The sequence below is a fragment of the Blattabacterium sp. (Cryptocercus punctulatus) str. Cpu genome, from assembly GCF_000236405.1.
In the GTDB taxonomy this organism is placed as follows: Bacteria; Bacteroidota; Bacteroidia; order Flavobacteriales; family Blattabacteriaceae; genus Blattabacterium; species Blattabacterium punctulatus.
The window spans coordinates 230,686-282,500 of the sequence record NC_016621.1 but is presented as its reverse complement, the minus strand read 5'-3'; the positions used below and the strand labels follow the sequence as shown (position 1 = coordinate 282,500).

At 24.5% G+C, this 51,815-nt stretch carries 59 protein-coding genes, 4 tRNA genes and 2 rRNA genes (2 of these 65 only partly in view); 16 read left to right on the top strand and 49 right to left on the bottom strand.

Going from position 1 to position 51,815, the window contains the following annotated elements; genetic code table 11:
• From BLBCPU_RS01425 to BLBCPU_RS01410, 4 genes are all read right to left on the bottom strand, one after another.
• Positions 1–1,178: ribosomal RNA gene (locus BLBCPU_RS01425) — 23S ribosomal RNA — on the bottom strand; it reaches 1,719 nt to the left of the window's first position.
• 55 nt (positions 1,179–1,233) lie between these two features.
• A tRNA-Ala gene (locus tag BLBCPU_RS01420) sits at positions 1,234–1,307 on the bottom strand.
• Between the two features lie 19 nt (positions 1,308–1,326).
• Positions 1,327–1,400 (bottom strand) — tRNA-Ile (locus BLBCPU_RS01415).
• A 132-nt stretch (positions 1,401–1,532) separates the two neighbouring features.
• Positions 1,533–3,071: ribosomal RNA gene (locus tag BLBCPU_RS01410) — 16S ribosomal RNA — on the bottom strand.
• The 16S and 23S rRNA genes sit together here with 2 tRNA genes alongside, the layout of an rRNA operon.
• A 235-nt stretch (positions 3,072–3,306) precedes the next feature.
• Between BLBCPU_RS01410 and queA the strand changes: the two genes are divergently transcribed.
• From queA to topA, 3 genes are read left to right on the top strand one after another with little or no spacing between them, the layout of a single operon-like run.
• Positions 3,307–4,350, top strand: a complete 1,044-nt coding sequence (queA, locus tag BLBCPU_RS01405; protein ID WP_014246225.1) for a tRNA preQ1(34) S-adenosylmethionine ribosyltransferase-isomerase QueA — start codon at positions 3,307–3,309, stop codon at positions 4,348–4,350.
• Between the two features lie 57 nt (positions 4,351–4,407).
• Entirely contained in the window at positions 4,408–5,385 is a 978-nt protein-coding gene (locus BLBCPU_RS01400) for a polyprenyl synthetase family protein (RefSeq protein ID WP_014246224.1), read from the top strand.
• A 23-nt stretch (positions 5,386–5,408) separates the two neighbouring features.
• Positions 5,409–7,514 (top strand): type I DNA topoisomerase, encoded by a 2,106-nt coding sequence (gene topA, locus BLBCPU_RS01395; RefSeq protein WP_014246223.1) that lies wholly within the window; start codon positions 5,409–5,411, stop codon positions 7,512–7,514.
• Here topA and BLBCPU_RS01390 read toward each other — a convergent pair.
• The gene (locus tag BLBCPU_RS01390) at positions 7,511–7,933 is read right to left on the bottom strand and encodes a hypothetical protein (RefSeq protein ID WP_014246222.1); all 423 of its coding nucleotides are present in this window, start codon (positions 7,931–7,933) and stop codon (positions 7,511–7,513) included. The genes topA and BLBCPU_RS01390 overlap by 4 nt on opposite strands.
• A gap of 259 nt (positions 7,934–8,192) precedes the next feature.
• Here BLBCPU_RS01390 and rsmI point away from each other — a divergent pair, with 259 nt between their 5' ends.
• Positions 8,193–8,858 carry a 16S rRNA (cytidine(1402)-2'-O)-methyltransferase gene (gene rsmI / locus BLBCPU_RS01385; protein ID WP_014246221.1) on the top strand — a complete coding sequence of 222 codons (666 nt, stop codon included), beginning with the start codon at positions 8,193–8,195 and terminating at the stop codon, positions 8,856–8,858.
• Between the two features lie 4 nt (positions 8,859–8,862).
• Here rsmI and BLBCPU_RS01380 read toward each other — a convergent pair whose 3' ends face one another.
• On the bottom strand, positions 8,863–9,855 hold the full coding sequence (locus tag BLBCPU_RS01380; protein ID WP_014246220.1) for an aspartate-semialdehyde dehydrogenase: 993 nt from the start codon (positions 9,853–9,855) through the stop codon (positions 8,863–8,865).
• Positions 9,856–9,997: 142 nt separating this feature from the next.
• On the opposite strand from BLBCPU_RS01380, the gene gmk reads away from it, so the two are divergent.
• Entirely contained in the window at positions 9,998–10,534 is a 537-nt protein-coding gene (gene gmk / locus BLBCPU_RS01375; RefSeq protein WP_014246219.1) for a guanylate kinase, read from the top strand.
• Positions 10,535–10,635: 101 nt separating this feature from the next.
• Here gmk and BLBCPU_RS01370 read toward each other — a convergent pair.
• Together BLBCPU_RS01370 and BLBCPU_RS02985 are read right to left on the bottom strand one after the other, a co-directional pair.
• Positions 10,636–10,709: transfer RNA gene (locus BLBCPU_RS01370), tRNA-Asn, on the bottom strand.
• A complete protein-coding gene (locus tag BLBCPU_RS02985) occupies positions 10,700–11,152 on the bottom strand; it encodes an RpiB/LacA/LacB family sugar-phosphate isomerase (RefSeq protein ID WP_014246218.1) in 453 nt (150 codons plus the stop codon). The genes BLBCPU_RS01370 and BLBCPU_RS02985 overlap by 10 nt, the downstream gene beginning before the upstream one ends.
• 138 nt (positions 11,153–11,290) lie before the next feature.
• Here BLBCPU_RS02985 and pgk point away from each other — a divergent pair, with 138 nt between their 5' ends.
• The 4 genes from pgk (at position 11,291) to BLBCPU_RS01350 (ending at position 13,652) form a co-directional block, all read left to right on the top strand.
• Entirely contained in the window at positions 11,291–12,511 is a 1,221-nt protein-coding gene (pgk, locus tag BLBCPU_RS01365; protein ID WP_014246217.1) for a phosphoglycerate kinase, read from the top strand.
• Between the two features lie 84 nt (positions 12,512–12,595).
• Positions 12,596–13,213: a superoxide dismutase gene (locus BLBCPU_RS01360; protein WP_014246216.1), complete on the top strand. Its 618-nt coding sequence runs from the start codon at positions 12,596–12,598 to the stop codon at positions 13,211–13,213.
• A gap of 4 nt (positions 13,214–13,217) precedes the next feature.
• Positions 13,218–13,577: a dihydroneopterin aldolase gene (gene folB, locus BLBCPU_RS01355; RefSeq protein WP_014246215.1), complete on the top strand. Its 360-nt coding sequence runs from the start codon at positions 13,218–13,220 to the stop codon at positions 13,575–13,577.
• A 4-nt stretch (positions 13,578–13,581) separates the two neighbouring features.
• Positions 13,582–13,652: transfer RNA gene (locus BLBCPU_RS01350), tRNA-Cys, on the top strand.
• On the opposite strand, the gene BLBCPU_RS03080 is transcribed toward BLBCPU_RS01350, so the two are convergent.
• A complete protein-coding gene (locus BLBCPU_RS03080; protein WP_083817732.1) occupies positions 13,624–14,031 on the bottom strand; it encodes a DUF4296 domain-containing protein in 408 nt (135 codons plus the stop codon). The genes BLBCPU_RS01350 and BLBCPU_RS03080 overlap by 29 nt on opposite strands.
• A 48-nt stretch (positions 14,032–14,079) precedes the next feature.
• Between BLBCPU_RS03080 and BLBCPU_RS01345 the strand changes: the two genes are divergently transcribed.
• On the top strand, positions 14,080–14,820 hold the full coding sequence (locus BLBCPU_RS01345) for a uroporphyrinogen-III synthase (RefSeq protein WP_014246214.1): 741 nt from the start codon (positions 14,080–14,082) through the stop codon (positions 14,818–14,820).
• Positions 14,821–14,826: 6 nt separating this feature from the next.
• Here BLBCPU_RS01345 and glmS read toward each other — a convergent pair whose 3' ends face one another.
• Both glmS and BLBCPU_RS01335 read right to left on the bottom strand, forming a co-directional pair.
• The gene (glmS, locus tag BLBCPU_RS01340; protein ID WP_014246213.1) at positions 14,827–16,665 is read right to left on the bottom strand and encodes a glutamine--fructose-6-phosphate transaminase (isomerizing); all 1,839 of its coding nucleotides are present in this window, start codon (positions 16,663–16,665) and stop codon (positions 14,827–14,829) included.
• Positions 16,666–16,722: 57 nt separating this feature from the next.
• Positions 16,723–17,529 (bottom strand): glycogen/starch synthase, encoded by an 807-nt coding sequence (locus tag BLBCPU_RS01335; RefSeq protein WP_014246212.1) that lies wholly within the window; start codon positions 17,527–17,529, stop codon positions 16,723–16,725.
• A 236-nt stretch (positions 17,530–17,765) separates the two neighbouring features.
• Between BLBCPU_RS01335 and rnr the strand changes: the two genes are divergently transcribed.
• Positions 17,766–19,745: a ribonuclease R gene (gene rnr / locus BLBCPU_RS01330; protein ID WP_014246211.1), complete on the top strand. Its 1,980-nt coding sequence runs from the start codon at positions 17,766–17,768 to the stop codon at positions 19,743–19,745.
• Here the strand turns inward: rnr and coaD are convergent.
• On the bottom strand, positions 19,742–20,224 hold the full coding sequence (gene coaD / locus BLBCPU_RS01325; RefSeq protein ID WP_014246210.1) for a pantetheine-phosphate adenylyltransferase: 483 nt from the start codon (positions 20,222–20,224) through the stop codon (positions 19,742–19,744). The two genes, rnr and coaD, sit on opposite strands and share 4 nt — an antisense overlap.
• A gap of 85 nt (positions 20,225–20,309) precedes the next feature.
• Between coaD and BLBCPU_RS01320 the strand changes: the two genes are divergently transcribed.
• The 3 genes from BLBCPU_RS01320 (at position 20,310) to BLBCPU_RS01310 (ending at position 24,692) form a co-directional block, all read left to right on the top strand.
• Positions 20,310–21,365, top strand: coding sequence for a regulatory iron-sulfur-containing complex subunit RicT (locus BLBCPU_RS01320; RefSeq protein ID WP_014246209.1), 1,056 nt, complete (start codon positions 20,310–20,312; stop codon positions 21,363–21,365).
• Between the two features lie 65 nt (positions 21,366–21,430).
• The gene (locus BLBCPU_RS01315) at positions 21,431–23,701 is read left to right on the top strand and encodes a transglycosylase domain-containing protein (protein WP_014246208.1); all 2,271 of its coding nucleotides are present in this window, start codon (positions 21,431–21,433) and stop codon (positions 23,699–23,701) included.
• A 25-nt stretch (positions 23,702–23,726) separates the two neighbouring features.
• Positions 23,727–24,692, top strand: coding sequence for an NAD(P)-dependent oxidoreductase (locus BLBCPU_RS01310; RefSeq protein ID WP_014246207.1), 966 nt, complete (start codon positions 23,727–23,729; stop codon positions 24,690–24,692).
• A gap of 139 nt (positions 24,693–24,831) precedes the next feature.
• Here the strand turns inward: BLBCPU_RS01310 and BLBCPU_RS01305 are convergent, their stop codons facing one another.
• Entirely contained in the window at positions 24,832–26,514 is a 1,683-nt protein-coding gene (locus BLBCPU_RS01305) for a sulfite reductase flavoprotein subunit alpha (RefSeq protein WP_014246206.1), read from the bottom strand.
• An 846-nt stretch (positions 26,515–27,360) separates the two neighbouring features.
• Here BLBCPU_RS01305 and BLBCPU_RS01300 point away from each other — a divergent pair.
• Positions 27,361–28,608 carry an NADP-dependent isocitrate dehydrogenase gene (locus BLBCPU_RS01300; protein ID WP_014246205.1) on the top strand — a complete coding sequence of 416 codons (1,248 nt, stop codon included), beginning with the start codon at positions 27,361–27,363 and terminating at the stop codon, positions 28,606–28,608.
• Here the strand turns inward: BLBCPU_RS01300 and BLBCPU_RS01295 are convergent.
• The 5 genes from BLBCPU_RS01295 to menB form a co-directional block, all read right to left on the bottom strand.
• Entirely contained in the window at positions 28,600–29,688 is a 1,089-nt protein-coding gene (locus BLBCPU_RS01295; RefSeq protein WP_014246204.1) for an AMP-binding protein, read from the bottom strand. The two genes, BLBCPU_RS01300 and BLBCPU_RS01295, sit on opposite strands and share 9 nt — an antisense overlap.
• A complete protein-coding gene (locus BLBCPU_RS01290) occupies positions 29,664–30,650 on the bottom strand; it encodes an enolase C-terminal domain-like protein (protein WP_014246203.1) in 987 nt (328 codons plus the stop codon). Before BLBCPU_RS01290 ends, BLBCPU_RS01295 begins: the two co-directional genes overlap by 25 nt.
• A 148-nt stretch (positions 30,651–30,798) precedes the next feature.
• Positions 30,799–31,497, bottom strand: coding sequence for a metal-dependent hydrolase (locus tag BLBCPU_RS01285; RefSeq protein ID WP_014246202.1), 699 nt, complete (start codon positions 31,495–31,497; stop codon positions 30,799–30,801).
• A 34-nt stretch (positions 31,498–31,531) separates the two neighbouring features.
• The gene (gene menA / locus BLBCPU_RS01280) at positions 31,532–32,443 is read right to left on the bottom strand and encodes a 1,4-dihydroxy-2-naphthoate octaprenyltransferase (protein WP_014246201.1); all 912 of its coding nucleotides are present in this window, start codon (positions 32,441–32,443) and stop codon (positions 31,532–31,534) included.
• Positions 32,440–33,264: a 1,4-dihydroxy-2-naphthoyl-CoA synthase gene (gene menB / locus BLBCPU_RS01275; protein ID WP_014246200.1), complete on the bottom strand. Its 825-nt coding sequence runs from the start codon at positions 33,262–33,264 to the stop codon at positions 32,440–32,442. The genes menA and menB overlap by 4 nt, the downstream gene beginning before the upstream one ends.
• Before the next feature lie 63 nt (positions 33,265–33,327).
• On the opposite strand from menB, the gene BLBCPU_RS01270 reads away from it, so the two are divergent.
• Complete coding sequence (locus BLBCPU_RS01270) at positions 33,328–33,738, top strand: hypothetical protein (RefSeq protein ID WP_014246199.1); 411 nt, start codon at positions 33,328–33,330, stop codon at positions 33,736–33,738.
• On the opposite strand, the gene BLBCPU_RS01265 is transcribed toward BLBCPU_RS01270, so the two are convergent.
• From BLBCPU_RS01265 to fusA, 31 genes are all read right to left on the bottom strand, one after another.
• A complete protein-coding gene (locus BLBCPU_RS01265; protein ID WP_014246198.1) occupies positions 33,712–34,986 on the bottom strand; it encodes an SLC13 family permease in 1,275 nt (424 codons plus the stop codon). The two genes, BLBCPU_RS01270 and BLBCPU_RS01265, sit on opposite strands and share 27 nt — an antisense overlap.
• 36 nt (positions 34,987–35,022) lie before the next feature.
• Positions 35,023–36,315 (bottom strand): phosphopyruvate hydratase, encoded by a 1,293-nt coding sequence (gene eno, locus BLBCPU_RS01260; RefSeq protein WP_014246197.1) that lies wholly within the window; start codon positions 36,313–36,315, stop codon positions 35,023–35,025.
• Complete coding sequence (rplQ, locus tag BLBCPU_RS01255; RefSeq protein ID WP_014246196.1) at positions 36,315–36,749, bottom strand: 50S ribosomal protein L17; 435 nt, start codon at positions 36,747–36,749, stop codon at positions 36,315–36,317. Before rplQ ends, eno begins: the two co-directional genes overlap by 1 nt.
• A 13-nt stretch (positions 36,750–36,762) precedes the next feature.
• Positions 36,763–37,767, bottom strand: a complete 1,005-nt coding sequence (locus BLBCPU_RS01250) for a DNA-directed RNA polymerase subunit alpha (protein ID WP_014246195.1) — start codon at positions 37,765–37,767, stop codon at positions 36,763–36,765.
• Between the two features lie 11 nt (positions 37,768–37,778).
• Positions 37,779–38,387 (bottom strand): 30S ribosomal protein S4, encoded by a 609-nt coding sequence (gene rpsD / locus BLBCPU_RS01245; protein WP_014246194.1) that lies wholly within the window; start codon positions 38,385–38,387, stop codon positions 37,779–37,781.
• Between the two features lie 13 nt (positions 38,388–38,400).
• Entirely contained in the window at positions 38,401–38,787 is a 387-nt protein-coding gene (gene rpsK, locus BLBCPU_RS01240; RefSeq protein ID WP_014246193.1) for a 30S ribosomal protein S11, read from the bottom strand.
• Between the two features lie 20 nt (positions 38,788–38,807).
• Positions 38,808–39,185 carry a 30S ribosomal protein S13 gene (gene rpsM, locus BLBCPU_RS01235; RefSeq protein WP_014246192.1) on the bottom strand — a complete coding sequence of 126 codons (378 nt, stop codon included), beginning with the start codon at positions 39,183–39,185 and terminating at the stop codon, positions 38,808–38,810.
• A gap of 30 nt (positions 39,186–39,215) precedes the next feature.
• Positions 39,216–39,332, bottom strand: coding sequence for a 50S ribosomal protein L36 (gene rpmJ / locus BLBCPU_RS01230; RefSeq protein ID WP_014246191.1), 117 nt, complete (start codon positions 39,330–39,332; stop codon positions 39,216–39,218).
• 26 nt (positions 39,333–39,358) lie between these two features.
• Positions 39,359–39,574, bottom strand: a complete 216-nt coding sequence (infA, locus tag BLBCPU_RS01225; RefSeq protein ID WP_014246190.1) for a translation initiation factor IF-1 — start codon at positions 39,572–39,574, stop codon at positions 39,359–39,361.
• Between the two features lie 64 nt (positions 39,575–39,638).
• Positions 39,639–41,057, bottom strand: coding sequence for a preprotein translocase subunit SecY (gene secY, locus BLBCPU_RS01220; RefSeq protein ID WP_014246189.1), 1,419 nt, complete (start codon positions 41,055–41,057; stop codon positions 39,639–39,641).
• Between the two features lie 18 nt (positions 41,058–41,075).
• Positions 41,076–41,531, bottom strand: a complete 456-nt coding sequence (rplO, locus tag BLBCPU_RS01215; RefSeq protein ID WP_014246188.1) for a 50S ribosomal protein L15 — start codon at positions 41,529–41,531, stop codon at positions 41,076–41,078.
• A 26-nt stretch (positions 41,532–41,557) separates the two neighbouring features.
• Complete coding sequence (rpsE, locus tag BLBCPU_RS01210) at positions 41,558–42,091, bottom strand: 30S ribosomal protein S5 (protein WP_014246187.1); 534 nt, start codon at positions 42,089–42,091, stop codon at positions 41,558–41,560.
• A 7-nt stretch (positions 42,092–42,098) separates the two neighbouring features.
• Complete coding sequence (gene rplR, locus BLBCPU_RS01205) at positions 42,099–42,437, bottom strand: 50S ribosomal protein L18 (RefSeq protein ID WP_014246186.1); 339 nt, start codon at positions 42,435–42,437, stop codon at positions 42,099–42,101.
• Positions 42,438–42,442: 5 nt separating this feature from the next.
• Positions 42,443–42,988 (bottom strand): 50S ribosomal protein L6, encoded by a 546-nt coding sequence (rplF, locus tag BLBCPU_RS01200; RefSeq protein ID WP_014246185.1) that lies wholly within the window; start codon positions 42,986–42,988, stop codon positions 42,443–42,445.
• A gap of 14 nt (positions 42,989–43,002) precedes the next feature.
• Entirely contained in the window at positions 43,003–43,392 is a 390-nt protein-coding gene (gene rpsH, locus BLBCPU_RS01195) for a 30S ribosomal protein S8 (RefSeq protein ID WP_014246184.1), read from the bottom strand.
• Positions 43,393–43,418: 26 nt separating this feature from the next.
• Complete coding sequence (gene rpsN, locus BLBCPU_RS01190; protein WP_014246183.1) at positions 43,419–43,688, bottom strand: 30S ribosomal protein S14; 270 nt, start codon at positions 43,686–43,688, stop codon at positions 43,419–43,421.
• Positions 43,689–44,249, bottom strand: a complete 561-nt coding sequence (rplE, locus tag BLBCPU_RS01185; protein WP_014246182.1) for a 50S ribosomal protein L5 — start codon at positions 44,247–44,249, stop codon at positions 43,689–43,691.
• A complete protein-coding gene (gene rplX, locus BLBCPU_RS01180; protein ID WP_014246181.1) occupies positions 44,230–44,475 on the bottom strand; it encodes a 50S ribosomal protein L24 in 246 nt (81 codons plus the stop codon). Before rplX ends, rplE begins: the two co-directional genes overlap by 20 nt.
• Positions 44,476–44,505: 30 nt before the next feature.
• Positions 44,506–44,877, bottom strand: coding sequence for a 50S ribosomal protein L14 (rplN, locus tag BLBCPU_RS01175; protein ID WP_014246180.1), 372 nt, complete (start codon positions 44,875–44,877; stop codon positions 44,506–44,508).
• A 1-nt stretch (position 44,878) separates the two neighbouring features.
• Positions 44,879–45,169: a 30S ribosomal protein S17 gene (gene rpsQ / locus BLBCPU_RS01170; RefSeq protein WP_014246179.1), complete on the bottom strand. Its 291-nt coding sequence runs from the start codon at positions 45,167–45,169 to the stop codon at positions 44,879–44,881.
• A complete protein-coding gene (locus BLBCPU_RS01165) occupies positions 45,147–45,356 on the bottom strand; it encodes a 50S ribosomal protein L29 (RefSeq protein WP_014246178.1) in 210 nt (69 codons plus the stop codon). The genes rpsQ and BLBCPU_RS01165 overlap by 23 nt, the downstream gene beginning before the upstream one ends.
• Positions 45,353–45,772, bottom strand: coding sequence for a 50S ribosomal protein L16 (gene rplP / locus BLBCPU_RS01160; protein WP_014246177.1), 420 nt, complete (start codon positions 45,770–45,772; stop codon positions 45,353–45,355). Before rplP ends, BLBCPU_RS01165 begins: the two co-directional genes overlap by 4 nt.
• Positions 45,773–45,811: 39 nt before the next feature.
• Complete coding sequence (gene rpsC, locus BLBCPU_RS01155; RefSeq protein WP_014246176.1) at positions 45,812–46,528, bottom strand: 30S ribosomal protein S3; 717 nt, start codon at positions 46,526–46,528, stop codon at positions 45,812–45,814.
• Positions 46,529–46,541: 13 nt separating this feature from the next.
• Positions 46,542–46,907 carry a 50S ribosomal protein L22 gene (rplV, locus tag BLBCPU_RS01150; RefSeq protein ID WP_014246175.1) on the bottom strand — a complete coding sequence of 122 codons (366 nt, stop codon included), beginning with the start codon at positions 46,905–46,907 and terminating at the stop codon, positions 46,542–46,544.
• A gap of 16 nt (positions 46,908–46,923) precedes the next feature.
• Positions 46,924–47,208, bottom strand: coding sequence for a 30S ribosomal protein S19 (rpsS, locus tag BLBCPU_RS01145; RefSeq protein ID WP_014246174.1), 285 nt, complete (start codon positions 47,206–47,208; stop codon positions 46,924–46,926).
• A gap of 12 nt (positions 47,209–47,220) precedes the next feature.
• Positions 47,221–48,045 (bottom strand): 50S ribosomal protein L2, encoded by an 825-nt coding sequence (gene rplB, locus BLBCPU_RS01140; protein ID WP_014246173.1) that lies wholly within the window; start codon positions 48,043–48,045, stop codon positions 47,221–47,223.
• The gene (locus BLBCPU_RS01135) at positions 48,046–48,336 is read right to left on the bottom strand and encodes a 50S ribosomal protein L23 (protein ID WP_014246172.1); all 291 of its coding nucleotides are present in this window, start codon (positions 48,334–48,336) and stop codon (positions 48,046–48,048) included.
• Positions 48,337–48,344: 8 nt separating this feature from the next.
• Positions 48,345–48,974 (bottom strand): 50S ribosomal protein L4, encoded by a 630-nt coding sequence (gene rplD, locus BLBCPU_RS01130; RefSeq protein WP_014246171.1) that lies wholly within the window; start codon positions 48,972–48,974, stop codon positions 48,345–48,347.
• Positions 48,965–49,606 (bottom strand): 50S ribosomal protein L3, encoded by a 642-nt coding sequence (rplC, locus tag BLBCPU_RS01125; protein WP_014246170.1) that lies wholly within the window; start codon positions 49,604–49,606, stop codon positions 48,965–48,967. Before rplC ends, rplD begins: the two co-directional genes overlap by 10 nt.
• 5 nt (positions 49,607–49,611) lie before the next feature.
• Positions 49,612–49,917, bottom strand: a complete 306-nt coding sequence (gene rpsJ, locus BLBCPU_RS01120) for a 30S ribosomal protein S10 (protein WP_014246169.1) — start codon at positions 49,915–49,917, stop codon at positions 49,612–49,614.
• A gap of 4 nt (positions 49,918–49,921) precedes the next feature.
• A protein-coding gene (fusA, locus tag BLBCPU_RS01115) for an elongation factor G (protein ID WP_014246168.1) crosses the window boundary here: on the bottom strand, positions 49,922–51,815 show its 3' portion. It continues 239 nt past the right edge of the window; 1,894 of the gene's 2,133 nt are visible here — the last part of the coding sequence; the start codon falls outside the window, past its right edge; the stop codon is at positions 49,922–49,924.

Sequence of the window (51,815 nt, the reverse complement as noted above, 5' to 3'; positions counted from 1 at the left end):
TATCCACGCTCAATCACTCGACTAGTGAGCTGTTACGCACTCTTTAAATGAATAGCTGCTTCCAAGCTAACATCCTAGCTGTCTGTGTAATTAAACTTTGTTTATACAACTTAATATATACTTAGGGGCCTTAACTGATGGTCTGGGTTGTTTCCCTCTTGGACATGGATCTTAGCACCCATGCCCTCACTACCGTGAAACATAATAACAGCATTCGGAGTTTATCAGGAATTAGCAGGTGATGAAACCCCTTCATCCAATCAGTAGCTCTACCTCTGTTATATTTAACACGATGCTGCACCTAAATGCATTTCGGGGAGTACGAGCTATCTCCGAGTTTGATTAGCCTTTCACCCCTACCCACAAGTCATCCGAAGACTTTTCAACGTCAACCGGTTCGGTCCTCCACTATGTGTTACCACAGTTTCAACCTGCTCATGGGTAGATCACTCGGTTTCGCGTCTAATTCTTCCGACTAAATGCCCTATTCAGACTCGCTTTCGCTACGGCTCCATAGCTGAACTACTTAACCTTGCCGGAAAAATTAACTCGTAGGTTCATTATGCAAAAGGCACGTCGTCACCCTACTCTTAAAAAATTAAGAGGGCTACGACAGCTTGTAAGCGTATGGTTTCAGGATCTATTTCACCCTTCTATTCGAAGTACTTTTCACCTTTCCCTCACGGTACTAGTTCACTATCGGTCTCTGAGTAGTATTTAGCCTTACCGGATGGTCCCGGTGGATTCAGACAAGATTTCCCGTGTCCCGTCCTAATCAGGTTACTACTAGCTTATTTCTCTATTTCGTATACAGGAATATCACCTTCTATGATTGATTTTTCCAAATCATTCTACTATATAAAAATAATCCTTTATTGTAGACCTACAACCCCACTATGGCCTAAACCATAATAGTTTGGGCTTTTCCGATTTCGCTCGCCACTACTAACGGAATCACTTTTGTTTTCTTTTCCTCTAGATACTTAGATGTTTCAGTTCTCTAGGTTAGCATTACTTTAAAAAAGTAATATCATATAGTTAATATGATAGGTTTCCCCATTCGGAAATCTGCGGATTAATTTGTATGTGCCAATACCCGCAGCTTATCGCAGCTTATCACGTCCTTCTTCGCCTCTCAGAGCCAAGGCATCCACCATACGCCCTTACTTAGCTTTTTTTTCTTTCCTCATTATAGTATGTTATTTCAAAGAACTTTATATATTTTAAATAAAATGGAGAATATCGGAGTCGAACCGATGACCTCCTGCGTGCAAAACAGGTGCTCTAGCCAGCTGAGCTAATCCCCCCCCCCTTTTTTTGGGAAAGTAGTCTCGCGCGGAATTGAACCGCGGACCTCTACATTATCAGTGTAGCGCTCTAACCGTCTGAGCTACGAGACTGATACAATTATTATTTATCATCAATCTCTTTCTACTACACTTATTTTTTTATCAATAAAAGAAACTTCTAGCCTAATTCTTTAATTTTTTTTAAAAATATTTTAATTAAGATATATTACAAATTACTCTAAAAAAAGAGATGTTCCAGCCACACCTTCCGGTACGGCTACCTTGTTACGACTTAGCCCCAGTTATCGATTTTACCTTAAGCAGTTCCTTTTATGGTCACCAATTTCAGGTCCCCCCGACTTCCATGGCTTGACGGGCGGTGTGTACAAGGCCCGGGAACGTATTCACCGCATCATGGCTGATATGCGATTACTAGCGATTCCAACTTCATAGAGTCGAGTTGCAGACTCCAATCCGAACTGAGATCGGTTTTTAGAGATTAGCTTATGATTACTCAATAGCAACCCTTTGTACCGACCATTGTAGCACGTGTGTAGCCCAAGGTATAAGAGCCGGTGATGATTTGACGTCGTCCCCACCTTCCTCTCGACTTACGTCGGCAGTCTTGCTAGAGTCCCCGACATTATTCGTTGGCAACTAACAATGAGGGTTGCGCTCGTTGAGGGACTTAACCCAACACCTCACGGCACGAGCTGACGACAACCATGCAGCATCTTGTACTCCGTCCGAAGACTAAACTATTTCTAGCTTATTCGTAGTACATTTAAACCTTGGTAAGGTTCCTCGCGTATCATCGAATTAAACCACATGCTCCACCGCTTGTGCGGGCCCCCGTCAATTCCTTTGAGTTTCAACCTTGCGATCGTACTCCCCAGGTGGATCACTTATCACTTTCGCTTAGCCACTGAATAATAAAATCCAACGACTAGTGATCATCGTTTACGGCGTGGACTACCAGGGTATCTAATCCTGTTTGCTCCCCACGCTTTCGTGCCTCAGCGTCAGTATAGATTTAGTAACCTGCTTTCGCGATCGGTGTTCTGTGTGATCTCTATGCATTTCACCGCTACACCACACATTCCAATTACTCCAATCTCACTCAAGTCTATCAGTATCATTAGCCATTTTAACAGTTAAGCTGTAACATTTCACTACTGACTTAATAAACCGCCTACGCACTCTTTAAACCCAATAAATCCGGATAACGCTTGTGTCCTCCGTATTACCGCGGCTGCTGGCACGGAGTTTGCCGACACTTATTCGTTTAGTACCTTCACAATTTCTATCACGTAGAAATTTTTATTCCTAAACAAAAGCAGTTTACAACCCATAAGGCATTCTTCCTGCACGCGGCGTGGCTGGTTCAGAGTTTCCTCCATTGACCAATATTCCTCACTGCTGCCTCCCGTAGGAGTCTGGTCCGTATCTCAGTACCAGTGTGGGGGATCACCCTCTCAGGCCCCCTACCGATCATCGTCTTGGTAGGCCTTTACCCCACCAACTAACTAATCGGGCGCATGCCCATCTTTTCCCGCATTTCTGCTTTAATAATATTTTCATGCGAAAATACTGTATTATAGAATATTAATCCGAGTTTCCTCAGGCTATTTTCTAGAAAAAGGTAGGTTACATACGTGTTACGCACCCGTCCGCCGGTCGCCATCAAAATCTAAATAAATAAATTTCATGCTGCCCCTCGACTTGCATGTGTTAAGCCCGCCGCTAGCGTTCATCCTGAGCCAGGATCAAACTCTTCGTTGTAAAAAAAATAATATCAAATACGTAAAAATCTTAATTAATTTTTTAAATAATCCTTAAATTAATAAAATTAGGTCTAGAAGCTATTTTTTTTTTCAATTAAAAAATAAAGAACAATTTTTTGAAAATTCGTATTTTTATAATTTATATATATATTATAAAAATAATATTACAAATATATATATATTTTTTTTATCAAAAATAATACCTCGTATATTTGTTTTTTTCTAATTTAATTATGAGAACTTCAGATTTTAATTTCGAATTTCCATTAAATCTTTTATCCTATCAACCAACCCAAGAAAGAGACGAATCTAGATTAATGATTATTCATAGAAAAAATAAGAATATTGAACATAAGTTATTCAAAGATTTATATCAATATTTTGAAGAAGGAGATACTATTATTCTCAACAATACAAAAGTTTTTCCAGCAAAATTATTTGGAAACAAAGAAAAAACAGAAGCAAAAATAGAAGTTTTTTTACTAAGAGAATTGGATATTATAGATCGTACTTGGGACGTATTAGTTGATCCTGCAAGAAAAGTAAGAGTCGGAAATAAATTAAATTTTGGAAGTGGATTAACAGGAGAAGTAATAGATAATACCACTTCTAGAGGAAGAATTTTACAACTTCATTTTAATGGATCACATGAAGAATTAATAAAAAAAATAAAAGAATTAGGAAAAACACCTTTACCAAAATATATTAAAAGATTACCAGAAAAAAGTGATGAAAAACGCTATCAAACTATTTATGCAAAAATTGAAGGATCTGTATCTGCTCCTACAGCTGGATTTCACTTTTCAAAACATTTATTAAAAATATTAGAAATAAAAGGAATAAATTTAGTAGAAATAACTTTACATCTTGGATTAGGTAGTTTTTTACCAGTCGAAGTAGAAGATATATCTAAACATAAGATGGATTCTGAAAAATGTTTTATAGAAAAAAATGTATGTAGTATTATTAATAAAACTATTAAACAAAAAAAACGTGTATGTGTTGTAGGTACTTCATCTATGCGTGCTATTGAAAGCTCTGTTTCTTCTAGTAAATATTTAAATCCTTTTTCAGGATGGACAAATAAATTTATATTTCCTCCTTATAATTTTAGTATAGCTAATTCAATGATTACCAATTTTCATATGCCAAAATCTACATTACTTATGATGATAGCAGCTTTTTCTGGATATGAATTAATCATGAAAGCTTATAAAATAGCTATAAAAGAAAAATACAGATTCTATTCCTACGGAGATGCTATGTTAATTTTATAATATTATAACATAAATCTTAAAAAAACCATAATATTAAAAAATGAAATATTTAATATTATGAAAAAAATCCTTGAAAAGGTGAAAATTTCCATCAAAAAAGAAATGAAAATTTTCGAAAAACAATTCATTAATATTATACAAAGCAAGGTATCTATTGTTAATAGAATTACACATTATATTACTAATAGAAAAGGAAAACAAATTCGTCCTATGTTTGTTTTTTTAATTGCAAAAATGTTAGGAAATATACAAAAAAAAACATACCATACTGCATCTTTAATTGAGTTAATCCATACTGCTACTCTTATCCATGATGATGTTATAGATAATAGTAATCTTCGTCGTGGAACTTTTTCTATCAATGCTATATGGAAAAATAAAATAGCTGTTTTAATAGGAGATTATTTACTTTCTAAAAGTCTTTTATTAGCTAGAAATAATAATTATCATGATCTTCTTAAAATTATTTGTAGAACTATTAAAGATATGAGTGAAGGAGAATTATTACAAATGGAGAAAACTAAAAAATTAGACATTAATGAAAAAATTTATAATCAAATTATTTATCATAAAACAGCTAGTCTAATTGCAGCATCTTGTGAAGGAGGAGCACGTTCAGTAAATGCAGATGAAAAAACGGCTTTAAAAATGAAAAAATTTGGAGGATTTACTGGCATCGCTTTTCAAATAAAAGATGATTTATTTGATTATGAAGAATCTCATGAAAATTTAATTGGAAAACCTATTGGAATGGATTTAAGAGAAAGAAAAATTACACTTCCACTTATTTATGCTATTCAAAAATCTTCTCAAAAAAATCAAGAATGGATATTAAATTCTATAAATAATTATGATGAAAAAAAAAGAAATCAAATTATTGATTATGTTAAGGAAAATGGAGGGATAGAATATGCTAAAAAAAAAATGATAAAATTTCGTAATAATGCATTAAAAATATTAGATCACTATCCCAAAAGTACAATTAAAGAAGCATTAAAAACAATGGTTAATTTTATTATTGAAAGAAATATATAGAAAAAATAAATATTAACAATAAAATGAACAAAAATTTAGTAATTGTGGAGTCTCCTACTAAAGCTCATACTATACAAATGTTTCTTGGAAAAGATTTTTATGTAGTATCTAGTTATGGACATCTTATAGATCTTCCAGAAAAAAAAATAGGAGTTAATATAAAAAAAAATTTTCAACCTGATTATGTTATTTTATCTAAAAAAAGAAAAATAGTTCAAAATCTTAAAAAATTAATTAAAGATTATAATATAATATGGTTAGCTTCTGATGAGGATCGTGAAGGTGAAGCTATAGCTTATCAAATTTATAAAATATTAAATATCCCAAATGAAAAAATTCGAAGAATTGTTTTTCATGAAATAACAAAAAAAGCTATTTTTGATGCGATAAATAATCCTAGATTCATTAATTATAATTTAGTTTATGCACAACAAGCAAGACGTATTTTAGATAGATTAGTAGGATTTCAATTATCTCCTATTTTATGGAAAAAGGTTAATTCTGGTCTTTCTGCAGGAAGAGTACAATCTGCAGCAGTTAGATTGATAGTAGAACGTGAACAAAATATTCAAAATTTTATTCCTATTCCTGGATATCAAATATCTGGAATTTTTACTTACGAAAAAAAAATGATACTTCATGCTAAATTGGAAAAAAAAATAGAAGGAGAAAAAAAAATGAAAAATATTTTACTATCATGTATTGATGCAAGTTTTTTAATAAAAAAAATTATTCTTAAACAAGAAAAAAAAAGTCCTCCACCACCATTTACAACATCTACTTTACAACAAGAATCTTGTAAAAAATTAAATTATTCTATATCTAAAACTATGTTTTTAGCTCAAAAATTATATGAAAAAGGATATATAACATATATTCGTACAGATAGTACCAATTTATCTAAAGAAATTTTATCCAAAATAAAGAATTATATTCTTTTTTTTTATGGAGAAAAATATTTATCTCAAAAAAATTTTTTATCTAATAGATTTTCTCAAGAAGCTCACGAAGCAATACATCCTACAGAAATTAAAAAAATATCTTTAGAAACTTTAGACTTATCTCAAAAACGTCTTTATAAACTTATATGGGAACGAACTATAATCGGACAAATGTCTGATTGTCGATTTAATATAAAAAATTTTTATATCCAATCTTCAAATTTAGACAATTATTTTATTTACACAAATAAAACTATTAAATTCGAAGGTTTTATGAAAATAAATAAAAAAAATGTTTCTAACGAAAATAATAAAAAAAAATTATTAGAAATATTTAAAGAAGGAATTTTTTTACATAAAAAAGAAATCATAGCGAAACAAATTTTTACAAAACATTTACCAAGATATAATGAAGCTACTTTAGTAAAAAATTTAGAAAAATTAGGAATAGGTAGACCATCTACTTATGTTCCTATTATTTCTACTATACAAAAAAGAAATTATATAAATACACAAAAAATTATTAAAAAAACTGAGATTCGTGAATCTTTTATTTTAAAAAAAAATGTTATTATTAAAAAAAAAGATGAAATTATTGAAATAGAAAAAAATAAATTTATTCCTACAGAAATGGGAATTCTAATAACTGATTTTTTAAAAAAAAATTTTCAAGAAATCGTAGATTACAATTTTACAGCAAGTTTAGAAAAACAATTTGATAATATTGCAAAAGGAGAAGTATCCTGGAATAAAATTATTAAAAATTTTTATGATGAATTTCACAAAAAAATAGAACATGTAAAAAAAAATGTAGATAAAATTCATAAAATTCGTTTTTTAGGTATGGATCCAAGATCTAATAAAAAAGTTTTTTCTAAAATAGCTCGTTTTGGTCCTATTGTTCAAATGGGAGAATTTAAAGATAAAGAAAAACCAAAATTTTCTCCTTTATTAATTCATCAAAAAATTGATACAATATCTTTACAGGATGCTTTAAAACTTTTAGAACTACCTAAATCTTTAGGATTATTTGAAGAATATGAAATACTTTTAAAAGTGAATAAATATAATATTTATATTAAACATAAGAATCAATCAATTCCTATTGAAGAAAAAATTTTTTTTGATTCATTGAGTTTAGAAAAAGCTATTAATATTATATTAATAAGTAGAAAAAAAAATAGTTAACTATCAAAATATCTTTGATTTAAATATGTTGTAGGATATGCTTGATCATGTCCTGTACGTCTAACATGATCTAAATATTGAGGAATATAAGATAAAGCTTTTATTCTATCAGATAAAGACATTCTATTCCATAGATTTTCTGCCATTTTTTTTTTACCTACTTTATATCTATAATCTATCCAAAAACGGTTAAAAGATAAATCTGAAGGAATTTCCTCTATAGAAAAGGCCGCTTTTGTTTTTTTCATTTTATTTATAATAGATTCATTATAAGGGATATATTTTCCTATCCATATATAATGTGATAAAGAAAGTTTTTCGGGAAAGATCACTTCCCTTAAAAAACCATTAAGATCATACTTAAAAATAATCTCTCCAGATACTAAACGGCTTCTAAATATATATTCTTTACCTTTCATTTTTTTTATTTCATTAGCATTTATGAATAAAATTATTAACTATAATATATTTATTTGATAATGAAAATTTAAAAAAATTGAAAAAATATTTTACATAATCTAAATCTATTTTTATTGTAATCTAAAAATAAAAAATAATTCCAAACAATATCATAGATAAAATGACAAAAGTTATATATTTTTATTCTATAAAAAATAGATAAAAAAAAAGAAATTATGATTTTTTTTTCATATATTAGCCTTTTTTTTATTCGATTAAATGTTGTATATCGTACCTACTCCTATAGGAAATTTAGAAGATTTTACTTTCAGAAGTTTACGAATATTAAATGAAGTAGATTTGATTTTGGTAGAAAATTATAAAGTTTCAAAAAAATTGTTAAATTTTTATAATATTAAAACGCCTATAAAAAATTATCATATTTATAATGAACATAAAATAATTCCTTCAATTTTAGAAAAAATAAAAGAGGGAAAAAAATTAGCATTAATTTCTAATGCTGGTACTCCTAGTATATCTGACCCTGGTTTTTTATTGATTAGATCTTGTATTAAAAATTCAATTTCTATAGAATGCTTACCAGGTCCAACCTCAATTATTCCAGCATTAGTAATTTCAGGTCTTTCTATTAATGAATTTACATTTATTGGATTTTTACCAAAAAAAAAAAGAAAAATAAAACTAGAAAAATTATCGATAGAAAATAGGACTCTTTTATTATATGAATCTCCTCATAGATTACTACGTACTTTAAACGATTTAAAATATTTTTTTGGATTGGAAAGAAATATCGTTATATGTAAGGAAATATCTAAAATTTTTCAAAAAACATTAAGAGGGAATATTAAGGAAATGATTTTATATTATAACAATATACAAAAAATATTGGGAGAATATATTCTTATTATTGATAAAAAGAAATAAAATATTAAATATATTTTTTTTTTATTAATAATTCTGCAATTTGTATTGCATTTGTAGCTGAACCTTTACGTAAATTATCTGCTACAATCCAAAGATTTAAAGAATTTAAACATGAATAATCTTTACGAATTCGTCCTACGAATACATCATCTTTTCCATGAGAAAATAATGGCATAGGATAAATATTTTGTTTCGGATTATCTTGAACAATAATTCCTTTTTTTTTCAAAAAAATTTTATATATATGATCAATATTAGGTTTTTTTTTAAATGTTATATTTACACTTTCTGAATGACCTCCTATAACTGGGACCCGTACAGCAGTTGCTGTAATAGCTATATTGTTATCATTTATAATTTTTTTAGTTTCCTTTATTAATTTTATTTCTTCCATTGTATAACCACTTTTTACAAAAACATCACAATGTGGTAACACATTTTGATAAATAGGATATGGATATATTTTTTCATAAGAAAAAAAACCATCTTTTTCCTTGTTCATTTGATTCAAAGCTTTTTTTCCTGTACCAGTAACCGATTGGTATGTAGATACAATAACACGATCAATTCCATATTCTATATGTAATGGATATAATATCATGACTAATTGAATAGTAGAACAATTAGGATTTGCAATAATTTTATCATCTTTAGATAAAGAATCAGCATTTATTTCAGGAACTATCAGTTTTTTTTTAGGGTCCATTCTCCATGCAGAAGAATTATCTATTACGGTTGTCCCAATTTTTGCAAATTGAGGTGCCCATTTTTTAGATACATCTGATCCAGCTGAAAATAAAACAATATTAGGTTTTTTTGAAAATAATTCTCTAATACAAATTATTTTATATTTTTTATTATTATGAATAAATTTTTTTCCTATTGATTTTTCAGAAGCGGAAAGATATAATTTTTCTATTGGAAAATTCCTACATTTTAATAGATCTACCATTACACGTCCTACCATTCCGGTGACTCCTACTATTCCTATTTTCATATTAAATTTAATTCAGATTATTATTGTGATATTGTTTGGAATTTTATTTTACTTAATACAGATAAAGTTAAAAAATAATAAATAAAAAATATTACAGTATATTTTTATTTTCATTCTTAAATGAAATAGATATCATAGAAAAATGAAAAAAGGAAAAATAATTATTTTATCTGGGCCATCAGGATCTGGAAAAACAACTATATCACAATATTTACTTTCAAAAATCCCAAAATTAAAATTATCTATATCATGTACTACACGTACTATACGGAATAATGAAAAAAATGGAAAAGATTATTATTTTATTTCTACAAATAAATTTTTTTCTAAAATAGAAAAAAATCATTTTTTAGAATGGGAAGAAGTTTATCCTAACATATATTATGGAACTCTAAAAAATGAAATATCTAAAATTTGGAATAAATGTCAACATGTTTTATTTGATGTAGATGTAAAAGGGGGGTTATCTTTGAAAAAAAGATATCCATACGATACTTTATCCATATTTATCATGGTTAATTCCTTAAAAATACTAAAAAAAAGACTTTTTTCAAGAAATTATGAGGATTTATCTCAAATTAATATACGTTTAAATAAAGCAAAAATGGAATGGAAATATGCAAGATTATTCGATATTATATTACTAAATCTAAATCTAGATAAAACAAAAAAAAAGTAATCAAATTAGTTTATAATTTTACAAAAAATCAAAATTATTGTATTTAAAATATCAAAAATACGTCATTATAAATCTGATAATAAATCATTTTTTTAAATATGCTCCCCAGGCTGGATTCGAACCAGCGACACCCTGATTAACAGTCAGGTGCTCTGACCAACTGAGCTACTGAGGATTATTTATTTTAATTGGAATTTTTTTTATTCTTATTTTATGTCTTCCTCCTTCAAAATCTGTTTGAATAAATATTTTTATTATTTCTAAAACCTCTTTTTTATTTTCTATAAAACGAGCTGGTAAACTAATAATATTGGCATTATTATGCCTTTTTGCTAAAAAAGCAATTTCTTTTTTCCATACTAATGCAGCACGAATTTTTGGATATTTATTAGCAATCATAGCTGCACCATTTCCACTTCCGCAAAGTACAATTCCCAAATCAGCTTTTCCTTTTTCTACAAATTCTGCTGTAGGATGAATATAATCTGGATAGTCTACCTTTTCTCCATAACGAAATAATCCAAAATCTTTTACCTTATCTCCTTTTTTAATCAAATAATTAATTATTAATTTTTTATAATTTATTCCTGTATGATCAGATCCTATCGAAATTATCATTTTTCCTAAAATTTTATAAAAATACATTAAAAATTTGGATTTTTTTTTCATTTTATGAGTTCTTTTTTTTTCATAATAAAAATTCAATACTTAACATTAAGTTTGTATATTTTAATAATTTTTGTTTATTATTTTAATATGAAAGAGGATATAAAAACTGTTAATGATTTTAATTTTAAAAATAAAACCGCTATAGTAAGAGTTGATTTTAATGTTCCTATCAACAATAAATCTAAAAAAATACTAGATGACACACGGATCCAATATAGTATTCCTACCATTAAAAAAATAATTAATGAATATGGAAAAGTAGTATTAATATCTCATTTTGGAAGACCAAAAGGGAAACGTTCTAAAACTTATTCTTTAAAATTTATGGTTTCTAATTTATCTAAAAAATTACAAATTCCTATAAAATTTTCAGAATATTGTATAGGAGAAATTGTAGAGCAACGTGTTAATGAATTAAAAAATGGAGAAATTTTATTGTTGGAAAATATTCGATTTTACAAAGAAGAAGAAGAAGGAGATGAAAATTTTGCTTTTCAGTTATCAAAGTTAGGAGATATTTATGTTAACGACGCATTTTCAGTATCTCATCGTTTACATTCTTCTATTACTATTATTCCAAAATTTTTTGGAAAAAATAAATGTATTGGATTTCTCATGAAAAAAGAAATCCATTCTTTAAAAAAGATTTTTGAAACAGGGAAAAAACCCATTACAATTTTATTAGGAGGAGCAAAAATATATTCTAAAATATCTATTATAGAAAACCTTATTAATTTAGTCGATCATATACTAATAGGAGGTGGGATGGCCTATCCTTTTATCAAAATACAAGGAGGACAGGTTGGGGACTCTATTGTAGATAAATATAAATATAATGAACTTGAAAAAATATTAAAAAATATTTTTGATAAATATAAAAAACAAGATAAAACAAATATATCCTTTCCAAAAGATGTAGTAATAGCAGATTCTTTTAAAAATAATGCTAGTACTAAGATTTCTTCCATTTATTCTATTCCTAATGGATGGAAAGGGTTAGATTTAGGTCCTAAATCTATAAAGTATTTTTGCAAAATCATCAAAAATTCCCAAACTATTCTTTGGAATGGACCATTAGGAGTATTTGAATTCTCCAATTTTTCTTTAGGAACTAAATCTATAGCAAGAGCTATTGTCAATGCAACTAAGAATGGAGCTTTTTCTTTAATTGGTGGTGGAGATTCTATTGCTTCATTAAAAATGGAACAGTGTGAAAAAAAAATTAGTTATTTATCTACAGGAGGAGGTGCTATGTTAGAAAGTTTAAAAAATAAAATACTTCCTGGAATAAAATCTATAATTTCATAGTTTATATTTGTAAATAATAAAAAATTTAACAAATCCTAATATTGGATCTTTTTAATTATATTTGTTTTTTAGAATTAAAAAAATATGTCATTCCAACTTCCTAAATTATCTTATTTATACAAGGATTTTGAACCTTATATAGATCAAAAAACTATGAAAATCCATTATATAAAACATCATGCTGGATATACCAATAATCTAAACAAAGTTATTAATGGAACCGATATGGAAAACTTATCTATAAAAGAAATTTTAAGAAGAGCGAATATTGAAAATCCAATAATACGAAATAATAGTGGAGGTTTTTATAATCATAATTTATTTTGGGAAATATTAATACCTCATTCAAAAAGTATTCCTCCAAGTAAATATCTAAATGAAGTTTTTAAAAAACAATTTAAAACATTCGATCTTTTCAAAGAAAAATTTACTACTGTAGCAATGAATCGGTTTGGTTCTGGATGGACATGGCTATGTGTAAAAGAAAAAGAATTGACTATTTGTTCTACAGAAAATCAAGATAATCCATTAATGTTAGGGATAGGTTATGAAGAAGGGATTCCTATATTAGGATTAGATGTTTGGGAACATGCATATTATCTACAATATCAAAATCGTAGAATCGATTATATTTATTCATTTTGGAATATTATTAATTGGAAAAAAGTAGAAGAAAATTATAAATATTCTATAGTAGAATAATCGAATGGGAAAAATTATTCTAGAGAATATAAAATTATTTGGATTTCATGGTTGTATGCCAGAGGATTCCTTTTTAGGATCTTATTATACAGTCAATATAGAAGTAGAATTAGATTTTCATCAAGCTTCTATTAGTGATGATTTATCAAAAACTATCGATTATGTATATTTGTTCCGTGTTGTAAAAGAAGAAATGGCTATTAATTCTAAATTATTGGAAAATTTAGCCTATAGAATAATACAAAGAATAAAAAAATATAGGATAGATTTAATTAAAAAAACAAAAATAAAGATTTGTAAAGAAAATCCACCTATGGGAAGTAGTGTGGATAGATTTTGTATTATTTTAGATGATATAAACTAATTTTGGCATAGTGGCCGATTGGAAAGGCAGGGGTCTGCAAAACCTCTTATAGCGGTTCGATTCCGCTCTTTGCCTTTATATTTTTCAATAAATTTTTTAAAAAAAATATTTTTAAATTATATTGTACTTTTTTTAAAATTTCGATATGATTGTCAATTTTTTTTGTATAAAAATGGTAATTATAGAGAAATTTTTTCTCTGTAATATTATATTTTTTATAAAGTAAATCTACTTTAGATTTTTTATGAAAAAAAAAATTTTGTAAAAAAAAAATTTCTGTGAGTATATTTATCATATTTTTTTTAGAAATATAAATACTTATAGGTATACTATTATCTGAATAAATGAAAAAAAATAGTAAAAAATAATTTTTTTTGTTAAAAAAATTTTTAATACTATTTAATAATTGTTTTCTTATTCTTTCTTTTTTTGTAAATTTGCGAATTTGAATCATAATTATAAATTTTTATTCTGTATAAATCAATGATATACAAAAACAATGATGAAGATTAATAATATTCTCATTTCACAATCTCTAAAAGGTTCAAATTCTCCATATTTAGAACTAAGCAAAAATGTGAAAATAGATTTTAGATCTTTTATAGAAGTAAAAGGTGCGTCTTCTATTGAGGTAAGAAAACAAAAAATTAATTTTTCTGATTTTACGGTAGTTCTTTTCATAAGTAAAAACTCTGTTGACCATTATTTTAGATTAGCAGAATCTATGCGATTCAAAGTTCCAATTTCCATGAAATATATTTGTCAAACAGAATCTATAGCTTATTATTTACAAAAATATATCGTATATAGAAAAAGAAAAATATACATTGGAAAAAAATCTTTTAAAGATATATTACCTTTTATCAAAAAAAATACAAGCGAAAGATTTCTTTTACCATCTTCAGATATATTAAAATTAGAAATACCAAAAATGTTAAATAAACTAAATATTTCATGGAAAAGAGCAATTTTATATAAAACAACTTCTAGTGATTTATCTGATTTAAAAAAAATAATATATTATGATATATTGGTATTTTTTAGTCCCGCATGTATAAAGTCTTTATTTGAAAATTTTCCTAATTTTGATCAAAATAATATAAAAATTGCTACTTTTGGAAAAAATACTTTAGATGCAGCTTATAAAGCTGGATTAAAAATTGCAATTAGAGTTCCGACTCCTGAATTTCCTTCTATGGCTAAAGCTTTAGAAAAATATATAAAAGAATATAAAAAAATATAAAAAAAATTATTCTACAGTTACAGATTTTGCTAAATTTCTTGGTCTATCTACGTTTTTTCCTCTTAGGTCAGCAATTTGATATGCTAATAATTGAAGAGGAATAATTGTAATTAAAGGACTTAGTTCTTCGGAAATAATTGGAATTTCTATTATATGATCTGCTAATTTACTTACTTGAATATCCCTTTCATTGACAATAGCTATAATTTTGCCTTTTCTAGCTTTAATTTCTTGAATATTTCCTATTATTTTTTCATAATATCCTTTTTTAGTAGCTATAACTACTACAGGCATATTTTCATCTATTAAAGCAATAGGTCCATGTTTCATTTCTCCTGCAGGATAACCTTCTGCATGAATATAAGAAATTTCTTTTAATTTTAATGCTCCTTCTAAAGATACTGGAAAATTAATTCCTCTACCTAAATAGAGAAAATTATTTACATGATGATATAATTTAGATATTTTTTGGAGAGTATTATCTATTTTTAACGTAAAATTCATTTTTTCTGGAACAGATATAAGTTCTTTACATAAAAATTCATAACGAATATTTGTGATAGTGGATCGATGTTTTCCTATTTTCAAAGCTAATAAAAAAAGTACTGTAATCTGAGATGTAAAAGATTTTGTAGAAGCAACTCCAATTTCAGGGCCTGCATGTGTATAAGCACCTGCATCCACATTTCGTGCAATATAAGATCCTGCAACATTACAAATACCAAAAACAAAAGCTCCTTTTTTTTTTGCTAATTTTAAGGCAGCTATAGTATCTGCCGTTTCTCCTGATTGAGAAATAACTATAACAATATTTTGTTTTTCTATAATTGGATTTCTATATCTAAATTCCGAAGCATATTCTACTTTTACTGGAATCCGCGCTAATTCTTCCAATAAATATTCTCCAATTAAACTTGAATGCCATGAAGTTCCACATGCAACAATAGTTATACATTTTGCATTAATAAAAATATCCTTATTAGATTCAATTCCATCAATACATATTAATCCATCAGAAATCAATAATCTACCACGTAGAGTGTCCAAAATTGTTTTTGGTTGTTCATAAATTTCTTTTAACATAAAATGTTTATATTCTCCTTTTTCAATCTCTTTGAGATTAATTTTTAGTTCTTTAATTATTGGATTTAGTTTATGATTATCGATAATTTTTCGTAAATCTAACTCTTTATTCTTTCTAAGGATAGCCATTTCACCATCTTTTAAATAAATAGCATTTTTAGTATAATCAATAAATGGTATAGGATCAGATGCTATAAAAAATTCTTTTTCATTAATTCCCAATGTAAGGGGACTTCCTAATTTAGCAATAACAATTCTATCTGGATCAGATTTTTCTATTACAGCTATAGAATAAGCTCCAATTACTTCATTCAAAGAAATTCGTACCGCTTCTTCTAAAGATAGTTGGTTTTTTTTTTGAATATATTCAATCAAATTTACAAGAACTTCAGTATCTGTTTCACTTTGAAAAGTGAAACCATTTTTAAGTAAAATAATTTTAATTGCATGATAATTTTCTATGATTCCATTATGAATTAAAACAAGTTTTTTAGAATTAGAAACATGAGGATGTGCATTAATATCATCTGGAATTCCATGTGTTGCCCATCTTGTATGTCCTATTCCTGTTGTTCCTTTTATTGAAAAAATTTTTTTTTCTAATTCAGAAACTCTTCCTTTTGTTTTATATAGACTATATTTTCCATTATAAAAAATAGCTATTCCAGAACTATCATATCCACGATATTCTAATTTTTTTAATCCATTAATAATAATGGGATAAGCTTCTCTATATCCCAAGTAACCAATTATTCCACACATTCTAACCTATATAATTAGAATTTTTTATTTTTTTTATATTATAGATTAATTAATCTTTTATAAAACAGTTTTTTTATAAAATTCTTTATAAAAAGTTTCTATTTTTTCTACAGGATAATATTTTAATACCAATAATTTGTTTTTTTCTAAATAATCATCTATATCTTTTGGAAATGAAAGATCTCCTTTTATTATTGCATCAGAAAAGTACATGCATAACTTGATTATATTAAAATAATTAGGATTTTCTAATAATTTTAATTTTCTAGATTTTATTCCATCTATTTTTATTTTTTTAATAATATCTTTATTAAGAGATCCTTTAAATGGTGTATTATATATAGATGAAATAATTTTTGTATTTCTATATATAGGATTTTTTTTATAAAAATTCTTAATATATAGTGGAATAAAAGAACTAATCCAACCATATATATGAATAATATCAGGACTCCAATTTAATTTTTTTACAGATTCTAAAACTCCTTTTGTAAAAAATAAAGCTCTTTCGTCATTATCAGAAAAAAAAATTCCATTTTCATCTTCATACATAGCTTTTCTTTTAAAAAAATCTTCATTATCTATAAAATAAACTTGTAATCTTGCATCTGGAATAGATGCAACCTTTATCAATAAAGGGTGATCTACGTCATTGATCATTAAGTTCATTCCTGAAAGACGAATTACTTCGTGTAACTGATGTCTTCGTTCATTTATCATTCCAAAACGGGGCATAAATATACGAATATCATTTCCCATTGATTGCATAAACTTAGTAGCTTTTAAAACCGATAAAGAAATAGAAGTCTCTGAAGAAAAAGGAGATAATTCTGAAGAAACATATAATATACGTTTACCTGTCATCTTAGAGAAATTTTTTTATATTTGAAATATATAATAGTATAATAAAAAAAATAATCAATCCTTATAAACCTTTTACAAAGATAAGGAATAATATTCAATACTACTTAGTTAGATAGTTAGTTATATATATATATATAGACATAGAATATAGAGATAAAATTATCTAGTATTTTTTTTAGGTTGTATAGAATACCTCGTAGATTGTATATTTTTTATTTTAACCATTAATAATTAAAATGCCATTTTATTTGGAAAAAAAGAAAAAAAAATATTCCATTGAAAAAAAAAATCAGTATAGAAATTTGGTTACTGTCACTGGATTAATTACTATAACTAATTATGGGTATGCATTTGTAAATGTAGAAGAATTTCAAAAATTAATTTTTATTCCTAAAAAAAAAACTAATCGAGCTATAGAAGGAGATTTAGTTCGAATAAAAATAAAAAATAAAAAATTAGGAAAAAAAATGGAAGGTGAAGTTATAAAAATAATAAAAAGAAATAGAGAAAATTTTATTGGAGTATTAAAAATTAAATCTAATTCTAGATATGGATTAGTCATAGTTTATAACAAGACTATTCATGTCAATATATATATTCCTAAAAAAAAATTAAAAGGATATCATCCTAATGAAAAAGTATTAGTTAGAATAATTACATGGCCAAAAAATTTAAAAAATCCTTTAGGAGAAATCATTAAAGTATTTGGACAATCTGGAGAATATACAACAGAGATTTATTCTTTATTGGAAGAATATGGTCTATCTTATGAATTTTCTAAAGAAGTGGAAAAAGAAGCAAAAAAAATTGTATTTAAAAAAAATTTAGATAACAATCTTAGAAGAAGGGATATGCGAAACATTAATACATTTACTATAGATCCTTTTGATGCAAAAGATTTTGATGATGCCCTTTCTATTAGAAAATTAAATTATAATACTTGGGAAATTGGAATTCATATAGCAGACGTTACTTATTATATAAAAGAAGGAAGTTTATTAGATAAAGAAGCATATACACGTTCCAATTCCATTTATTTTATTGGAAAATCCATTCCCATGCTTCCAAAAATATTGTCCAATGATATTTGTTCTTTACATCCAGAAAAAGATAAATTAAGTTTTTCTTCCATTTTTAATGTAGATAGTAAAGGAAAAATATTAAAAAGTTGGTTTGGAAAAACAATTATACGATCTAATAGAAGATTTACATATGAAGAAGTTCAAAAAATTATAGAAAAAAAAAGAGGTGATTTTCACAAAGACCTTTATACCTTGTTTACTTTTTCTAAAATTTTTACTAAAAATAGATTAAAAAATGGATCTATTTACTTGGATAAGGTAGAAATAAAAATCCATTTAGATGAAAAAAAAAATCCTTATAAATTAGATTTAGAAAAAAATAACGAAGCCCATCGTTTAATAGAAGAATTTATGTTACTAGCGAATAGAAAAATTTCAGAATTTGTTAGTCTAAATTTAGATGGAAATCCTTCTAACAAAACGTATATTTATAGAATACACGATAAACCAGATTTTCAGAAGATTTTCATTTTAAAAAAAATAATAGAACCCTTAGGTTATTCCTTAGATTTAAAAAATCTAAAAAAATCTCTTAATGGTTTATTAAAAAATATTCAAGGTAAATCAGAACAAAATATGATCGAAAATTTGATTCTTCGTTCTATGAGTAAAGCTAAATATTCCACAAATAACATAGGCCATTATGGCTTATCTTTTATTTATTATTCTCATTTTACTTCTCCTATAAGAAGATATTCAGATATTATTGCACACCGTTTATTAAATTATTATTTAACTAAAAATAATGAATCTAAATTAAAATCTCTAGATTTTTATGAAAAACAAGCAGTCCATTGTAGTTATAAAGAGCGTTTATCAATAGATGCAGAAAGAGAATTTTCAAAATATATACAAGTTAAATATATAAAAAAATTTCTAGGAAAAGAATTTGATGGAATTATTACAGGATTTACAGACTGGAGTGTTTTCATTGATCTATTGTCATTTCAAACAGAAGGGATGGTACGATTACGTGATATTGAAGGAGATATTTACACTTTAAATTCCAATAATTACAGTATAATTGGTAAAAAAAAACGAAAAATTTATCATTTAGGAGATAAAGTAAAAGTAAAACTTTTAGACGCAAATATAGAAAAAAAACAAATTATTCTTGAATGGTTAGATACTTAGAAAAATTTTTTATTAATTCGTACATATTTAGGAACAAATATGGTATAATTTCCTCCATTTTTTATAATATCTCTTACCATACAAGAACTAATATAAGATTTATCATAAGAAGAAAGAATAAATATTGTTTCAATAAAATTATTCTTATATAATTCTTTATTTGCATAATAAATATTCTTTTCAAATTCAAAATCTAATTGATTTCTAATTCCTCTCAATACAAATTGAGCCTTTTTTTTTTTACAAAAAGAAATAGTTAAACCTTTAAATAATTCTATTTCTATTTTAGGAAACTGAAAAAAAGTTTTTTTGATCCATTCTTTTCTTTTTTGAATAGAGAACATATTATTTTTTTCCGAGTTATTTCCAATAGCTATAATAATTTTATCAAATAAATTTAAAGATTTAATAATAATGTCGTAATGACCTATAGTAATTGGATCAAAAGTACCAGGAAATACAGCAATTCTATTATTCATATTTATTCATGTATTTATGAATTTATATCAAAAAAAATAAAAAAGGAATAAAAGTTTTATTTTTGTTTTTAAAATTATTTTAATAATGGAAAAATTATGTCCCGGTTGTTTAACGAATAAATGTTTTATTAACAAGGAAAATAATATTTCCAATAAAAAACAATGTTTAAAACTTAATGTAGTAGATTGGTTATCTAATATAAAATCTCCTTTTGGAGATGAATATGATATTGTAGAAGTTCAATTTAAAAATGATAGAAAAGAATTTTTTCATAATAAAGATAAAATAGCCCTTTGTAAAGGGGATTTTGTAACTGTAGAATCTACATCTATTGGATATGATATTGGAATAGTTACTTTAACTGGAGAATTGGTAAAATTACAGATACGAAATAAAAATATTTATTTAAGTTCTTTAAAAATAAAAAAAATATATAGAAAATCTACGAATATAGAAATAAATCTTTGGAAATCTCTAAAAAAAAAAGAATCTATATATCTTTCAAAATCTAAAAAAATTGCAAAAAATTTGAACCTTTCTATGAAAATTTGTGATGTAGAATATCAAGGAGATGGAGAAAAAGCTATTTTTTATTATACATCGGAAAATAGAATTGATTTTAGAAAATTAATTAAAAGATTGGCTTTATCATTTCGTATTCGTATAGAAATGAAACAAATAGGATATAGACAAGAATCTGCAAAAATCGGAGGGATAGGCACTTGTGGTAGAGAACTATGTTGTTCTACTTGGTTAAAAAATTTTAAAAGTGTTACGACAAATTCAGCTAGATATCAACAACTTTCTATAAATATAGAAAAATTAACTGGACAATGCAGTAAATTGAAATGTTGTTTAAATTATGAATTAGACACTTATTTATTATCGATAAAAGATTTTCCAGATATTAATAGTAAAATACATACAGAGAAAGGAATTGCACAATGTATGAAGATTGACGTATTCAAAAAACGAATGTGGTTTTCTTATATTAAAAATCCAAATACTTGGTTCATAATAGAAATAAAAAAAATTAAAGAAATTTTAGAAAAAAATAGAAAAAATCAAAAGGGGGCTCCTCTAGAGGAATTATCCACAATTAATGTCATTCAAAAAACAGAATTAACGTTTAAAGATTAATCTATAAAAAATAAATAGATGATTCTAAAATTTAGATTATGCAAATAAAAAAAGAATTCTTTTAAGTGTATACTAAAAAAAGAAAAAAAATTAGTTTTTATTTTCGTAAATTTATTTTTTATTTTTGGTTTTTCTTTTTTTTAGGAATTTTTTCTATTTTTTTAATATTTTATGCAGCTTCTAAAGGTTATTTAGGTACTTTACCAAGTACTAAAAATATAGAAAATCCTACAATGGAAATAGGATCGGAAATATATGATTCCAATGGAATTTTATTAGGAAAATTTTTTTCAGAAAATAGAACTCTAATTACTTATAAAAAACTTCCAAAAAATCTTATTAATGCTCTCATAGCCAAGGAAGATATTCGTTTTAAATATCATTCTGGAATTGATGCTAAATCTATTCTTAGAGCTATTATTTCTCTAGGTAAAAAAGGAGGTGGGAGTACTATTTCTCAACAATTAGCTAAACTACTTTTTACAGGTCCATCTGCAAAAAATAAGTTACAAAGAATGCATCAAAAACTTTTAGAATGGGTGATGGCTATTGAATTAGAAAAACGTTATACAAAAGAAGAAATTATTACTATGTATTATAATAAATTTGATTTTTTATATAATGCAAAAGGAATTGAAACTGCAGCTCATACTTACTTTAATAAAAATGCTTCTGAACTTAATTTGGGTGAATGTGCTACGTTAGTTGGTATGTTAGAAAATCCTTCATTATATAATCCAAAAATTTATCCTTATAGAGCAAAAAAACAAAAAAATTTAGTTTTATCTCAAATGAGAAAATATGATTTATTAAATGAATATAAATATCAAAAAGAATTGAAAAAATCTGTAAAAATAAATTTTAAAATGCAAAAAAAAAATTTTGAATTATTAACTTATTATGGTGAATTTTTGAAAAAAGAAATTCAAGAATCATTAAATGACCATGAAAAAGAAACTGGAGAAAAACTAAATCTTTATTCTAGTGGATTAAAAATATATACATCTATTGATTCTAAAATGCAATATTATGCAGAAAAATCTGTAAAACAACATCTTAGTAAATTACAAATTTTATTTAATAATTCTCAAAAAAAAAATAAAAATGCTCCATTTTTAAATATTACTCCAGAAAAAACAAATAGAATTTTCTTATCGGCCATACATAGAACAAAACTTTATCAAGATCTTAAACAAAAAGGAATGAAAGAGGAAAAAATTATAAAAGAATTAAAAAAACCAAAACCTACAAAAATATTTACCTGGAGTGGATCCAAAAAGGTATTGATATCAACATGGGATTTTATTCGTTATCAAAAGAGTATTATTCAAGCAGGTATGTTATCTATAGAACCTTATACAGGATATATAAAAGCATGGGTTGGGGGGATAGATTTTAATTATTTTCAATATGATCATGTTGCTAAAACAAAACGGCAAGTTGGTTCTATATTTAAGCCAATTTTATATGCTGCAGCAATTAAGGAATTACATTATAATCCTTGCACAAAAATATCAAATGAAAAATTTCATTTAGGAAAATGGAGTCCTAGAAATTCAAATGGAAAATATGGAGGGTCACTTACTTTAAAAGATGGATTAGCATTATCCGTTAATACTATTTCTGCTAGGCTTATAGCAAAAATTACTCCAGGTCCAGTAATAGATTTGGCAAAAAATATGGGGATAGTATCCATGATACCTGAACATCCATCTATAGCTCTTGGATCTTCTGATTTAACTTTATATGAAATGACTGGAGCTTTTAATACGTTTACTAATTATGGTTTTTATATAAAACCCAGTATTTTAGTAAAAATAGAGGATAAATATGGAAAACTAATTAAAGAACGAATAGATCTTAGTAAAAGACAAGTATTTAGTGAAGAAGTGGCATATATGATGTTAAAATTAATGGAAGGAGTAGTAAAGTATGGGACGGCTAAAAGATTACATAAGTATAATTTTTTTTTAGATAATATTGCAGGAAAAACGGGTACTACTAATGAAAATTCAGATGGATGGTTTATAGGTATGATTCCTAATTTAACTACTGGAGTTTGGGTAGGTTGGGAAGATAGATTTGCTCATTTTGAAAATATAAAATTAGGACAAGGAGCAAATATGGCATTACCTATATGGGCTTATTATATGAAAAGTCTATATAATGATCCAAATCTTGTATATCATGAAAAATTAATTTTTCATAAACAAAAAAATTCCAAATATAATTGGGAGGAATGTGAAGAAAATAGTGAAAATGAAAATAATTTAAAAAATATTCTTGAACTTGATGAAAGTGTCAATACTGAAAAAACTATAAATTTTGATAACTAAATAATAGCTTATTATTAATCAATATATGATAAAAAAAATTTTAATTTTAGATAAAAATCATCCTTTTATTATATATAAATTAAAAAAAGAAGGAATTATTTGTGATGAAAATTACTATGATCCTATAGAAAAAATTTTAAAAATTATATCTATATATGATGGAATTATTTTAAGAAGTCGATTAAAAATAAATAAAAAATTAATTAAAAAGGCTATAAATATAAAATTTATAGCTCGTATAGGATCTGGAATAGAAAATATAGATCAAAATTATGCTTTCAAAAAAGGGATTACTATAATTTCTTCTCCAGAAGGTAATAAAGATGCAGTTGCAGAACATGCTATAGCTATGCTTTTATCTATAATGAATCATATTATTCGTTCTAATCAAGAAATTAAAAAAGGTATGTGGAATAGAGAAGATAATAGAGGAACAGAAATAATGGGGAAAACTATAGGAATTATTGGATATGGTAATACTGGAAAGGCCTTCGCTAAAAAACTTTCCGGTTTTGAAACTAAAATATTTTGTTATGATATACTTCCTAAAGTAGGAGATATTTATGCAAAACAAGTAAATATGCAAACAATTTTTATAAAATCGGATATAATTAGTTTACATGTCCCTTATACAAAAAATACTAAGGGAATGGTTAACGAAAGATTTATAAAAAATTTTTATAAACCTTTTTATTTAATTAATACATCTCGGGGAGGATGTGTACTTATCGACCATTTAGTAATGGCCTTAAAAAATGGAAAAATATATGGAGCCTGTTTAGATGTATTAAAATATGAAAAATCTTCTTTTGAAGATTTTTTTTATCACCGTAAACTTTCAAAAGATTTTTTTTATCTTATTCATTCCGATAAAGTAATTTTAACCCCTCATATAGCTGGATGGACTAAAGAGTCAAAATATAAAATGGAAAAAAAAATAGTAGAAAAAATTATTTTTTTAAAAAAAAATTTATATATTTCTTCAAAATAAAAATTAGAATTTATAAAATTTATTCAAAAGGTTACCTTCTTGATCCAACTCCAATAAAGATTATTTTTTCCATAAAAAACTATATTTTTTCATATTATTAATCAATTTAATTATCAAAATAAATTTTTTGTAAAAAAAATTAGTATACATCTTTTAAATAACGTCCATTCTCTATCATTTTTTTTACAAAAAATTCTGTTGTAGAATATCCACCAACTTCTTTTATTATACGATATATAGTGGTTTCAACATCTATACTCATAGGTTTTTTTTTTCCACAAACATATATATAAGCCCCATTTTCTATCCATGAAAAAAATTCTTTTCTATTTTCCCATATTTTATTCTGTACATATATTTTATCTTTTTGATCTCTAGAAAAAGCAAGACTTACATGATGTAGTATTCCATTTTTTTTCCAATTTTGTATTTCTTTTTGATATAAAAAATCCGTATAAAAATATTGGTCTCCAAAAAAAAGCCAATTTCTACCGGTTGCTCCTATAAATTCTCTTTCATATAAAAAAGAACGAAAAGGGGCTATTCCAGTACCAGTGCCAATAAGGATAATATCCTTATTAGATTTTGGTAACTTAAATAAATGATTTTTGTGTATATAAAAAAATAAATCATCTTCTACTTTTAATTTAGAAATAAAATTAGAACAAAATCCATATTTAATTATACCATATTTTTGAAAACGATGACGTGATACTGTAATATGTATTTCAGAATGATGAACTTTAGGAGAAGAAGAAATAGAATATAATCTAGGTTTTATAGGATCCATTATTTTAACTAAATCTTTTAACAGAATTTTATTTTTTATAGGAAATTCTTTTAAAAGATCAAAAAAATTCCATTCTTTATTATTAGGAATATTTTTCCTACTAAAATAGAATATTTTTTTAACATATTTATCGATAAATAAAAAATATTTAATTTTTTTCAATAAATCAAAAAGCATTTTTAATTCATTTGAATTATCTAAAATATCTTTATTTTGGATAATATTTATAATTTTTTTTACTTCATATTTAGAATTTTCTGCTATAATAGCTATAGAATCTCCTGGAGAATAATCATTTTTATCCAATTCATTATTTTTTATTAAAATTTCAATATGATGAATTTCTTTATTAGATCCTTTTTTTTTATCATTTAAAAGTATATTAGTCAAAATTTTTCCATGAATTTTTTTTTTTACCTCATTTTTTTTTAAAATATTTTTTTCCAATTTTTTTATTTGAAATATTTTCAAAAAATTTAAAAACCAACTTTCTGATTTTGATTCAAAATCAACATCACATTTATATAATGGTATTTTTCTATCTGCACCCATTTCATATAAACGTTTATCTAAATCCTCACCAGCTTTACAAAAAAAAGAATATGTACTATTTCCTAATGCTAATACACCATATTTCATATTCTCTAAACGAAGATTTTTTTCTTGAAAAATAAAATTAAAAAAAGATTTTGCGGATGAAGGAGGTTCTCCTGTTCCATATGTGCTAATAATTATAAAAAAATAATTTTCTTTTTTTAAATCTATAAAATTATATTGATCTAAACTTATTAATTTAATTTGAATTTTTTCTTTTTTAGCTTTTTCTACAATAGAAAAAGCTAAATTTTTAGCATTTCCGGTTTCTGTTCCATATACAAGTGTAATTGTATCTTGATTTTTTTTAAATTCTTTTAAATTTTTTTGAAAATAAGGTAATATTCCAGATATATATCCATACATCCAAATAATTTCTTCTTTAGAAGAATTTTTTATTAATTCTACAAATATTTTATTTTTTGATTCAGATAACATTTTATTCTAGTTAAAAAAATATAAATGAAAAAAAATTAGGATTTTAATATATAAAATAATTTTTTTTATCATATTTTTGCAATTATAAAGAATATATAATAAAAAGTATTTATATATACTTTATGCATAGAAATTGGAGATTTTTTTTACAGTGACTATCGATTTATTTATGTAAATATTCTTTTTATTTATTATTAATTATTAAATTATCTATAATTATGATATAATTTATGAATATATATATATATATATATAAACAAAATATATTGAGTGTTCATAAATTTATTCCACTTATTATTTTGATCAATAAAATTTTTGTATTATGAAAAATAATAAAATGTACTAAAAAAGCATATTTTTTTTATTATAAAGTAATTTCTATATATATGATTTATGAATATATTCAGTTATCATTCTTGGAATGATTGATATTTTTAAAATTCATAATTGATGAGCTATTCGGTATAATGAAATAAAAAAAAACTAGGATAAAATAGAAAAATTTACTCTATAACTATTGTAGAAGGATCGAAATTTAATATTGCATTAGCATCCGTAATCAATATTTGATAAATATTAGTAATATTTTTGTAATTTTTTTTTACATAGTTGGATATTCGACATCAGTACAACTACGATAATATTATTTTTATATAATAATTTTTCTAATAAAATAAGATATTAGTTTATCTTCAATATTATTAAAATTTTGTAGAAAAAAACTATTTTTTTTTTATAAAAATGATGATGAATATAGAATAAAAATTCAATAAAATGGAATATTATAATAAATAGTTTTTAAAAAAAAAATAAATATAATAATTTCTTTTATTAAAAAATTATAATATGAAAAAAATAAAAGTGACTAATCCTATAGTAGAAATTAATGGAGATGAAATGGCTAGAATTATATGGAAATATATTAAAAAATATTTAATTATTCCTTATTTAGATATCAAAATTATCTATTTTGACTTAGGAATAGATAATAGAAACTTTACAGAGGATCAAATTACTATAGAAGCTGGTCATGCAATAAAAAAATATAATGTTGGAATTAAATGTGCTACAATTACACCTGATGAAGAAAGAATGAAAGAATTTAATTTAAAAAAAAAGTGGAAATCTCCAAATGGTACAATAAGAAATATTCTAAATGGAACTATTTTTAGAGAACCTATTATAGTAGAAAATATACCTCGTCCAATTCCAAATTGGAAAAATCCAATATGTATTGCTCGTCATGCATATGGAGATCAATATAATGCAATAGATATTCTTATTAAAGAAAAAGGAAAATTATACCTTAAATTTATACCAGATAATAAAAAACAAAAAATTAAAAATTTTAAAATACATCATTTTATAAATCCAGGTATTTCCATGGCAATGTATAATACAGATCAATCTATCTATGGATTTGCCCGTTCTTGTTTTAATTATTCGGTTTACAAAAAAAATTCTCTTTTTCTTTCTACAAAAAATACTATTTTAAAAAATTATGATGGAAAATACAAAGATATTTTTCATAAAATATATAAAAAAGAATTTTTATCAATTTTTGAAAAAATTAAAATTACTTACGAACATCGTTTGATTGATGATATGGTAGCTTATGCAATAAAATCTAAGGGAGGATTTATATGGGCTTGCAAAAATTATGATGGAGATGTTCATTCGGATACTATAGCTCAAGGATTTGGGTCATTAGGGATGATGACTTCAATTTTACTTACTCCAGATGGAAAAACAATAGAATCGGAAGCTGCACATGGTACAATAACTAGACATTATAGATTACATCAAAAAGGAATAAAAACATCTACAAATCCTGTTGCTTCTATTTTTGCTTGGACTCGTGGACTCAAACATAGAGCTTTTTTGGATAAAAATTCTAGTTTAAAAAAATTTTCGGAAAAAATGGAAGAAACTTGCATAGAATTAATCCAATCTGGAATAATGACTAAAGATTTATATAAACTTATATACGGAAATAATATTTATGAAAATAAAAATAATAATTACTTAGATACAGAATCTTTTTTTATTATATTAAAATCACATTTCGAAAAAAAAATACTAAAATTAAAATAAATGTTTATTTATAATATTTTTCATTAATTTATTTTTAATTTCTTTTCTTTTCAATTTTCCTAAAGAATTTTCTATAAAATTTTGTATAAAAAAAATATTTTTTGGCTTATAAAATCTTTTTTTTCCTATGAAAATAGATTTTGGAATTGTAATAGAAAAAATAGATCCTTCAATAATTAGTATTATTTTTTCTCCCAATATTTTATCTGGAATTGAAGAAATAAAAAATCTTTTGTCAAAAGGTATAAAAGGATATATTATTTTTTCGACTAATTCAGGAATAATTTTTATTCCTCCACTATTAATAATATTATCATATCTACCTATCCAATTAAATTTATCTTTAGAAATCATATGAACAATATCATTAGTTTGAATGAAAGAATTTATACAATATGGAGAAAATATTCCTAAACAATTTCTTTTATCTATATTAATAGAAATATTTTTTAATGTTTGATAATAACTAGTTTTATATAATCCATTAATTTTTTTTAAAGCTATATGCCCTAATGTTTCTGTCATTCCATAAGTTGCATAACAAATAGTAGTAACTTTTTGGAGTTTTTTTTCTAAATCAATGGAAATTGGGGAACCACCTATCAAAAGAATCCTTATTTTTTTCAAACTTTTTAAACTAGAATAAACTTGCATTGGAACCATAGATACAATATCAAAAGATTCTTTTATATTTTTTAAAGGATTAGATGATGGAGGAATACAATAAATATCCCAATGAAATATAATAGAACGAACTAAAAACATTTGTGCTGCTATTGTATTTGGAGATAAGCATAAAAGTCCTTTAATTTTTTTATTTTTTAAATTTAAAAAATCTACCGTTTTTTTTGCATATTCATACATATATTTTTTATTAAAAAAAACTTTTTTAGGGGTTCCAGTTGTTCCAGAGGTAAAACTAATCAATACCGATTGATTCCGATTATTCCAATTTTTTAAAAAAGAAAAAATAGATTTTTTCCATGGGTATAAAGGATCACCTTTAAAAATTAAAAGATTTGATTTTTTTTTTGAAGAAAAATTAATTCTTATTTTTAAATAAGATTCTTGAATTTCCATATTTTTAATGGATTATACCAAATATAACCTTTTTTTATATGTAAAGGAGAATAAAAATCATTATGAAAATATCCTATATTTAATCCATGAATACCCTTATTATATTTTTCTTCCATTTTAAAAGTCCATTGTGCTATTGCATTAATTCCTATTTTACTCTCTAAAGAAGAACTTATACACCATTTTATTTTTCTTTTATATGCTTCTATTATCCATTCCTTAGATCCGAAAAATCCTCCGCATACACTAGGTTTTAATATTATATATTTAGGAGATATAATATCTAATAATCTTTTTTTAAATTTTAAATTATTAATTCCTATTAATTCTTCATCTAATGCTATAGGTAATTTTGATTTTTTACATATATTGGATAAATCTTTCCAATTTCCAATTTTTATAGGTTGCTCTACTGAATAAACAATATTTATGTCATAAAGTTTATTAATATAATATATAGCTTCTTTACTATTTTTAAAAGATCCATTTGCATCGATACGTATTTTTATATATGGATACTTTTTTTTTATTTTTTTTAAAACTATAAGTTGATAAGGAAATAATTTTGGACTTATTTTCATTTTAATAAATAAAAAACCTTTATTAATCTCTTTTTCTATTTTTGTTACTTCATTTTCTATATTCATATTAGATAATGAAAATAACCATATTAAGCTATTTATAGAAATACCTGATTTACCAATAGTAAATTTAGAATCATACAATATGGGATATCTATTTTTTAACCCTAAAATAGCTTGTTCTAATCCAAATAAAATTGAGGAATAAGAAATATAGGAATGATAATAAAAAGATTCATTTTTTTGGATAATATTTATCTTTTTAGAAAGATATAACAATTCTTTTTCATAAATATTTAAATTTTTAAATGCATTATTATCCAATAATGGATTACATTCTCCAATTCCTATCTTATTATTTTTTTTAAAATTAAGTACCAAATTATATTATAATTGAATGTTCTTTTAGAATTTTTTTATTTTTTCTTTAAAAAAAAATTTTTTTTTTCAAAAAAATAATTTATTATCATATTTAATAACTATTTATATTTAATATATTATCAAAAATTAATTTATTAAAAAAATAGATTTAAATCCATATTGATTCCCCCATTTCTAATAAAAAAAGTTGTTTTTGATTATCAAAAAAATTTTTTTTTGCTTTTTCTCGATTAATTTTTATGGATTCAAAAGTATCGTAATGTACTCCTAATATTTTATCACATTGTAAAAAATTAGAAGCAAAAATAGCTTCTTCAACATCCATAGTATAAATTCCTCCTATAGGAAGAATAGATATTTTTAACTTTCCAAATTTAGGAATAAGTTTCATTTCATATGTTAAAGAAGTATCTCCGGATAAATAAATATTTCCTTTATCTGTATGTAAAAGAAATCCTCCGGGATTACCTCCATAAGTACCATCTTTAAAAACACTAGAATGAGTAGCCCAAACATATTTTAATTTTCCAAATGGAAAAGTTATGAAAGATCCATAATTTATCCCATATGTTTTTAATCCTTTTTTATTAAAAAAATTAGATATTTCATAATTTGATATAATTAAAGAATTAAATTTTTTTGCAAAAATTTCTACATCACATACATGATCATAATGAGCATGAGTCAACAAAATATAATCAATTTTTTCAAAAAATTGATTATATTTATTTGATAATAATGTATTATTATTAAAAATAGGATTTTCGGAAAAAAAAGGATCTACCAATAAAAAATTTTTATGAATTTCTAACATATATGTACTATGAGTAAAAAAAGTTATTTTCATTTTATTTGTATTAATTTATTAATTTATTAATTTATTAATAATAAGAATATTGAATTCCTATACCTATACTCATAGAATAAAAAAAAGTAATTAAAACTAATTTTTTAAGTTCATCATTAAAATCTTTTGGATTATTTATATAAATAATTTTTTTTAAATGTTGTATTAAAAAAGGAATATTGAATATAAAAAAAATCCATTGGTATAAATTTTTATAATTTAAATAATTAAATAAAAAACCTAAAAATATAGATAATATAATAGATAAAATATGGTATATTTTTGCATATTTAATTCCTAATATTCCTGCTAAAGTATATTTTCCATTTTTATAATCATTATCTATATCTCTCATATTATTAATATTTAAAACAGAAATATTTAATAACCCTATTGATAAAGATAAAAAAAATATATCTAAAGGATAAAATTTTGTATATAAAAAATAACTTCCTCCTATAGAAATAAAACCAAAAAATATCAAAACAGATAAATCTCCCATTCCTAAATATCCATAAGGATAAGTACCAATACTATATTTAATAGAACTATATATACAAATTAAAATTCCTATAAAATAAAATAAAAAAAGAAAAATATTTTGTAATCTAATAGATTTATAAATTAATAAAAAACCAAAAATAAAAGATAAAATAGAAAATATATTTATTGCTTTTTTCATTGAAATTAATGAAATGAATCCACTTTGAACAGTTCTATTTGGACCAATTCTTCGAAAATTATCTACTCCTTTTATACTATCTCCATAATCATTTGAAATATTGGCTAATATTTGCAAAAATATAGCAGTTATAAGACATAAAAAATAAGTACAATAATCTCCATATCCTCTATATTTAGATATTAAAAAACTTAAAGTAATTCCAGAAAAAGATAGAAGTAAAGTATGTAAACGAATTGCATAAATCCAATATTTTAAATTCATAAAAATTTTGTAAATTTTTTAAAATTGGGTTCTCTTTTTTCTAAAAATGCTTTTTTTCCTTCTTGAGATTCTTCCATTAAATAAAACATTAAAGTAGCATCTCCAGCTAATTGCATCAATCCATGTTGGCCATCTAATTCTGCATTTAAACAACGTTTAATCATTCTCAAAGACATTGGACTCCGTTTTTGGATTAATTGACACCATTTTATAGTAGTTTTTTCTAATTTATTTTGAGGAACTACTTTATTAATTAATCCCATTTTTAATGCCTCATTAGCAGAATATTTTTTACATAAAAACCACATTTCTCGTGTTTTTTTTTGACCAATATGACGGGCTAAATAAGAAGCTCCAAATCCCCCATCAAAAGATCCTACTTTTGGTCCTACTTGACTAAAAACAGCATTATTAGAGGAAATAGTTAAATCACAAACTACATGTAAAACATGTCCCCCACCTATAGAAAATCCATTTACCATAGCAATAACTGGTTTAGGTATTTCTCTAATTTTTTTATAAAAATCTAAAATATTTAATCTTGGAATTCCATCTTTTCCTAAATAACCACCTAATCCCCTTTGATTCTGATCTCCTCCAGAACAAAAAGATTTTTTTCCAGATCCAGTTATAATTAATATATCTACATCTCTTCGATCCCGACATATATCTATAGCATCTATCATTTCTTTTACTGTTTCTACACGAAAAGCATTATGACATTTAGGTCTATTAATTTCTATTTTGGAAATTCCTTTCCAAAAATAGAAATTAATATCCTCATATTTTTTTATATAATTCCAATTTATTTTAGGATACATAACAAAATAAATTATTTTATTTTTACAAAATAACAAAAAAAATACTTTTTTTAATAATGTTATATGTATAGAAATTTTTTTGCAGTATTCATAGGAATATTAGTTAGTATTACTGAAATCATTTATTCCATAAAATTAATAAAAAACTGGTTTATCAATATACAATTCATTCCATTGAAAAATATACAACATGTATTTATTCATGCTCCTTCTAGTTTTTTCATAACTTTATTTTTCTTCTATGCTTTTAGTGCTTTATTAGGAGGAATTACAACAGCTTTTTTTGTACAAAATGCTAAAAAAGCTTATGCAGGACTAACTGGAATTATTTTATTTATTATTGCTTTCATTCATATTTTTTTATATACACTTCCATTATGGTTTGAAATTGTAATTCTTCCTATATTTTTTCATTTTTCATATCTTGGAGGTGCATTTATAGAATTATTACAAAGAAAAAAATGGATAAATTAATAAATATAAAAAACCAGATAAAAATCCTATAAAAGCTAACCAACTTATTTTTTTTAAATACCAAAAAAAATCTATTTTTTCCATTCCCATAGCTGTTATTCCAGAAGCTGATCCTATTAGTAAAATACTCCCTCCTGTTCCAGACATATAAGCTATAAAATACCAAAATTCATGATCTATAGAATAATTAAACATAGATATAATAGCTGCTATTAAAGGAACATTATCTATAAAAGAAGATATTAATCCTAATATAAAAGTTTTTATTTTCCATGAGTAAACTATCTTACTAATCCAATTAGATAAATCATACAATTTTCCTAAAGATTCTAAGGAAGAAATAGAAAGTAAAATTCCTAAAAAAAATAATATACTAGAAAAATCTAATTTTTTCAATATTCTATCCATAGAAAAATGACTTTTATAATAAATATTGGTAATTAAACAAAGAATTCCAAAAGAAAACATCATCCCCATATATGGTGGAATGCCGGTTATATTTTTTAAAATAGGAACAAATAATATAAGACCTAACCCAAATTTTAATATCCAAAATCCTCTTTTAAAATCTGATTTTGATAATTTATTTTTTTTTATTTGAATGGTTCCATTAAAAACAGGCATTAATGAACCTATAAAAGTAGACACACACATACATAAAACAGATGGTATAAATATTTTTTTTATAAGATTTATAGTGGTTACTTTATTAGAAATCCATAACATAGTAGTAGTTATATCCCCTATTGGAGACCATACTCCACCTGCATTAGCAGATATAATTATTAATCCTAAATAATATAATCGTTCTTTATAATTAACTATAATTTTTTTTAAAATAGTAATTAAAATTATAGTCGCTGTAAGATTATCTATAATTGCAGATAAAAAAAAAGACAATAAATTTATTATCCATAAAAAATTACGTTTTGTATTGGAATAAAAAAAATTTATTAAAACTTCAAAACCAGAATACATGTCAATAATGGAAACTATTGACATAGATCCAATAAGAAAAAAAATAATTTCAGAAGCATTCCCTAAATGATGTGATAATAAATAATTAGGATTTTTCCATTTAATTAAAGCGTTATCTAATTCAAAAACTGGTAAATTCCAAAACATAATTAATGACCAACAAATAGTTGCCATAAGAATAGATGGAATTACCTTGTTTAAGGATATAAAATTCTCAATAGTAATAAATAAATATCCTATAATAAAAACTAATATGATTATTAATTCCATTATTTTTAAACTAAAAAAAATCTTTAACGATTTTTTTTAGTTTAAAAATAATCTTGGATAATAAGAATTTTTTCCAAGTAATTCTTCAATACGTAATAATTGATTATATTTTGAAGTACGTTCCGAACGACAAATAGAACCAGTTTTAATTTGTTCAATATTAAATGCAACAGAAAGATCTGCTATAAAAGTATCTTCTGTATCTCCAGAACGATGAGAAATAATATTATTATATTTATTTTTTTTTGCTATATTTATCGTTTCTATAGTTTCTGTAAGTGTTCCTACTTGATTAAGTTTTATTAGTATAGAATTTGCAATTTTTTCTTTTATTCCTTTATTTAATTTGTCAACTTGTGTAACAAAAAGATCATCTCCAACTAATTGAATTTCTTTACCTAATTCATTAGTTAATAATTTCCATCCATTCCAATCATTTTGATCCATTCCATCTTCTATAGATATAATTGGATAACGTTTCGTTAAAAACGATAAATAATCAACATGTTCTTTTCTAGATTTTTTTATTTTTTCTTTATTATTTTGAATTTTTTCAAATTTAGAATAATTATATTTTTCTTTTTTATAAAATTCAGAAGCAGCACAATCTAAAGCTATACCTATTTGATCATAAGGTTCATAACCTGATAAATGTATAGATTCTAAAATATTATCTAATACATCTTCAATATTATTAAAATTAGAAGAAAAACCACCTTCATCACCAATATTTGTAGATAATCCTTTTTTAGATAAAATTTCTTTTAATTTATAATAAACTTTATATCCCATTTGAATAGATTCAAAAAAAGTATTTGCACCTACAGGAACTATCATAAATTCTTGAAATGCTATAGAACTATCAGAATGTTTACCTCCATTTATAATATTTATTAAAGGAATCGGTAGTGAATGTGCATATACACCTCCTATATATTTATAAATAGGAATATTTAATTCTTTAGATGCTGCTTTTGTTACTGCTAAAGAAACTCCTAAAATTGCATTAGACCCTAATCTTCTTTTATTTTTTGTTCCATCTAAATTTAAAATTAATTTATCTATATATAATTGATCCATTACAGATTTTCCTATTAATTCAGGAGCAATAATATTATTCACATTATGAACGGCTTTCAAAACTCCATTACCTAAAAATTCTGTATTTCCATCTCTTAATTCAATAGCTTCATTTTCACCTTTTGAGGCTCCAGATGGTACTGAAGCACGTCCTAATATATTATTATTTGTAATAACATCTACTTCTACAGTAGGATTACCCCTAGAATCTAATATTTGTCTTGCTTTAATAATTTTTATTTTTCTCATTATTCTATTGGATTAACCCTTTTCTTTTTTCCACTACGTCTTACTGATTTTAAATTTTTTTTAGAATTATAAATATTATTAAAATCTACCAATTCAATAAGAGATACTTTTGCCATATCTCCGGAACGAAATCCAATTTTTATAATTCTTGTATATCCACCAGGACGTTCACGAACTTTTTTAAAAGATTCATTAAAAAGTTCCGATACCGCAATTTTATCTCTTAATAAAGAAAAAATATTTCTTTTAGAATGAGTTGTGTTTATTTTAGATTTTGTTATAATAGGTTCTACATATTTTTTTAAAGCTTTAGCTTTAGCAAGAGTAGTAAAAATTTTTTTATTTTTAATTAAAGATGAAGACATATTAGATAAAATTGATTTTCTATGTCCATATTTCCTACTCAAATGATTATTTTTTTTTCTATGATTCATAAAAATAAAAAATCTATTTATTTTTATTATTTATTTTATATTCAGATATATTCATTCCAAAATATAAACCTTTATTTTTCATTTTAATTTCCAATTCTTCTAATGATTTTTTTCCAAAATTTCTCATATTTAACATACTAGTTTTATCAAGAATTACTAAATCAGCTATAGTTTCTATAAAAGCAGATTTTAAACAATTTTTTGTACGTACAGATAAATCCATTTCATTTAATTTAGATTTTAATAATGTACGCATACGTAAAAAATCTTCATCATATTTATTTTCTTTTCCAATTTTTTCAGGCTCTTCTTTTCCAATTTTTTCTAATGAAAAAATAGAAAAATATTGAATTAAAATATTAGCAGCTTCCATTAATGCCATTTTAGGACATATAGATCCATCCGTTTTAATTTCTAATAAAAGGGTTTCAAAATCTGTTTTTTGCCCAACACGACAATTTTCTATTGTATATTTCACATTTTTAATAGGAGTATAAATAGAATCTATAGGAATATTTCCAATTAAATCATTATTATTTTTTTTATTTTCTTCTGCTGGAACATAACCTCTTCCTTCTTCAATAATAAAACTTATTTCTAATGGAATGGATTTATTTTTATTACAAATTAATAAATCTGTATTTATAATTTGAAAATTAGAAATAAATTTATTAAAAATTTTTCCGGTTACTTTTTCATATTTATTCAAAAAAGTATTAACTATTTCTTTAGTTACTCCATATACTTTCTGTTTAAAACGAATTTTTTTTAAATTTAAAATAATTTCAGTAACATCTTCAATTACACCTTCTATAGTAGAAAATTCATATTTTACACCCTTAATTCTAATAGAAGTTATCGCAAATCCTTTTAATGAACTTAATAATACTCTTCTTAAAGAATTTCCTAATGTAATACCATAACCAGGTTCTAAAGGTTTTAAATGAAAAACTCCCTTATAATCTGAAAATTCAGATACTATAATTTTATTAGGTTTAACAAAATCTAGAATATCCATAATATTGATTCTTATTTTGAATAAAATTCAACAATTAACTGTTCTTTAATATTTTCTGGTATTTGTATTCTTTTTGGCATGATTCTAAATATCCCAAACATATTTTTTTCATCTAAAATTAACCATTCTACTATAATTCTTATTTTTTTATTTATAGATTCTAATATAACTGGATGTTTTTTTGACTTTTCTCTTATTTCAATTTTATCCCCAGGTTTTAATCTAAAAGAAGGAATATTAACAATAGTATTATTCACCATAATATGCTTATGAGAAATTATCTGACGTGCTGAAGATCTAGATGGAGCAAATTTTAATCTAAAAACAATATTATCAAGACGAGATTCACAGAATTGTAATAACAATTCTCCAGTAATTCCTTTTTTTCTTGACGATTCTATAAATAATTTTTTAAATTGGTGCTCTAATATACCATAAGTATATTTTGCTTTTTGTTTTTCTATCAATTGTATAAAATATTCTGATCGTTTACCTCTACGGCGATTATTTCCATGTTCTCCAGATGGATATTTTCTTCTTTCAAAATATTTATCTTCTCCATATATACATTCTCCAAATTTACGAGAAATTTTCGTTTTTGGCCCTATATATCTTCCCATAATTTATAAAAAATTAAATTCTTCTTCTTTTTGGTGGGCGACAACCATTATGAGGTAAAGGGGTAATATCTTTTATTAAAGTTACTAAAATTCCAGAATTACTTAAAGCTCGTATCGCCGCATCTCTACCTGCTCCAGGACCTTTTACTTTTACTTCAATTTTTTTAATTCCTGCATTTAATCCCTTTTTTGCTACGTTTTCTGCAGTTATTTGAGCAGCATAAGGAGTATTCTTTTTAGAACCCTTAAAATTCATTTTTCCAGCTGAAGACCATGCTATAACCTCTCCTTTTTTATTCGTTAATGTAATAATAATATTATTAAATGTAGATTGAATGTGAGCTTCACCTAATGGATCAACTACAACTGATTTTTTTTTCCCCGATGATAACTTTGCCATATTTTTTATATGAAAAAATTTTATTTTGTTATTTTTTTCTTATTTGCTACAGTTTTTTTTCTTCCTTTTCTAGTTCTACAATTATTTTTAGTTTTTTGCCCTCTCAAAGGAAGACCTTTTCTATGTCTAGTCCCTCTATAACATCCAATATCCATTAATCTTTTAATATTTAATTGAATTTCAGATCTTAATTCACCTTCAATTTTTATATTATCTGATATATATTTTCTTATATTACTAATATCTTCATCAGACCAACTTTCTACTTTTACATTTTCATCAATTCCAACATGAAATAAAATTTTACTTGATAAACTTTTACTTATTCCATATAAAGACATAAGACCAATAATTCCTCTTTTATATTTTGGAATATCTATTCCTGAAATTCTAGCCATAAAATAATATACATTTTTTTAATATTAAAATTAACCTTGTCTTTGTTTAAATCTAGGATTTTTTTTATTAATAATACGTAAACGTCCTTTTCTTCTAATAAATTTACAATTATCTGTTCGTTTTTTTAAAGAAGTCCTTACTTTCATATATATAATAATTTTTGAATCATTTTTTAATATCTATAGGTAATCCTACCTCTATTTAAATCATATGAAGACATTTCTAATCTCACTTTATCACCAGGTAAAATTTTTATATAATGCATTCTCATTTTTCCTGAAATATGAGCCTTAACAATACAACCATTTTCCAATTCAACACGGAACATAGCATTTGGAGAAGATTCTATAATTATACCATCTACTTCGATATGCTTTTGTTTAGACATAAAAATATAAAATTAATTATTACATTATAGATATATAATATACATAAAAATAAACATAAAATTACTACATTTTATTATTAGAAATATATCTACTATTGTTATGATTTTTTATCATCATTAAATCGTCATAATAATAATTTAATAAATATATATCTACTTGTTGTATAAGATCTAACATAACTCCTACAACTATTAATAAAGAAGTTCCCCCATAAAATAAAGAAAAATTTTGAGTAATCCCTATACGAAAAACTATAGATGGTAGTATTGCAATTATAGCTAATAAGATAGCTCCCGGAAGTGTTATTTTTGATAAAATGGAATCTATATATTCTACAGTTTCTTTACCTGGTTTTATTTTCGGGATATGTCCTCCATTTCTTTTTAAATCATCAGCTATTTGATTTACTGGGATAGTAATTGCTGTATAAAAAAAAGTAAATATTATCACCAAGATAGAAAAAGCTAAATTATACCATAAACCATAAACATCTTGAAATAAATAAAAAAAATTTTTAATTTTCTCATTATTTACGTAATTAAAAAAAGTTAATGGAAAAAGCATAATTGCTTGAGAAAAAATAATTGGCATTACACCTGCAGCAGTCATTTTTAATGGAATATACTGATGTTTTTTATGAATCAATTTAGCACTTAATCCTAAAGATTTATAATGAGAAACATATTGAATGGGAATTTTTCTAATAGATTGAATAATTACAATACAAAAAAGAATTACTATTAACCATAATAAAAATTCAAAAAATAAAATAATCATTCCTCCATTTCCAATATTTAATTTATTATAAATTTCTTTTACAATAGAATCTGGAAAACGAACTATAATTCCAGACATAATTATTAAAGAAATTCCATTTCCTATCCCTTCATCCGTTATTTTATCTCCTAACCACATAGTAAACAGGGTACCTGAAGTTAATATTATTATTCCAATTGTCCAAAATAAAATTTTTCCATAAAAAGTATTTATATTCAAAAGATAAGTATTGGATAAAAATAAATCAGAAGATGATGAATTATTAATAGGACTAAATTTTTTAGTTAAAGAAATAAGATATAAAGGAGCTTGAATTAAACATATTCCAACAGTTAACCATCTTGTTATAAAATTGATATGTCTTTTTCCACTTTCTCCATCTCTTTGTACTTTTTGTAAATATGGAATTACAATACACATTAATTGTATTATAATAGAAGCAGATATATATGGCATAATTCCTAAAGCTAAAATAGAAGCACGATTAAAAGCACCTCCCGTAAAAGAAGAAAGAATTTGCATTAATCCTTTAGATCCTGAATTCATTGACTTCATAAAATCTACAATTCCTAAAGGATTAATTCCAGGAATAGGAATATATGCACCAAAACGATATACTAATAAAAAACTTAAAGTTATTATTATTTTTTTCCGTAATTCTCTTATATTCCAAATATTATGAAATATAATTAAAAAATTATTCATGAAAATAATCTATATATATCATATATAAAAAACCTCTCCACCTGCTTTTTTTATATAAAAAATAGCTTTTTTACTAAATTTAGATGCAGTAATTTTTAATGAAATTTTTAATATTTTTCTTCCTGCTAAAATTTTTATTAATCCATTTTTTTTCATTAATAAACGATTATTTAATAATGTTTGTTGATTAATAATATCAGATATTTTTCTCTTATTTACTAATTCTTGTAAATAATCTAAATTAATTATAAAATATTTTTTTCTATTAGGATTTTTAAATCCAAATTTAGGAATTCTTCTTTGAATTGGCATTTGACCCCCTTCAAACCCCAATTTTTTAGAATATCCAGAACGGGATTTTGATCCTTTATGTCCTCTACCACAAGTCCCACCTTTTCCAGAACCTTGTCCTCTACCTAATCTTAACTTTTTTTTTTTAGATCCTTTTTTTGGAATCAAAAAATTTAACTCCATAATAAAATTTATTTATATTTTTTTATTTATTTTACATATTCCACTCCATTATATACTCTTTCAATAGAAAGACCTCTTTCTTTAGAAATTATCTGAATATCTCTCATATATTTTAAAGCTTTAATTGTAGCTTTAATTATATTATGGGGATTGGATGATCCTTTAGATTTTGATAAAACATCTCTCAATCCTACAGTTTCAAGAACTGCTCTTAAAGGTCCCCCAGCTATAATACCAGTTCCTGCAGATGCTGGTTTAATAAGAATATGAGCCCCACCATACCTAGCTTCTTGTTCATGTGGTATAGTTCCATTATAAATACAAACTTTACATAAATTTCGTTTAGCCTGTTCCCCAGCTTTACGAATAGCATCAGTAGCTTCCTTAGATTTTCCAAATCCATATCCTACCATTCCATCTTCATTTCCTTTAATAACAATAGCACTAAAACTAAAATATCTTCTTCCTTTAGTAACTTTACACACTCTTGTAACTCCAACTAATTTTTCTTTTAGTTCTAATCCTGAATGTTTTCTTTTTTTATCTAAAAATATTACCATAGTTTAATCAAAAATCTAAACCCATTTCTCTTACCCCTTCTGCTAAGGATTTGATCCTACCATGATATAAATACTTTCCTCTATCAAAAATTACCTTTTTTATTTTTAATAAACTTGCTCTTTCTCCTAATAATTTTCCAACTTCATTAGATAATTTTATTTTTGTTTGTTTTATTTTCATATTATTTCTAAATATTTTTTCTCTAGAAGAAGAAGATACTAAAGTTTTTCCAGACAAATCATCAATTATTTGTGCATAAATTGCTTTATTACTTCTAAAAACAGTAATTCTAGGTTTTTTTTTAGTTCCTAAAAATTTTTTAAATTTTTTTTTATTTCCCTTCATAATATTTAAGCAGATTTTCCAGTTTTTTTACGAATAGATTCTTTTAAATATTTTATTCCTTTTCCTTTATATGGTTCTGGTACTCTTAATGAACGAATTTTAGAAGCTATCATACCTAAAAGTTGTTTATCGTAAGATTTTAATATAAGAATTGGATTTTGCCCTTTATTTATTTTTATTTCTGCACAAATTTCTTTAGGAATTTTCATCATAATTTTATGAGAAAAACCTAAATTAAATTCTAATATTTCTTCATAATAAGATACTCTATATCCAATTCCAATTAATTCTAATTCCTTTTGAAATCCATTAGTAACTCCTTTAACCATATTATCAATTAATACACGATATAATCCATGTAAAGATTTAGTTTTTTTATCTTCTTGTATTCTACTTAAAAATAATTTATCATTTTTAAAAATAATTTTTATTTTTTCGGAAAATTTTTGACTTAAAATACCTAATTTCCCTTTTATAATTATTTTATTATCAATAATATTTATATATACATCCTTAGGTATAGATATAGGCATTTTTCCAATTCTAGACATAATCAAAAAAATTTTTAATAAACATAACATAAAATTTCACCTCCTAATCTTTTTTTTCTTGCCTGTTTATCTGTTATTATACCATAAGAAGTAGAAATAATTGCAATTCCTAATCCATTTAAAACCCGAGGTATATTTTTATATTTAGTATATTTTCTTAATCCTGGTTTACTTATTCTAATTAATCGTTGAATTACGGAATTATTTTTAAAATATTTTAAAGCAATTTTAATTATTTCCTTATCCTTTTTTTCCAATTTATAATCTAAAATATAACCATTTTCTAATAGAATTTTAGAAAGTTCTTTTTTTAATTTAGAAGAGGGAATTTTTAATAATTTGTGTTTTACTATACAAGCATTTCTAATTCTAGTTAAAAAATCTGCAATAGGATCGGTATTCATATTTTATTTTTTTATAATAATATCAGTTACCAACTTGCTTTTTTTACTCCAGGTATAAGACCTTGAGAAACCATACTTCTGAAAACAATACGAGATATACCAAATAATCTCATATATCCTCTACTTCTTCCACTTATTGAACATCTATTTCTTAAACGTACCGGAGATGCATTTCGGGGAAGTTTTTGCAATAATTCATAACTTTTAGATTTTTTCAAACTTTCTCTTTTTTTTGCATATTTTAATACAATTTTTTCTCTTTTTATTTGTCTTGCTTTTACAGATTCTTTCGCCATTTATTTATCATTTTTTTGAAATGGTATTCCAAAATAAAATAAAAGAAATTTAGCTTCTAAATTACTTTTTGCGGAAGTAACAAATGTAATATTCATTCCCATATTTTTTTTAATTTTATCAATATTAATTTCTGGATAAATTACTTGTTCCGTAATCCCCATATTATAATTTCCAAATCTATCAAAACTATTTATTTTTACTCCATTAAAATCTCTCACTCTAGGTAAAGAAACCGTAATTAATCTTTCCAAAAATTCATACATTTTTATCCTTCGTAAAGTAACCTTTACTCCTATTGGCATCCCTTTTCTTAATTTAAATCCAGATTCATCATGTTTTGAATAACAAAAAACTGCTTTTTGCCCTACAATAGATGTTATTTCATTCATAGAAAAATCTATAAGTTTCTTATCTAATGTTGCTTTTCCAATACCTTGATGTACAATTATTTTATTAAGTCTAGGAACTTCCATAATAGAACCATAATCAAATTTTTTTATTAACTTTGGAACTATATTTTCTTTATATAAATTTTTTAATCTAGACTGATAAGGAATCATCTATTTTCTTTTTTTCTTCTTTTTTTAAATTAGATATATGTATAGGAGCTTCTTTTTTTATAATTCCTCCTTTAGGATTTTTTGCATTAGGTTTAATATGTTTTTGAATCATATTTATTCCAAATACAATAACTTTTTTTTTTTTTGGAAAAACTTTTGAAATTACTCCTTTTAACCCCTTATAATTTCCTGATAAAATCGAAATTTTATCTCCTTTTTTTATCATATTTAAATAAATAAACTTTTATATATAACTTTATAAAACTTCTTGAGCTAAAGAAATAATTTTCATATATTCCAAATCTCTTAACTCTCTTGCTACTGGTCCAAAAACTCGAGTTCCCATCATCTCACCAGAAGGATTTATTAAAACACAAGCATTATCATCAAAACTTATATAAGATCCATCTTTTCTTCTCGTTCTTTTTTTTGTTCTAATTATTATTGCTTTAGCAATTTGTCCTTTTTTTACTATACCACCACTAGAAATAGCCGATTTTATTGTAACAACTATCGAATCACCTAAAAAAGCATATTTTTTTTTAGATCCTCCTAGAACACGAATAATTAAAGCTACTTTTGCTCCTGAATTATCAGAAACTCTACATCTAGATTCTTGTTGTAACATATTATCCGATTTTACCTAAAACAGAAATTAATCTCCAACATTTATTTTTACTAATAGGTTTTATTTCCATAATCTTTACTTTATCGCCATTTTTGGATATATTTTCTTCATCATGAACCATATATTTTTTCTTTTTTAAAATACTTTTTCCGTAATATTTATGTTTTACTTTTTTAGTTTCAGAAACAATAATTGTTTTATTCATTTTATTACTAACTACTATTCCTATTCTTTGTTTTCTACTATTTCTTCTAGGAATAGTAATACTATTATTTTCCTGATTTATTATCATTTATTTTTTTATTTAATTCAGTTTTTAATTTAGCGATATATCTTCTCAAAATCCTAATTTTTATAAAATTTTTTTTAAAATTTAAAACTTGATCAAATTTCATTTTTTGATAAATTTTTTTTTGAATTTGTATATTTATTTTAATATCATTAATAGATAAAATTTGAATTTCCGAATATTTTTTCATTCTACAAATTCTTTTGAAAAAATAAATTTCATTTTTATAGGAAATTTTTGAGAAGCTAATCTTAATGCTTCCTTAGCAATGATCATTTCTACACCATCTATTTCAAATAATATTCTTCCAGGTTTAACAATAGATACCCAAAATTCTACAGGTCCTTTTCCTTTTCCCATACGAACTTCTTGTGGTTTTTTTGTTATTGGTTTATCTGGAAAAATATTTATCCACAATCTTCCTTCTCTTTTCATATATCTAGTAGCAGCTACACGAGCAGCTTCTAATTGTCTAGATGTAATCCACGTACCTTCCATCGCTTTTATTCCATATAATCCTCTTGAAAGAATAAGTCCTTTTGAAGCATTACCCCGGATTCTACCTTTTTGATTTTTTTTATATTTTGTTTTTTTTGGTTGTAACATACATAAAAATAATAATTAGATATTATATTAATAAAAAAATTAATATTTTTTCTTTTTATTTAAAAGCAGAAAATTTATTATTATAAAAACGTGATTTTTTTGTTGTTGTAATCCAAATAATGGAGATAATTCTTTTTTTCCATATATTTCTCCTTTCATAATCCAAACTTTTATCCCGATAGTTCCATAAACTGTATGAGCAACTTCCATATGATAATCAACATCTGCCCGAAAAGTCCCAAGAGAAATTCGACCTTCTTTATAAGATTCTCGTCTAGCCATTTCAGATCCATTCAATCTTCCAGAAATCTGAATTTTTATACCTTGAGCATTCATTCTCATAGCTGAAATAATAGATAATTTAATTATTTTTTTATAAGATATTCTATTTTCCAATTGTCTAACCAATCCTTTAGCTACTAAAGGGGCATCTAACTCTGGTCTTCTTACTTCAGATATATTAATTTGAACTTCTTTTTGAGTAAATTTTCTTAATTCTTTTCTAATAGTATCCACTTCTTCTCCTCTTTTTCCTATAACAAGAGCTGGTCTAGATGTTCTAATAGTTATCGTTATAAATTTTAGAGTTCTATCTATAAAAATTCGAGAAACAATTCCTTTAAGTAAACGAGTTTCTATATACCTTCTAACTTTAAAATCCTCTTGTATTCTATCCTTATAATTATTACACCAACTAGATTGCCAGCCCATAACAATCCCTAAACGATTAACAATTGGATTAGTTTTTTGTCCCATATATATTTTACTTTTATTTTCTCTTTCCTAAAGTAACTACTACATTACTTGATCTTTTTCTAATTTTATGACCTCTACCTTGAGGTACAGGACGTAATCTTTTTAAAGTTTTTCCTTGATCAACTCTAATTTCCTTTATACATAAAGATTTTTCATCAATATTATCTTCCATATATTTTTTTTTATAATTGGATAATAAAGAAATTAATAATTTTCTTAATGAAATAGAAATTCTATGTTTTTTACTATATTTTAATATATCCAAAGCATTTTTAATTTCTTTATTACGAATAATATCAACTACTAATCTTATTTTTCTTGGAGAACTTCGGATTCTATTTAAAGACCCTGAAACAATAGTTTTTTCTTTAAAATTCATTTTTTTTAAGAAAATTCTAACTTTTTACTTTTAATTTATTTTTAGAACCAGAATGGCCTCTAAAAGTACGAGTAGGAGAAAATTCACCTAATTTATGACCAATCATATTTTCTGTAATATACACATTAATAAATTGTCTTCCATTATGAACTGCAAAAGTTTGTCCTATAAAATCTGGAATAATTGTAGATGGTCTAGACCATGTTTTAATAATAGATTTTTTTTCAAGTTTAATATTTTTCAAAACTTTTTTATACAATTTTTGAGAAACAAATGGTCCTTTTTTTAAAGATCTTGCCATAATATAAAAAATTTATTTTTTTCTTCTTTGCAAAATATATTTATCTGAATATTTCTTTTTAGTCCGGGTTCTAAATCCTTTAGAAGGTATTCCTTTTCTACTTCTAGGTATACCACCAGAAGCTTTCCCTTCTCCTCCTCCCATAGGATGATCCACTGGATTCATAGCTACTCCTCTAGTTCTAGGTCTTCTTCCAAGATGTCGATTTTTACCAGCTTTTCCATATATTTCTAATTGATGATCTAAATTAGAAACTATACCGATAGTAGCCATACAAGAAACCAAAACTATTCTTAATTCTCCAGAAGGAAATTTTATAGTTGCATATTTTCCTTCTTTTGCAAATAATTGTGCATAAGATCCTGCACTCCTAGCTATTTTAGCTCCTTGTCCAGGAATTAATTCTATACAAGAAATATTTGTTCCTAATGGAATTTCACTTAAAAAAGTTGAATTACCTATATTCAAAGGAACTTTTTTTCCAGATATAACTTTTTGTCCTATTTTAAATCCATTTATAGCTAAAATATAATGTTTTTCTCCATCTTTATAATGTAAAAGAGAAATAAAAGAAGATCGATTTGGGTCATATTCTATAGATTTTATAATAGCTGATATTCCAAATTTTCTTCTTTTAAAATCAATTATTCTATATTTTTTTTTATGCCCACCTCCGAAATAACGCATAGTCATTCTTCCAAAATTATTTCTACCTCCAGATTTACATTTTCCTTTTGTCAAAGACTTTTCAGGATTAAAATTTGTAATTTCATCAAAATTATTAATAATTTTAAATCGTTGACTAGGTGTTGTAGGTTTTATTTTTTTTACTGACATTTAAATTTTTTTTTGATTTAAAAAATCAATTTTTTGATTTTCTTTTAATTGAATAATAGCCTTTTTCAATCTAATTGTTTTTCCATATAAAAATCCTTTTTTAGTATATTTAGATTTATCTTTTCTAGGATAAATCATAGTTCGAATTTTTTTTATAGTAACACCAAATACTTTATTTATTTCTTTTTTTATTTGATTTTTATTACTTTTTATACATACAAAAAAAGTATAACAAGTTTGCTTTTCATTTATAGAAGATTTATTCGTAATAACAGGTTTGATTAAAATCATATATATAACTAATTATTCAATATTTCATAAATTTTTTTCATTGAATTTTCAGAAAAAATAATATATAAAGAATTTAATAGAGAATAACTATTTAATTCATTGATATTTAATAATTTAAAATTTTTTAAATTTCTAGATGATAAATATAAATTTTTATTTGGTTTTTCAATTATCATTAATGATTTTTTATTTTCTAATTTCAAAAATTTCAATATTTTTAATATAAATTTAGTTTTTGGAATTTTTAATTGAAAATCTTCTATAATTTTTACTTTATTTTCCTTTAATTTATATCCTATAATTGTTTTTTTTACTAAATTCTTTGTTAATTTATTTATTTTTTCAAAATAATGTCTAGGACGTGGTCCAAAAATTCTTCCACCTCCTCTAAATATAGGATTTTTAATATTACCTTTTCTAGACCCACCAGTTCCTTTTTGCCTATGTAATTTTCTAGTACTTCCAGATAAATCTCCTCTTTCTTTAGATTTATGTGTTCCTTGACGCTGTGCAGATAAATATCTCTTTATTTCTAAATAAATAGAATGATCATAAGACTTTTTACCAAAAAATTTTTCATTAAATTCAATTTTTCGATCTGTATAATTTCCTTTAATATCCAAAATTTTTAATTCCATTTTTTTTTCTTTATCATTAAATATGAATTTTTATTTCCTGGAACAGACCCCTTTAATATTAAAATATTTTTAGATATATCTATTTTTAATATTTTCAAATTTTGAATAGTTACATTTCCTCCACCCATTCTTCCAGCCATTTTTTTCCCTTTGAAAATACGTGAAGGATCCGATCCAGCTCCAACAGATCCAGGAGATCTTAAACGATTATGTTGACCATGAGTTTTTTCTCCAACTCCTGAAAATTTATGTCTTTTTACAACACCTTGAAATCCCTTACCTTTAGAAATTCCTTTTACGTCAACTAATTCTCCTTCTATAAGGAAATCTGGATTTATTTTACTACCTAATTTAAAATATTTTTTATCTATCAAAAAAACATTTCTAATTTCTATAAGTTTTTTTTTTGGGGTAATCCCAGCTTTTTTAAAATGTCCTTTTAAAGAATTAGTCGTATTTTTTTTATTTTTATCTTCTATTCCTAATTGAATAGATGAATAACCATCTTTTTTTATAGTTTTTATCTGTACTATATAACATGGACCAATTTTGATAATAGTACATGGAATATTTTTTCCATCTTGGGAAAAAATACTACTCATACCAAGATGGATACCTATTAATCCATTCATTTTATTTATACTTTAATTTCAGCTTCAACTCCACTTGGTAATTCTAATTTCATCAAAGCATCTACTGTTTTGGACGATGCATTATGAATTTGTAACAGTCTTTTATGAGTTGGAAGCATAAATTGTTCTCTAGATTTTTTATTTACATGGGGGGAACGTAAAACTGTAAATATTTTTTTTTCAGTAGGTAATGGTACTGGACCATTCAAAATAACTCCTGTTGGCAAAACAGAGCTTACAATTTTTTCAGCAGATTTATCTAATAAATTATAATCGTAAGATTTTAATTTAATTTTTATATTATGACCCATATTGTCAATACTTTTTATTTTTTATTATTTTTTTTTCTTTATTAGTTACACAATTATTTCCCATAATAATATTATCCGTAATATTTTTTGGAACTATATCATAATGAGAGAACTCCATAACTGAATTACCCCTTCCAGAAGAAAGTGTACGTAATATAGTAACATATCCAAACATTTCAGATAATGGAACTATTGCTTGAATCACTTTGATATTTTTTCGATTATCCATACTTCGAATCATCCCTCTTCTTCGATTTAAATCTCCTATAATATCTCCCATATTTTCTTCTGGAATTATTACTTCTAACTTCATAATTGGTTCTAATAAAACAGGATTAGATTTTTTTATGGCAGCTCTAAAACCAAGTTTACCAGCTATTTCAAAAGATAACTGATCAGAATCCACAGAATGATAAGATCCATCTAATACTGTAACTTTTGCACTATCAATTTCATATCCTAATAAAGGTCCATTTTTCATCATTTCTTTACATCCTTTTTCTATAGAAGGAATATATTCTTTAGGTATATTTCCACCTTTTATTTTATTAATAAATTCTAATCCATATGTCCCTATATTACCCGGCTCTACTCGAAATAATATATCTGCATATTTTCCTCTACCTCCAGTTTGTTTTTTATAAATTTCTCTATGTTCTACTAAATCTGTTAAAGCTTCTTTATATTCTACTTTTGGTTTACCCTGATTTACTTCTACTTTAAATTCTCTTTTCATACGGTCTATAAGAATTTCTAAATGTAATTCTCCCATACCAGAAATAATAGTTTGTCCGGTATAATTATCCGTTCGTACTTGAAAAGTAGGATCCTCTTCCATTAATTTAGATAGTGCTAAACTCATTTTATCTATATCTGACTTAAATTTAGGTTCAATCGCTATACCAATAACCGGATCTGGAAAAGATATACTTTCTAAAAGAATTGGAAATTTTTCATCACATAAAGTATCCCCTGTTTTAATATCTTTAAATCCTACTATAGCAGCAATATCTCCTGCCTCTATACTACCAATAGGATTTTGTTTATTAGCATGCATTTGATATATTCTAGAAATACGTTCTTTATTTCCAGATCTTGTATTTAAACTATATGAACCAGCATGAACTTTACCAGAATATACTCTAAAAAAAGCTAATTTTCCTACAAATGGATCACTAGATATTTTAAACGCTAAAGCAGAAAAAGGATCTTTTTCACTAGCTTTTCTCGTTTCTATTTTTTGATTAATAGGATTAACTCCTACAATATCTTTAACTTCAAGAGGAGAAGGTAGGTAACGACATACTCCATCTAACATTGCTTGTACTCCTTTATTCTTAAAAGAAGAACCGCAAAATACAGGAATTATTCTCATATTTATTGTATTCTTTTGCAAAGAATTTATAATTTCTTCTTCAGAAATAGAAGAAGAATTATACAAAAATTTTTCCATAATAACATCATCATACTCCGATAAAGATTCAATAATCTTATTTTGATATTTTTTTACAATATTCTTCATTTCAAATGGGATAGGACCTTCTTGATAGGTAATACCATAATTATTTTCATCCCATACAATAGCTTTATTAGATATTAAATCTACAACTCCAATAAAATTATCTCCATATCCAATAGGAATTTGTAATGGAATAGAATTAGCCCCCAACATTTTTTTCATTTGTAAACAAACATTAAAAAAATCTGATCCTTGACGGTCCATTTTATTTACAAAAGCTATTCTAGGAATATTATATTTATCTGCTTGTCTCCATATTGTTTCTGATTGTGGTTCTACACCATCTACTGCACTAAATAAAACTACCATTCCATCTAATATTCTCAATGATCTTTCTACTTCTACCGTAAAATCAACATGACCTGGAGTATCAATAATA

Bases quoted from the DNA above. Each gene is read 5' to 3' on its own strand.
- queA (WP_014246225.1), top strand. From the start codon at position 3,307: ATGAGAACTTCAGATTTTAATTTCGAATTTCCATTAAATCTTTTATCC.
- BLBCPU_RS01400 (WP_014246224.1), top strand. From the start codon at position 4,408: ATGAAAAAAATCCTTGAAAAGGTGAAAATTTCCATCAAAAAAGAAATG.
- topA (WP_014246223.1), top strand. From the start codon at position 5,409: ATGAACAAAAATTTAGTAATTGTGGAGTCTCCTACTAAAGCTCATACT.
- BLBCPU_RS01390 (WP_014246222.1), bottom strand. From the start codon at position 7,933: ATGAAAGGTAAAGAATATATATTTAGAAGCCGTTTAGTATCTGGAGAG.
- rsmI (WP_014246221.1), top strand. From the start codon at position 8,193: ATGTTGTATATCGTACCTACTCCTATAGGAAATTTAGAAGATTTTACT.
- BLBCPU_RS01380 (WP_014246220.1), bottom strand. From the start codon at position 9,855: ATGAAAATAGGAATAGTAGGAGTCACCGGAATGGTAGGACGTGTAATG.
- gmk (WP_014246219.1), top strand. From the start codon at position 9,998: ATGAAAAAAGGAAAAATAATTATTTTATCTGGGCCATCAGGATCTGGA.
- BLBCPU_RS02985 (WP_014246218.1), bottom strand. From the start codon at position 11,152: ATGATAATTTCGATAGGATCTGATCATACAGGAATAAATTATAAAAAA.
- pgk (WP_014246217.1), top strand. From the start codon at position 11,291: ATGAAAGAGGATATAAAAACTGTTAATGATTTTAATTTTAAAAATAAA.
- BLBCPU_RS01360 (WP_014246216.1), top strand. From the start codon at position 12,596: ATGTCATTCCAACTTCCTAAATTATCTTATTTATACAAGGATTTTGAA.
- folB (WP_014246215.1), top strand. From the start codon at position 13,218: ATGGGAAAAATTATTCTAGAGAATATAAAATTATTTGGATTTCATGGT.
- BLBCPU_RS03080 (WP_083817732.1), bottom strand. From the start codon at position 14,031: ATGATTCAAATTCGCAAATTTACAAAAAAAGAAAGAATAAGAAAACAA.
- BLBCPU_RS01345 (WP_014246214.1), top strand. From the start codon at position 14,080: ATGAAGATTAATAATATTCTCATTTCACAATCTCTAAAAGGTTCAAAT.
- glmS (WP_014246213.1), bottom strand. From the start codon at position 16,665: ATGTGTGGAATAATTGGTTACTTGGGATATAGAGAAGCTTATCCCATT.
- BLBCPU_RS01335 (WP_014246212.1), bottom strand. From the start codon at position 17,529: ATGACAGGTAAACGTATATTATATGTTTCTTCAGAATTATCTCCTTTT.
- rnr (WP_014246211.1), top strand. From the start codon at position 17,766: ATGCCATTTTATTTGGAAAAAAAGAAAAAAAAATATTCCATTGAAAAA.
- coaD (WP_014246210.1), bottom strand. From the start codon at position 20,224: ATGAATAATAGAATTGCTGTATTTCCTGGTACTTTTGATCCAATTACT.
- BLBCPU_RS01320 (WP_014246209.1), top strand. From the start codon at position 20,310: ATGGAAAAATTATGTCCCGGTTGTTTAACGAATAAATGTTTTATTAAC.
- BLBCPU_RS01310 (WP_014246207.1), top strand. From the start codon at position 23,727: ATGATAAAAAAAATTTTAATTTTAGATAAAAATCATCCTTTTATTATA.
- BLBCPU_RS01305 (WP_014246206.1), bottom strand. From the start codon at position 26,514: ATGTTATCTGAATCAAAAAATAAAATATTTGTAGAATTAATAAAAAAT.
- BLBCPU_RS01300 (WP_014246205.1), top strand. From the start codon at position 27,361: ATGAAAAAAATAAAAGTGACTAATCCTATAGTAGAAATTAATGGAGAT.
- BLBCPU_RS01295 (WP_014246204.1), bottom strand. From the start codon at position 29,688: ATGGAAATTCAAGAATCTTATTTAAAAATAAGAATTAATTTTTCTTCA.
- BLBCPU_RS01285 (WP_014246202.1), bottom strand. From the start codon at position 31,497: ATGAAAATAACTTTTTTTACTCATAGTACATATATGTTAGAAATTCAT.
- menA (WP_014246201.1), bottom strand. From the start codon at position 32,443: ATGAATTTAAAATATTGGATTTATGCAATTCGTTTACATACTTTACTT.
- menB (WP_014246200.1), bottom strand. From the start codon at position 33,264: ATGTATCCTAAAATAAATTGGAATTATATAAAAAAATATGAGGATATT.
- BLBCPU_RS01270 (WP_014246199.1), top strand. From the start codon at position 33,328: ATGTATAGAAATTTTTTTGCAGTATTCATAGGAATATTAGTTAGTATT.
- BLBCPU_RS01265 (WP_014246198.1), bottom strand. From the start codon at position 34,986: ATGGAATTAATAATCATATTAGTTTTTATTATAGGATATTTATTTATT.
- eno (WP_014246197.1), bottom strand. From the start codon at position 36,315: ATGAGAAAAATAAAAATTATTAAAGCAAGACAAATATTAGATTCTAGG.
- rplQ (WP_014246196.1), bottom strand. From the start codon at position 36,749: ATGAATCATAGAAAAAAAAATAATCATTTGAGTAGGAAATATGGACAT.
- BLBCPU_RS01250 (WP_014246195.1), bottom strand. From the start codon at position 37,767: ATGGATATTCTAGATTTTGTTAAACCTAATAAAATTATAGTATCTGAA.
- rpsD (WP_014246194.1), bottom strand. From the start codon at position 38,387: ATGGGAAGATATATAGGGCCAAAAACGAAAATTTCTCGTAAATTTGGA.
- rpsK (WP_014246193.1), bottom strand. From the start codon at position 38,787: ATGGCAAAGTTATCATCGGGGAAAAAAAAATCAGTTGTAGTTGATCCA.
- rpsM (WP_014246192.1), bottom strand. From the start codon at position 39,185: ATGGCTAGAATTTCAGGAATAGATATTCCAAAATATAAAAGAGGAATT.
- rpmJ (WP_014246191.1), bottom strand. From the start codon at position 39,332: ATGAAAGTAAGGACTTCTTTAAAAAAACGAACAGATAATTGTAAATTT.
- infA (WP_014246190.1), bottom strand. From the start codon at position 39,574: ATGTCTAAACAAAAGCATATCGAAGTAGATGGTATAATTATAGAATCT.
- secY (WP_014246189.1), bottom strand. From the start codon at position 41,057: ATGAATAATTTTTTAATTATATTTCATAATATTTGGAATATAAGAGAA.
- rplO (WP_014246188.1), bottom strand. From the start codon at position 41,531: ATGGAGTTAAATTTTTTGATTCCAAAAAAAGGATCTAAAAAAAAAAAG.
- rpsE (WP_014246187.1), bottom strand. From the start codon at position 42,091: ATGGTAATATTTTTAGATAAAAAAAGAAAACATTCAGGATTAGAACTA.
- rplR (WP_014246186.1), bottom strand. From the start codon at position 42,437: ATGAAGGGAAATAAAAAAAAATTTAAAAAATTTTTAGGAACTAAAAAA.
- rplF (WP_014246185.1), bottom strand. From the start codon at position 42,988: ATGTCTAGAATTGGAAAAATGCCTATATCTATACCTAAGGATGTATAT.
- rpsH (WP_014246184.1), bottom strand. From the start codon at position 43,392: ATGAATACCGATCCTATTGCAGATTTTTTAACTAGAATTAGAAATGCT.
- rpsN (WP_014246183.1), bottom strand. From the start codon at position 43,688: ATGGCGAAAGAATCTGTAAAAGCAAGACAAATAAAAAGAGAAAAAATT.
- rplE (WP_014246182.1), bottom strand. From the start codon at position 44,249: ATGATTCCTTATCAGTCTAGATTAAAAAATTTATATAAAGAAAATATA.
- rplX (WP_014246181.1), bottom strand. From the start codon at position 44,475: ATGATAAAAAAAGGAGATAAAATTTCGATTTTATCAGGAAATTATAAG.
- rplN (WP_014246180.1), bottom strand. From the start codon at position 44,877: ATGTTACAACAAGAATCTAGATGTAGAGTTTCTGATAATTCAGGAGCA.
- rpsQ (WP_014246179.1), bottom strand. From the start codon at position 45,169: ATGATAATAAATCAGGAAAATAATAGTATTACTATTCCTAGAAGAAAT.
- BLBCPU_RS01165 (WP_014246178.1), bottom strand. From the start codon at position 45,356: ATGAAAAAATATTCGGAAATTCAAATTTTATCTATTAATGATATTAAA.
- rplP (WP_014246177.1), bottom strand. From the start codon at position 45,772: ATGTTACAACCAAAAAAAACAAAATATAAAAAAAATCAAAAAGGTAGA.
- rpsC (WP_014246176.1), bottom strand. From the start codon at position 46,528: ATGGGACAAAAAACTAATCCAATTGTTAATCGTTTAGGGATTGTTATG.
- rplV (WP_014246175.1), bottom strand. From the start codon at position 46,907: ATGAATTTTAAAGAAAAAACTATTGTTTCAGGGTCTTTAAATAGAATC.
- rpsS (WP_014246174.1), bottom strand. From the start codon at position 47,208: ATGGCAAGATCTTTAAAAAAAGGACCATTTGTTTCTCAAAAATTGTAT.
- rplB (WP_014246173.1), bottom strand. From the start codon at position 48,045: ATGTCAGTAAAAAAAATAAAACCTACAACACCTAGTCAACGATTTAAA.
- BLBCPU_RS01135 (WP_014246172.1), bottom strand. From the start codon at position 48,336: ATGATTTTAATCAAACCTGTTATTACGAATAAATCTTCTATAAATGAA.
- rplD (WP_014246171.1), bottom strand. From the start codon at position 48,974: ATGGAATTAAAAATTTTGGATATTAAAGGAAATTATACAGATCGAAAA.
- rplC (WP_014246170.1), bottom strand. From the start codon at position 49,606: ATGAATGGATTAATAGGTATCCATCTTGGTATGAGTAGTATTTTTTCC.
- rpsJ (WP_014246169.1), bottom strand. From the start codon at position 49,917: ATGGGTCATAATATAAAAATTAAATTAAAATCTTACGATTATAATTTA.